Annotated in this window: 48 protein-coding genes; 32 read left to right on the top strand and 16 right to left on the bottom strand. The window is 69.8% G+C overall.

Annotated elements, in window-relative coordinates:
- Positions 1-75 precede the first annotated feature (75 nt).
- Positions 76-3,516: a hypothetical protein gene (locus BM272_RS12635; RefSeq protein ID WP_093429157.1), complete on the bottom strand. Its 3,441-nt coding sequence runs from the start codon at positions 3,514-3,516 to the stop codon at positions 76-78.
- Positions 3,513-4,799 (bottom strand): DNA repair exonuclease, encoded by a 1,287-nt coding sequence (locus tag BM272_RS12630; RefSeq protein ID WP_093429156.1) that lies wholly within the window; start codon positions 4,797-4,799, stop codon positions 3,513-3,515. The genes BM272_RS12635 and BM272_RS12630 overlap by 4 nt, the downstream gene beginning before the upstream one ends.
- Positions 4,800-5,052: 253 nt before the next feature.
- Here BM272_RS12630 and BM272_RS12625 point away from each other — a divergent pair, with 253 nt between their 5' ends.
- Positions 5,053-6,450, top strand: a complete 1,398-nt coding sequence (locus BM272_RS12625) for a deoxyguanosinetriphosphate triphosphohydrolase (RefSeq protein ID WP_205407818.1) — start codon at positions 5,053-5,055, stop codon at positions 6,448-6,450.
- A gap of 9 nt (positions 6,451-6,459) precedes the next feature.
- Here the strand turns inward: BM272_RS12625 and BM272_RS12620 are convergent, their stop codons facing one another.
- Positions 6,460-8,673, bottom strand: a complete 2,214-nt coding sequence (locus BM272_RS12620; protein WP_093429155.1) for an EAL domain-containing protein — start codon at positions 8,671-8,673, stop codon at positions 6,460-6,462.
- A gap of 155 nt (positions 8,674-8,828) precedes the next feature.
- On the opposite strand from BM272_RS12620, the gene bfr reads away from it, so the two are divergent.
- The 3 genes from bfr (at position 8,829) to BM272_RS12605 (ending at position 10,271) form a co-directional block, all read left to right on the top strand.
- Complete coding sequence (gene bfr / locus BM272_RS12615) at positions 8,829-9,326, top strand: bacterioferritin (protein WP_093429154.1); 498 nt, start codon at positions 8,829-8,831, stop codon at positions 9,324-9,326.
- 5 nt (positions 9,327-9,331) lie between these two features.
- Entirely contained in the window at positions 9,332-9,658 is a 327-nt protein-coding gene (locus BM272_RS12610; RefSeq protein WP_093429153.1) for a tetratricopeptide repeat protein, read from the top strand.
- 148 nt (positions 9,659-9,806) lie between these two features.
- The gene (locus tag BM272_RS12605) at positions 9,807-10,271 is read left to right on the top strand and encodes a GNAT family N-acetyltransferase (protein ID WP_205407817.1); all 465 of its coding nucleotides are present in this window, start codon (positions 9,807-9,809) and stop codon (positions 10,269-10,271) included.
- 10 nt (positions 10,272-10,281) lie between these two features.
- Here BM272_RS12605 and BM272_RS12600 read toward each other — a convergent pair whose 3' ends face one another.
- Positions 10,282-10,626 carry a histidine triad nucleotide-binding protein gene (locus BM272_RS12600; protein WP_093429152.1) on the bottom strand — a complete coding sequence of 115 codons (345 nt, stop codon included), beginning with the start codon at positions 10,624-10,626 and terminating at the stop codon, positions 10,282-10,284.
- 48 nt (positions 10,627-10,674) lie between these two features.
- A complete protein-coding gene (locus BM272_RS12595) occupies positions 10,675-11,715 on the bottom strand; it encodes an NADP(H)-dependent aldo-keto reductase (protein WP_093429151.1) in 1,041 nt (346 codons plus the stop codon).
- 84 nt (positions 11,716-11,799) lie between these two features.
- On the opposite strand from BM272_RS12595, the gene BM272_RS12590 reads away from it, so the two are divergent.
- Both BM272_RS12590 and BM272_RS12585 read left to right on the top strand, forming a co-directional pair.
- A complete protein-coding gene (locus BM272_RS12590; protein ID WP_093429150.1) occupies positions 11,800-12,264 on the top strand; it encodes a hypothetical protein in 465 nt (154 codons plus the stop codon).
- A 102-nt stretch (positions 12,265-12,366) separates the two neighbouring features.
- Entirely contained in the window at positions 12,367-14,118 is a 1,752-nt protein-coding gene (locus BM272_RS12585) for a sensor domain-containing diguanylate cyclase (protein WP_093429149.1), read from the top strand.
- On the opposite strand, the gene BM272_RS12580 is transcribed toward BM272_RS12585, so the two are convergent.
- A complete protein-coding gene (locus tag BM272_RS12580; protein WP_093429148.1) occupies positions 14,115-14,756 on the bottom strand; it encodes a rhomboid family intramembrane serine protease in 642 nt (213 codons plus the stop codon). The two genes, BM272_RS12585 and BM272_RS12580, sit on opposite strands and share 4 nt — an antisense overlap.
- A 102-nt stretch (positions 14,757-14,858) precedes the next feature.
- Here BM272_RS12580 and BM272_RS12575 point away from each other — a divergent pair, with 102 nt between their 5' ends.
- Complete coding sequence (locus BM272_RS12575; protein ID WP_093429147.1) at positions 14,859-15,200, top strand: hypothetical protein; 342 nt, start codon at positions 14,859-14,861, stop codon at positions 15,198-15,200.
- Positions 15,201-15,224: 24 nt separating this feature from the next.
- On the opposite strand, the gene BM272_RS12570 is transcribed toward BM272_RS12575, so the two are convergent.
- Positions 15,225-15,461: a hypothetical protein gene (locus BM272_RS12570; RefSeq protein ID WP_093429146.1), complete on the bottom strand. Its 237-nt coding sequence runs from the start codon at positions 15,459-15,461 to the stop codon at positions 15,225-15,227.
- A 70-nt stretch (positions 15,462-15,531) separates the two neighbouring features.
- Here BM272_RS12570 and BM272_RS12565 point away from each other — a divergent pair, with 70 nt between their 5' ends.
- Together BM272_RS12565 and BM272_RS12560 are read left to right on the top strand one after the other, a co-directional pair.
- Entirely contained in the window at positions 15,532-16,137 is a 606-nt protein-coding gene (locus BM272_RS12565; protein WP_093429161.1) for an ABC transporter ATP-binding protein, read from the top strand.
- On the top strand, positions 16,128-16,919 hold the full coding sequence (locus BM272_RS12560; protein WP_093429145.1) for an ABC transporter permease: 792 nt from the start codon (positions 16,128-16,130) through the stop codon (positions 16,917-16,919). The genes BM272_RS12565 and BM272_RS12560 overlap by 10 nt, the downstream gene beginning before the upstream one ends.
- Positions 16,920-16,998: 79 nt before the next feature.
- Here BM272_RS12560 and BM272_RS12555 read toward each other — a convergent pair whose 3' ends face one another.
- The 3 genes from BM272_RS12555 to BM272_RS12545 form a co-directional block, all read right to left on the bottom strand.
- Positions 16,999-17,484 (bottom strand): DUF3015 family protein, encoded by a 486-nt coding sequence (locus tag BM272_RS12555; RefSeq protein WP_093429144.1) that lies wholly within the window; start codon positions 17,482-17,484, stop codon positions 16,999-17,001.
- Between the two features lie 67 nt (positions 17,485-17,551).
- The gene (locus BM272_RS12550; protein WP_093429143.1) at positions 17,552-18,385 is read right to left on the bottom strand and encodes an alpha/beta hydrolase; all 834 of its coding nucleotides are present in this window, start codon (positions 18,383-18,385) and stop codon (positions 17,552-17,554) included.
- Positions 18,367-20,289: an Lnb N-terminal periplasmic domain-containing protein gene (locus tag BM272_RS12545; RefSeq protein WP_093429142.1), complete on the bottom strand. Its 1,923-nt coding sequence runs from the start codon at positions 20,287-20,289 to the stop codon at positions 18,367-18,369. The genes BM272_RS12550 and BM272_RS12545 overlap by 19 nt, the downstream gene beginning before the upstream one ends.
- Positions 20,290-20,401: 112 nt before the next feature.
- On the opposite strand from BM272_RS12545, the gene BM272_RS12540 reads away from it, so the two are divergent.
- Positions 20,402-21,373, top strand: a complete 972-nt coding sequence (locus BM272_RS12540) for a sensor domain-containing diguanylate cyclase (RefSeq protein ID WP_093429141.1) — start codon at positions 20,402-20,404, stop codon at positions 21,371-21,373.
- A 95-nt stretch (positions 21,374-21,468) separates the two neighbouring features.
- Positions 21,469-21,768, top strand: coding sequence for a DUF4282 domain-containing protein (locus tag BM272_RS12535; protein ID WP_159433093.1), 300 nt, complete (start codon positions 21,469-21,471; stop codon positions 21,766-21,768).
- A gap of 57 nt (positions 21,769-21,825) precedes the next feature.
- On the opposite strand, the gene BM272_RS12530 is transcribed toward BM272_RS12535, so the two are convergent.
- Positions 21,826-22,683, bottom strand: coding sequence for an ion transporter (locus BM272_RS12530; protein ID WP_162841052.1), 858 nt, complete (start codon positions 22,681-22,683; stop codon positions 21,826-21,828).
- 171 nt (positions 22,684-22,854) lie between these two features.
- On the opposite strand from BM272_RS12530, the gene BM272_RS12525 reads away from it, so the two are divergent.
- The 6 genes from BM272_RS12525 to BM272_RS12500 all read left to right on the top strand — a co-directional run bounded on the left by BM272_RS12525 (position 22,855) and on the right by BM272_RS12500 (position 27,644).
- Complete coding sequence (locus BM272_RS12525; protein ID WP_093429139.1) at positions 22,855-23,277, top strand: rhodanese-like domain-containing protein; 423 nt, start codon at positions 22,855-22,857, stop codon at positions 23,275-23,277.
- A 105-nt stretch (positions 23,278-23,382) separates the two neighbouring features.
- Positions 23,383-23,736, top strand: coding sequence for a 4a-hydroxytetrahydrobiopterin dehydratase (locus BM272_RS12520; protein WP_093429138.1), 354 nt, complete (start codon positions 23,383-23,385; stop codon positions 23,734-23,736).
- Between the two features lie 96 nt (positions 23,737-23,832).
- Positions 23,833-25,203 carry a membrane-bound lytic murein transglycosylase MltF gene (gene mltF, locus BM272_RS12515; RefSeq protein WP_093429137.1) on the top strand — a complete coding sequence of 457 codons (1,371 nt, stop codon included), beginning with the start codon at positions 23,833-23,835 and terminating at the stop codon, positions 25,201-25,203.
- 65 nt (positions 25,204-25,268) lie between these two features.
- Complete coding sequence (locus tag BM272_RS12510) at positions 25,269-26,123, top strand: metal ABC transporter substrate-binding protein (protein WP_093429136.1); 855 nt, start codon at positions 25,269-25,271, stop codon at positions 26,121-26,123.
- On the top strand, positions 26,089-26,850 hold the full coding sequence (locus BM272_RS12505; protein WP_093429135.1) for a metal ABC transporter ATP-binding protein: 762 nt from the start codon (positions 26,089-26,091) through the stop codon (positions 26,848-26,850). The genes BM272_RS12510 and BM272_RS12505 overlap by 35 nt, the downstream gene beginning before the upstream one ends.
- Positions 26,850-27,644 (top strand): metal ABC transporter permease, encoded by a 795-nt coding sequence (locus tag BM272_RS12500; RefSeq protein WP_093429134.1) that lies wholly within the window; start codon positions 26,850-26,852, stop codon positions 27,642-27,644. The genes BM272_RS12505 and BM272_RS12500 overlap by 1 nt, the downstream gene beginning before the upstream one ends.
- Before the next feature lie 133 nt (positions 27,645-27,777).
- Here BM272_RS12500 and BM272_RS12495 read toward each other — a convergent pair whose 3' ends face one another.
- The gene (locus BM272_RS12495; RefSeq protein WP_093429133.1) at positions 27,778-28,263 is read right to left on the bottom strand and encodes an FKBP-type peptidyl-prolyl cis-trans isomerase; all 486 of its coding nucleotides are present in this window, start codon (positions 28,261-28,263) and stop codon (positions 27,778-27,780) included.
- A gap of 102 nt (positions 28,264-28,365) precedes the next feature.
- Positions 28,366-30,693 (bottom strand): helicase-related protein, encoded by a 2,328-nt coding sequence (locus BM272_RS12490; RefSeq protein WP_093429132.1) that lies wholly within the window; start codon positions 30,691-30,693, stop codon positions 28,366-28,368.
- 147 nt (positions 30,694-30,840) lie between these two features.
- Between BM272_RS12490 and BM272_RS12485 the strand changes: the two genes are divergently transcribed.
- From BM272_RS12485 to BM272_RS12470, 4 genes are all read left to right on the top strand, one after another.
- The gene (locus tag BM272_RS12485) at positions 30,841-32,913 is read left to right on the top strand and encodes a molybdopterin-containing oxidoreductase family protein (RefSeq protein ID WP_240308134.1); all 2,073 of its coding nucleotides are present in this window, start codon (positions 30,841-30,843) and stop codon (positions 32,911-32,913) included.
- A 75-nt stretch (positions 32,914-32,988) separates the two neighbouring features.
- Positions 32,989-33,585 carry a Uma2 family endonuclease gene (locus BM272_RS12480; RefSeq protein WP_093429131.1) on the top strand — a complete coding sequence of 199 codons (597 nt, stop codon included), beginning with the start codon at positions 32,989-32,991 and terminating at the stop codon, positions 33,583-33,585.
- Between the two features lies 1 nt (position 33,586).
- A complete protein-coding gene (locus BM272_RS12475; protein ID WP_093429130.1) occupies positions 33,587-33,949 on the top strand; it encodes a 5-carboxymethyl-2-hydroxymuconate Delta-isomerase in 363 nt (120 codons plus the stop codon).
- Between the two features lie 88 nt (positions 33,950-34,037).
- A complete protein-coding gene (locus BM272_RS12470) occupies positions 34,038-35,093 on the top strand; it encodes an NADP(H)-dependent aldo-keto reductase (protein WP_093429129.1) in 1,056 nt (351 codons plus the stop codon).
- Positions 35,094-35,110: 17 nt separating this feature from the next.
- Here BM272_RS12470 and BM272_RS12465 read toward each other — a convergent pair whose 3' ends face one another.
- Positions 35,111-36,640, bottom strand: coding sequence for a phospholipase D family protein (locus BM272_RS12465; protein WP_093429128.1), 1,530 nt, complete (start codon positions 36,638-36,640; stop codon positions 35,111-35,113).
- 160 nt (positions 36,641-36,800) lie between these two features.
- Here BM272_RS12465 and BM272_RS12460 point away from each other — a divergent pair, with 160 nt between their 5' ends.
- Complete coding sequence (locus tag BM272_RS12460) at positions 36,801-37,691, top strand: hypothetical protein (protein ID WP_093429127.1); 891 nt, start codon at positions 36,801-36,803, stop codon at positions 37,689-37,691.
- Between the two features lie 25 nt (positions 37,692-37,716).
- Entirely contained in the window at positions 37,717-38,445 is a 729-nt protein-coding gene (locus tag BM272_RS12455) for a class I SAM-dependent methyltransferase (protein WP_093429126.1), read from the top strand.
- Positions 38,446-38,452: 7 nt separating this feature from the next.
- Here BM272_RS12455 and BM272_RS12450 read toward each other — a convergent pair whose 3' ends face one another.
- Both BM272_RS12450 and speE read right to left on the bottom strand, forming a co-directional pair.
- Positions 38,453-39,205, bottom strand: a complete 753-nt coding sequence (locus BM272_RS12450; protein WP_162841051.1) for a potassium channel family protein — start codon at positions 39,203-39,205, stop codon at positions 38,453-38,455.
- Positions 39,206-39,212: 7 nt separating this feature from the next.
- Entirely contained in the window at positions 39,213-40,073 is an 861-nt protein-coding gene (gene speE, locus BM272_RS12445) for a polyamine aminopropyltransferase (RefSeq protein WP_093429125.1), read from the bottom strand.
- 125 nt (positions 40,074-40,198) lie between these two features.
- Between speE and speA the strand changes: the two genes are divergently transcribed.
- From speA to BM272_RS12415, 9 genes are all read left to right on the top strand, one after another.
- Positions 40,199-42,094, top strand: coding sequence for a biosynthetic arginine decarboxylase (gene speA / locus BM272_RS12440; protein WP_093429124.1), 1,896 nt, complete (start codon positions 40,199-40,201; stop codon positions 42,092-42,094).
- Between the two features lie 18 nt (positions 42,095-42,112).
- Positions 42,113-42,391, top strand: a complete 279-nt coding sequence (locus tag BM272_RS12435) for a cupin domain-containing protein (RefSeq protein WP_093429123.1) — start codon at positions 42,113-42,115, stop codon at positions 42,389-42,391.
- Positions 42,392-42,413: 22 nt separating this feature from the next.
- Complete coding sequence (locus BM272_RS12430) at positions 42,414-42,923, top strand: hypothetical protein (RefSeq protein ID WP_093429122.1); 510 nt, start codon at positions 42,414-42,416, stop codon at positions 42,921-42,923.
- Positions 42,924-42,955: 32 nt separating this feature from the next.
- Positions 42,956-43,819 carry an NAD(P)-dependent oxidoreductase gene (locus tag BM272_RS12425; protein WP_093429121.1) on the top strand — a complete coding sequence of 288 codons (864 nt, stop codon included), beginning with the start codon at positions 42,956-42,958 and terminating at the stop codon, positions 43,817-43,819.
- A gap of 9 nt (positions 43,820-43,828) precedes the next feature.
- Positions 43,829-44,239, top strand: coding sequence for an alternative ribosome rescue aminoacyl-tRNA hydrolase ArfB (arfB, locus tag BM272_RS12420; protein WP_093429120.1), 411 nt, complete (start codon positions 43,829-43,831; stop codon positions 44,237-44,239).
- Between the two features lie 152 nt (positions 44,240-44,391).
- Complete coding sequence (locus BM272_RS13640; RefSeq protein WP_143613282.1) at positions 44,392-45,702, top strand: hypothetical protein; 1,311 nt, start codon at positions 44,392-44,394, stop codon at positions 45,700-45,702.
- On the top strand, positions 45,699-46,031 hold the full coding sequence (locus tag BM272_RS13635) for a hypothetical protein (protein ID WP_143613280.1): 333 nt from the start codon (positions 45,699-45,701) through the stop codon (positions 46,029-46,031). The genes BM272_RS13640 and BM272_RS13635 overlap by 4 nt, the downstream gene beginning before the upstream one ends.
- Positions 46,028-46,735, top strand: a complete 708-nt coding sequence (locus BM272_RS13630) for a hypothetical protein (protein ID WP_143613278.1) — start codon at positions 46,028-46,030, stop codon at positions 46,733-46,735. The genes BM272_RS13635 and BM272_RS13630 overlap by 4 nt, the downstream gene beginning before the upstream one ends.
- Positions 46,736-46,821: 86 nt before the next feature.
- A partial coding sequence (locus BM272_RS12415) for a transposase (protein ID WP_143613276.1) occupies positions 46,822-47,062 on the top strand: 241 nt, incomplete at its 3' end.

Genomic DNA, 47,062 nt, shown 5'->3' with positions numbered 1-47,062 from the left:
CGTCGGAGTACTTCACAGGAACCCTCTCTTCGCCCCCGGTTGGTTATAACACCCTAGCATCGGATGAGGTTCCAACTAGCCTGACAGTGAGGGCCCCGCCTCCAGCCACCCGGCGAGGGTGGCGAAGGCGTCGGCGTCCTCGGTCTCCTCGGGAAGGACGGCCAGGGCGGCGGCGAGGCGACCCTCCCGGGTGCTGGCGGGGCGTTCGTCGCGGTACCCGTGTTCGTCCAGGTAGTCGGCCAGCTCGTCCATGAGGTTCCGGCGCAGCCCCTTTACGGCGCCGTTGCGCAGCGCCTCCAGGAGGCGGTCGGCGTCGCCGCCGGCGGTCTCGGCGGCGGCGATGATCTCGGGCAGCTTCTTGGAACGCGCGACGGGGCTGGTTGGATCCTCCAGCACTTCGCGGCTGACCGGTCGGCCGCGCCCCACCCGCCACTCGGCCAGCCAGGCCCGGGCGAAGCGGATACGGGTGCGCAGGGTCTCGGGATCGCCGAGCAGCCTTGCGGTGCCGGGTCGTTCCAGTAGGGCTTCCAGCCGGCCGAGGCGGTCGCCGCCAAGGGTGATGGCGCGGTGGAGGGTCTCGAGATCGTCCCGCAGCAGGTAGAAGGGGTGGAGGGCGCCGGCGTCGGCCCACGGGTCGATGGGCGGCACGCCCAGGCGGTGGGCGTAGTCGGCGGCCTCCTCGCCGGCTTCCGGGGCCGGGGGGCGCCGGTCCACCGGGGCGGCAAGCGCCTCCGGCGGCGCGGCGATGGCGCGACCGCGAATGGCGGCCAGATCGATGACGTGGGGGTCCTGGGGTTCCAGCCCCCAGCGGCCGATGTCTGCCGGCTGGGCGGTGAGGTAGAAGACCTGCCGGTCGGTCTCCGCCGCCAGGGTGCGCAGGCTGTCGGCCACGGCCTGGAAGCGCTCCGGATCGGTGGTGGTCAGCGCCTCGTCCAGGAAGACCGGCAGCGGCTCCCGGCCCTCCTCCCCGGCCAGGGCCCAGGCGGCGCGCACGGCGATGAGCAGCTGCATGCGGGTGCCGGTGGAGAGTTCGGCCAGGGCGCGGCGCTCGCCGGCGGCGGTATCCACCGCCTCCAGGGTGCCGTCCTCGGCCAGCTCCAGGCGGAAGGCGCCGCGGCTGAAGTCGGCCAGCCAGCCATCCGCGCGCTCCAGCAGGGCGGGGCGGTGCTCGGCGCGGTGCTCCCGGGCCACATCCTCCAGCAGCCAGGCGGCGGCGCGCCGCTCCAGGACGTCGTCGCGGACCTCGTCCCGGCGGTCCCGGGCGGCCTGGACCTCGGCCTCGGCCGCCTCCAGTGGCCGCTCCTCCCGGGCCCGCGCCAGTTCGTTCTCCAGATTGTGGACGTGGGTGAGGTGGTCGTCGGCCGCCTCGGCCCGTGCCTCCAGGGCCCGGTACTCCTCGGTGAGGGCGTCCCGTTCGCCCTCCTCGGCGCGGCGCAGGAGTTCTTCCTCTCGGCTCAGGTGGGCGCGCCCCTGGTGGATGAGGGTCTCTGCCCGCGCCGCGCGCTCCCGGGCCGCCTGCCAGCCGGGGAGCCGTTCCAGGCGCTGCTCCAGGGCGGCGTCGTCGTCGGCGGCCAGCCCCGCCTGCTCGAAGAGCGCCTGGATGGCAAGTTCCTGGTGCTGCTGCTGCTCCGCCTCGCGCTCGGCATCGCGGCGCGCCTCGGCGGCGTCCCGCTCGGCGGCGCGGAAGGCCTCGGCGCGCGAGCGGAGCTGTTCCACCGCCGTGCGGAGGGTGTCGAGGTCGCGATCGTCGGCCACCGGCTGGCCGAGGTCGGTGAGGAGGCGGGCGATGGTCGCGGCCTTCTCGCTCGCCTCATCCTCCGCCGTCCGGGCCTCGGCCGCGGCACCCTCGGCCTCGGCGCGGGCCCGGGTGAGGTTGGCGGCCTCCTGGAGCCAGCGGCCGGCGGCGCGCGGGGCGTGCTGCGGGTCCAGGCCGGCCGGGGCGAGCCGGGGGGCCAGCGCCTCGGTGAGCCCCCGCGCCTCTTCTTCCCACTGGGCGACCTCCTCGGCCCGGGCGCGGCGCTCGCCGGCGGCGGCGGTGGCCTCCTCGGCCCGGCGGCGCGCCTCCTCCAGCGCCTGCCGGCGATCCTGGACCCCCGGGCGGTCCCACGTCGTCGGCCCGTTGAGGCCGCGGCGCTGGAAGGCCTCCCGGGCGCGCTCCCGGGCCGCGGCCTCGGGCTGGCGGGGATCGAGGGCGGGCCAGAGGGCGTAGCCCCCGGCCGCGATGATGGCCACCGCGCCGGCCAGGGCGACGGGGTGGAGGCCGGCCAGGAGGGTGAGCGTGGCGGTGCCGGCGACCAGCAGGGCGGCGGCGGTGGCGGCCTGCCAGCGGCGAAGACGCGGTGGGTGGGCGGCCAGCCAGGCGTCGAGATCGGCGATGGCGGCGGCCAGGGTGTCGCGGTCCGGTTGCTCGTTATCGGCGGCGGGGAGGCGGTCGCGCAGCCGCCGACCGGCGGCAATGTCGGCTTCCAGCGCCGCCAGCCGGGCCAGGTCCGCCTCGGCCTCGGCCACCGTGGTCGGGTCCAGCTCCGGCAGGGTTTCGGTCGGCGCCTCCAGCCCCAGGACCCGGGCGTGTCCGGTGGCGCGCCCGCGCGCCTCTGCCTCGCGCTCCCGGGCCTCCCGGGCGCGGCGGAGGTCTTCCCCGAGGTCGTGCAGGCGGCGGCCCAGGTCGGCGAGGGTCGTCTCATCGGCGGCCGCGGCGAGCCCGGTGGCCGACTGCCGCGCCTCGGCCTCCTCGGCGTTCCGACGCGCCTCCTGGAGTCGCCGGGCGGCGGCGTCCCGTTCGTCGCGCAGCTGCCGGAGCTGCTCGGTCTCGTGGCCATGGAGCCGGTCCATCCCCTCGGGGAAGCCGGCCAGCTCGGCCCGGGCCGCCTCCCGCTCGGCCACGGCCTCGGCCAGCTCCACCGCCCGCTGGACCGGGGCCAGCCGTCGGCGGGCGCGGTCGGCCTCGGCGTGGTCGGCCCGCGCCTGCTCCAGCTCCCGCTCCTTGTGGGCGAGGCCGGCCTGGGTCTGCTGCGCCTCCCGCAGTTTCTGCTCGGCCTCCTGGAGCTGCTTTTTCTCCTCTCGCCCCTCGTTCTGCTTGATGTAGAAGGGGCCGCCCTGGCGAATCAGGGCCGTCGGGTCGTAGCCGCCGGCGAGCTGGCGGCCGACCTCCGCCTGGATGGTCGCCTCGGTATGGCTGTCGGCGGCGGTGAGCTCCTCCACCCCCAGGAGGTAGCCGGGGAGGCGATGGGCCTCCGGCAGCCGGGGCGGCTCCGCGGGCTGGCCGGCCCGCTCCCACTCCACGTGGGTGCCCAGCCGACGGGCGGTGAGGGGGCCGGCGGCGGTGTCGAAGTCCGCCTCCACGTGGACCCCGGGGGTGGTGTCCGGGGCGACCAGGTGGCGGAAGGCGCGCACCACGCTGGACTTGCCGGTGGCGTTGGGGCCGTGGACCACGAGGATCCCGTCCTCGAGGCCGCGCAGCTCGAAGGGCTCGGTGATCCCCGGCAGGCGCTGGATGGCCAGGCGGCGCAGCCTCATGCCCGTGCCCCTCCCCCGATCCCCGCCGGCTGGTCCTCGACCTGGGCCAGCAGCCGGTCCAGCGCCTCCAGGGCGGCGCGCTCCAGGGTGTCGGCCAGGGCGGCCTCGTCCATCGCCGGCGCCTCTGGGTCGTCGAAAGGGGCGCGGGCCATCTGGGGGAGGAGTTCCTGGCGCGCCCGCTCCAGCAGGGCGCGGCGCTCGGGGTCGTCCACCCCCCGGCCCAGGACCAGCAGTCGGCGGGCCAGGAGGCCGGCTGGGTCGCTGCTGGCGGCCAGTTCCGCCAGGTCCAGGGCCGGGCGCGCCTCCAGCCGCCAGGCCTCGACGAACCAGGTGCAGCCGTCGCGCTCGAGCTGCAGCCGGCGCAGGTCGGCGCTCGCCAGGTGGTCGGCCACCGCCCGGCGCAGGTCACTGCGGCCGGTGAGGTGAAGTCGGCAGCCCACGGCGCGGGGCAGGTGGCCGGCCTCGGCTAGCTGCCGGTGGCGGGCGTCGATGGCGGCCGCGATGGCGGTGTCCAGCTCGTCCAGGGCGGTGAGCGGCGTGAGGTCCACGGCGACCGATTCCCAGCGCACGGGGGCCAGCGGGAGCTGCTCGGCGCGGACCCCCTCGCCATCGGCGGTGACCAGCCAGGGGCCGTGGGCGCCGGGCTCGCCGGGGTCCAGCCCCATGAGGGAGCCGAGGTAGCCCATGGGCTGGGGGCCGGCGAGGTCGTCGGGGGCGTGGATGTGGCCCAGCAGCCAGGCGTCCACCTCCGCGCCCGCCAGTTCGCTGCTGCGCACCGGGGCGTAGCGGCTGTCGGTCTGGTCGCGGTCGCAGTGGAGGAGGCCCAGCCGCGGGTCGGGTCCGTTCCGGGGCGGCAGGCCGTCGGCCAGGGGGCTGCGCGGGTGGGCCGGGGCGGGGAAGGACCAGCCCAGCAGGCGGGCGCCGCCCAGGTCCATTTCTTCCCACTGGCCATCGCGGCCCAGGAGCCGGAGTTCGGGGAGGGCGTCGGCCAGGCGCGGGAGGACGGTGGTGTCGTGGTTGCCGCTCACCGCCACCGCCGGGATCCCGGCTCCGGCCAGGCGCTGGATCCCGCGCTCCAGGTCGCTCCAGGCCTCGTAGAGGTCCTCGGGGTGCTCCACCACGTCGCCGGCCAGGGCCACGGCGTCCACGCCCCGGGCGATGGCCGCCTCCACCGCGCCGTACCAGGCGGCGGCCGGGGTCAGCTCGCGGGGGTCGAGTCCGTCGGGCAGGCGCGCCGGGCGCCGCCCCAGGTGGATGTCGCCGATGGCCAGGATCCGTGGCATGGGGGAATCATCCCACGCTCGGGGCGTCGGCAAAAGGTGGGGCGGTCCCGGGGCGATCCGGGGACGATCCCGGGGGCGGCGGGCCCGGTAGCCTCTGGCCAGGTACGCCGTGAAGACCTCCCTGTCGGCTCGACGGCAGCATCCCTGCTGCCGACGACCTGGCCAGAGGCTACCGGCCCCGCCTTCCAGGCATGGCGTCACGCGGGAGTCCGGCCTGCTACCATGAGCCCGTTGACTCCAGGGGAGAGGGACCATGAGCGAGCGGATGGCGTGGGAGCGACTGCTCACCAACCACCGGCTGGGGGACGACGAGCGCCACGGGGGCGCCGAGTTCCGCACCGACTTCCAGCGCGACTTCGACCGGATCATCTTCTCGTCGGCCTTCCGCCGGCTCCAGGACAAGACCCAGGTCTTCCCTCTGGCGGAGAGCGACTACGTCCGCACCCGCCTGACCCACTCCCTGGAGGTTGCCTCGGTGGGCCGCTCCCTGGGGACCCGCGTGGGCGAGGAGGTGGTCCGGCGCGAGGGCTTTACCGAGGTGGGGCCGGGGGATATCGGCGCCATCGTCGCCGCCGCCTGCCTGGCCCACGATATCGGCAACCCGCCCTTCGGCCACTCCGGGGAGGACGCCATCCGCCACTGGGTTACCACCAGCCCGGTGGCGGCCCGCGCCCTGGAGGGGTGTACCCCCGAACAGCGCACCGAGTTCGAGCTCTTCGAGGGCAACGCCCAGGGCTTTCGCGTGGTCACCCGGCTGCAGAACCCCGACAACAGCGGCGGCCTGCAGCTGACCCACGCCACCCTGGGGGCGGCCCTGAAGTATCCCTGCCCGGCGCCGGCCATCGATCGCGCGGCCGGCGTCAGCCGCAAGAAGTACGGCTACTTCGCCGCCGAGGCCGACCACTTCCGGACGGTGGCGGCGGAGACCGGCCTGCTGGACCGGGGCGGCGGCGTCACCTGTCGCCACCCCCTGGCCTTCCTCATGGAGGCGGCGGACGATATCGCCTACCAGATCGTCGACTTCGAGGATGCCTACCGCATCGGGATCCTCGACTACACCACCGTGCGCGACCACTTCCTGGCGCTGCTGCGCGCGCCCGTGCTCGCCGAGGTGGAGGACCGCCTGCCCCGCCTGCGCGATGACAAGGAGCGGGTGGAGTACCTGCGGGCCCGGGCCATCAACGAGCTGGTGGAGCGCGCGGCGGAGGCCTTCCTGGAGCACGAGGGGGAGATCCTGGCCGGCCGTTTCGAGCGGGAGCTGCCGGAGGTCCTGCCGCAGACGGAGGCGCTGGAGGCCATTGCGACGCTGTCCCGGGAGCGGATCTACGACCACGTGGAGGTCCAGGAGGTCTGCGCGGCCGGTTACAGCGTCATTGGCGGGCTGCTGGACCTCTTCCACCAGGCGGCCCGCGAGACCGCCGAGGCGGCGGCCACGGACAAGCGTGCCGCGGCGCGGGCGCGCACCGTCGCCCACCTCATCCCCGACCAGTTCCTCTTCGGCCCCGACCCGGCCACCGGCGAGCGGGCCCGGATCACCGACCCCTACCGCCTGCTGCTCAACCTCACCGACTTCATCGCCGGGATGACCGACGGCTACGCCGTCTCCCTCTACAAGAAGGTCACCGGCATGGCGCTGCCCCACCGGGGGTAGTCCGTCGCGTCAGGTCGGCTGCGGCAGGAGCTCCTCCAGCGGGGCGGGGCGGTGGATGCCGAAGCCCTGGGCGAAGTCGACGCCCACCTCGGCGAGCCAGGACCGGGTCTCGGCATCCTCCACGAACTCCGCCACCGTGCGTGCCCCGAAGACCGCGGCCACCTGCCGCACCGACTCCACCACGGCCCGGTCCGCCGGGGAGTTCAGGGCGTCGCGGACGAAGCTGCCGTCGATCTTGATGTAGTCGAAGGGAAAGGTCTTCAAGTACTCGAAGCTCGCCAGGCCGGTGCCGAAGTCGTCCAGGGCCACCTTGTAGCCGCGCTTGCGCAGCCCGGCCAGCAGCCGGGTGGCCTGTTCCGGATGCTGGATCGCCTCGGTCTCGGTCACCTCGAAGGTCACCCGCCCCGGCTCCAGCCCGGCCAGTCCCGGTTGCTGGTCGATGTAGTCCAGCAGGGAAAGGTCGGAGAGCGACGCCCCGGAGAGGTTGATGGAGAGCCGGCACCCCGGCAGGGCGGCGCAGGCCGCCAGGGCGCGGGCGGCCACCCAGCGGTCCAGCGCCGGCACCAGGTTGAAGCGGGCGGCCACGTCCAGGAACTCCCCGGGGGAGAGCAGGGAGCCGTCGGTCTGCCGCAGCCGGACCAGGATCTCGTAGAAGGGCTCGTTGCCGTCCCCCAGCGGCTCCACCCGCTGGCCGAAGAGGGCGAAGCCGTCGGCGCGCTCCAGGGCCGAGCGGATGGTCTCCACCCGGCTCAGGGTGGCGCGCTCGTGGGCCAGTTCCGCCGGGTCCGCCGGGCGCAGGAGGATGCGGCGATCCGCCCGTTCCCGCGCCTGCTGGGTCACCAGGCTGGCCAGCGCCTGGGCCTCGCTGGCGGGCAGGGCCTGGTTCGCCTCCAGCTGCAGCATGCCGATAGTGGGGTGGAGGGTTAGCGGCAGGGGGCCGCCACGATAGCGGTAGCCGTCGATGGCGTCGTAGAGCCACTCCAGGCTGGCGGCGGAGGTGGCGAGGTCCTGCGTGTCCAGCAGGGCATAGGTCCCCCGGCCGATCCGGGCCGCCACCGCGCCCGCCGGCGTATTCTCCACCAGCCGGTCGGCGATCCACTCCTCGATCTCGTTGGTCGGCTCCAGGCCCAGGACGTCCACCGCCTTGCGCACCGCCGGCACGTCGATGGAGGCGAGCAGGGCGGGGTGGTCGGACTCCGCCTGGCGGGTGAGGTGGTCATCCAGTTCCCGCTCGTTGGCCAGGCCGGTGAGGTCGTCCCGGCGGGCGCTGGCCCGCTCCGAGGCGAGGTAGCGGCGCAGGAGCTCGGCCATGGCGGCGACCACCTGGGCCATGACCGTGAAGGCCAGGACCAGGATGACCACCTCCAGCAGGTCGCGCAGCTGGGCGCCATCGGTGGCCGCGCCGCTGCGGGCGATGGCCGTGGTCACCAGGCCCACCGCGATGGCGGCGGTGACCAGATCCTGGAAGAGCGGCCGGGCGCGGCCGGCGGAGATGGCCAGCAGCGGGAAGTAGAGGAAGGTAGCCGCCCGCGCCAGGGACTCCGAGCCGGTCCCCGCGAGGAAGGCCTCCAGGCCGACGACGGCGACGAGGCCGAGGAACCAGGGCAGCTGCCAGGACTCCGGCTGTAGCGCCGCCTCCAGATCCCGGTCAGCGAGCGCACGCCCCAGCCGGGCGGCAAGGCCGGTGAAGACCAGCACCCCGAAGGCCTCCGAGATGGCATAGACCCCCCAGGCGTGGCCGAAGTCGTACTGCGCGTACTCGGGATCCAGGCGCAGCCCCAGGGTGCCCAGGAGGCTGCTCACCAGCACCCCCAGGCCGATCCCGACGGCGTAGGTCCAGAGGAGTTCGCCCACCGGCCCGGGCCGATCCAGCCGCGCCTCAAGCTGGCGCAAGACGGTCACCGCCAGCCAGGGGCCCAGGGCGGTCCCCACCGCCGGCAGCAGCCAGGGCAGGGGGTCACCGCCGCGAAAGCCCACCGCCCAGCCGTAGAGCACCACCGCCAGCAGCGGCAGCAGGCGCGGGCCGAAGGCGATGGCCAGCCCCAGCGCCAGCCCGGCCGGCGGCCAGATGAGCGAGGCCTCCCGGTCGCCGATGGCGAAGCTCCGGGAGAGTTCCGCGGCGAGTACCATGGCGACGGCGGCCAGCACCCACATCAGGGGGCCGGCGCTGCGAGGGCGGCACAACAGGAAGGAGTCGTGCGGGGCGCGGTTCGAGTGCGGCATCAGGGGTCCGACGGGTGAATCGAGGGCCAGTATAGTCACGGTGGTCGCGACATGCCGCCCCCCGGCGCCCCGAGAGACCCCGCCGGGCCCCGGTTGACGGCCGGGGGTCCCTGTTCGAAGGTAAGTGCCATTCCGCGACAGTCAGGAGGCCATCCATGCAGGGCGATTCCGGGGTCATCAGCGCGCTCAACGAACTGCTGGCGGGGGAGCTCACCGCCGCCGACCAGTACTTTGTCCATGCGCGCATGTACGAGGACTGGGGCTACCAGGCCCTCTACGAGAAGGCCGAGCACGAGCGCCAGGAGGAGATCGACCACGCCGACTGGCTCATCCGGCGCATCCTCTTTCTGGGCGGGACGCCGGACCTGGCCACGCGCCAGCCGCTGAACGTGGGCCACGACGTCCCCTCGATGCTGCGCAACGACCTGGACCTGGAATACGCTGTGGTGGAGCACCTGCGCCGGGTCATCGCCCTGTGCGAGAGCGCCGGGGATGCGGTCACCCGGGAGCTGCTGGAGAAGCTGCTGGATGATACCGAGCGCGACCACACCCACTGGCTGGAGAAGCAGCTCCACCTCATCGACTCCATGGGGCTGGCCAACTATCTTCAGCTGAGGACCCACGACCACGGCGGCGGAGACGCCGAGGGCTGAGAGCCATGGGCGTTATCGAGAACTTCGAGGCGATGCTGGAGCAGGGGCAGGACAATGCCATGCTCCGCTACGGCCTGGGCAATGCCTACCTGGGCGAGGGGCGGGCCGAGGAGGCCATTCCCCACCTGGCGAAGGCTACCGAACACGATCCGAACTACTCGGCGGCCTGGAAGGCGTGGGGGCAGGCGCTGGTGGATGCCGCGCGCCCGGAGGAGGCGGTGGCCGTCTTCGATCGCGGCATTGCCGCCGCCGACGAGCGCGGGGATCGCCAGGCGGCCAAGGAGATGCAGGTCTTCCGCAAGCGGGCCGCCCGCGCCGCCGGGGTGGAATAGCCAGCTCGGCCTGCCCCGCAACGGGGCAGGATCGGGGGCGACTGGGCCGAAGCGGTGCCCCCGTGGACGGTCCGGCGCGGCCTCACGGTCCGGGAGCCCGGGCACGCCCCTTGCAGCGACTCCGGCAGAGTCCAGCCGGAGAAGAGCCGTGCAACCCCATCCACCCCTCACCATCCGTCGGGCGAGCAGCGCCGACGTCCCCTCCCTGGCCGACCTGCTTACTGAACTCTTCACCCTGGAGGAGAACTTCGAGCCCCGCCCGGAGCGCCAGCGCGCCGGCCTGGAGGCGCTGCTGGCCGATACCCGACGATCCGTGATCCTGGTGGCCGATGCCGGCGCCAGCCCGGTGGGTATGGCCACCCTGCAGACCGTGCTCTCCACCGCCGAGGGCGGGCCGGTGGGCTGGGTCGAGGATATCGTGGTCTCCACGCCGTGGCGTCGTGCGGGAGTGGGGTCGGCCCTGCTGGAGGGGGTGGAGTCCGAGGCCCGCCATCGCGGCCTGATCCGCCTGCAGCTGGTGGCCCAGGAGGACAATACCATCGCCCGCCGCTTCTACACCGCCCGCGGCTGGCGGGAGACCAGTCTGGGCGTTCTGCGCCGCGGCCTTACCTGAATCGGGTCCCTCAGCCCGGGGGCCAGCCGAATTCGCGCCCCGCCAGCAGGTGGAGGTGGACGTGGAAGACCGTCTGCCCGGCCTTCTCGTTGGTGTTGAGGTTCATCCGGTAGCCGTCCTCGGCCAGCCCCAGCTGCCCGGCGATGTCCCGGGCGGTGAGGACCAGCTTGCCGATGAGTTCGGCATCCTCGGCGGCGAAGTCGTTCACCGTGGCCACGTGGCGGCGCGGGATCACCAGGATGTGGTGGGGCGCCTGCGGGTGGAGGTCCCGGAAGGCGACCACGTCGTCATCCTGGTAGACGATGTCCGCCGGCAGCTCCCCGGCGGCGATGCGGCAGAAGAGGCAGTCGGTCATGGCCATTGCTCCTGACGGTGAGAGTGGCCGGGGAGTATACCGGACGCGCTACGGCGACGGGTTGGGGTAGCGGGTATGGATGGCCTCGATCCCCTCCATGACCTCGTCGGAGAGCGTCAGCTCGTGGCTGGCGATGTTGTTGCGCAGCTGCTCCATGCTGGTCGCCCCGATGATGTTGCTGGTGAGGAAGGGGCGGCTGTTCACGTAGGCCAGGGCCATCTGCGCCGGGTCCAGGTCGTGGGCGTGGGCCAGGGCGACGTACTCCTCCGTGGCCATGCGCGCCTGCTCGCCCATGTAGCGGTCGAAGCGCGGGAACAGGCTGATCCGCGCCCCCTCCGGACGGGCGCCGTCGATGTACTTGCCCGACAGCACCCCGAAGGCCAGCGGCGAGTAGGCCAGCAGGCCGGCCTTCTCGCGGAGGGAGACCTCGGCCAGCCCCACCTCGTAGGTGCGGTTGAGCAGGTTGTAGGGGTTCTGGACCGAGACCACCCGGGGCAGCCCCTCGCGCTCGGCCAGCTCCAGGTAGCGCATGACCCCCCAGGGCGTCTCGTTGGACAGCCCCACGTAGCGGATCTTGCCGGCCGCCACGGCGTCGCCCAGGGCGCGCAGGGTCTCCTCGAAGGCGGTGCAGTCGGCGGGGTCCTCGCCCTCCGGATAGCCCAGCTCGCCGAAGAAGTTGGTGTTCCGCTCCGGCCAGTGGAGCTGGTAGAGGTCGAGGTAGTCGGTCTGCAGTCGTTTAAGGGAGCCGTCGATGGCGTCGGTGAGGGTCTGGCGGGTGTAGCGGGTGTGGCCACCGCGGATATGGTCGGGGCCCGGGCCGGCGATCTTGGAGGCCAGCACCAGGTCGTCCCGCCGCCCGCGCCGGGCCAGCCAGTTGCCGATGATGGTCTCGGTGGCGGTGAAGGTCTCCGCCTCCGGCGGCACCGGGTAGAGCTCGGCGGTGTCGATGAAGTTGATGCCCGCCTCGCCGGTGGCGTGGTCCAGCTGTTCGAAGGCCTCCGCCTCGGTGTTCTGTCTGCCCCAGGTCATGGTGCCCAGGCAGAGCTTGCTCACCTGAATGCCGGTATTGCCGAGCTCTCGGTAGTCCAAGTTGATCCTCCCGCTGGATGTGGCGATGATGAACCGAAGCCCCCAGCATAGATCACGCGCCGGGGTCGGTAACGAGGAGGGAAGATGGTGTTCCTGCGTCGACGATCCAACCCCCGCAAGCTCCGCGAGGCCTTCCTGGCGCGCTACGCCGGGCGGCACCTGATCCTCCACCGGGGCCTGGACCCCTTCTGGGTGGAGGAGCTGCTCAAGGAGCCCGGCGGCATGGGCCACTTCCGCATCGACCTGTCGCAGCAGCCGGGCAGGCGGCCCACGCCGGTGGAGTGGGTCGCCCACCAGCAGGTCGCCCCGCTGGAATTGCCGCTACCCCTGCTGGCGGCGGTGGACCGCCAGGGTCGGGTCACCCTGCGCCACCTCACTCGCGGGGGCGAGGCCTTCCACCCCTCGGAGCTGGCCTGGCTGCGCGACGAACTGGACGAGCGCTTCCACGCCCGGCTGCACCCGGCGGCTGAGGGCGGCTTCGAGGTGGAATGGGGGATCCCGGTGGAGGACAACACCATCGAGACCGACTACGGTTTCTCGCTGGGCTGACGCGCATCCAAGAATAAGAAAAACGCAGTGGCATAACCCCCGCCGGAGCGTTCAATATAACCGGCTATCCGGGGGAATACTGCTGACCAGGGAGAGGGCAGAATGGTGGAAGACGAACAACGGCAGGGCGAGGCTCCCGGGGCGGATCGGATCCTGGCGGCCCTGCCGGACCCGACCCTGGTGGTGGATGTCGACACCTACGAGGTGGTCTACTGGAACGAGGCGGCCGAGGCCATCTACGGTCGACCCGACGGGCCGCAATCCACCTGCTACGCCCTGACTCGCCAGAGCTCGGTCCCCTGTAACAAGGCGGGCCACTCCTGCCCGCTGGAGACCATGCGCGTCCTCGGCGAGCCGGTCGCCGTGGAACAGACCCACACCGACGGGGACGGCCGCCGCCGTTATACCCGCCTCCACGCCGCCCCCCTGCGTGACGATGAGGGTCGGGTGCGCTGGGTCACCGAGACCCACATGGATATCACCGACCGGCGTGATTCCGAGCGCTGGCACGCCGGGGACCGGGCGCGCAAGCAGCAGTACCTGGACGTGGCCCGGGTCATGCTGCTGGTCCTCGACCCCCGGGGCCGGGTGGCCGAGGTCAATCCCTACGGCGCCGAGCTGCTGGGCATGCCGCGGGAGCACGTGGAGGCGCTGGACTGGATCGCGACCTTCGTGCCGCCGGAGAAGCGCGAGACCATGCGGGAGACCTTCCGCGGCATCCTGGAGGGGCGGGTGGATCCCGAGGGCGATTTCGAGCACGACATCCTGGTCGCCGGGAACGAGCGGCGCCTCATGGCCTTCCGCAACGCGGTCCTTCACGACGACGAGGGCGAAATCGCCGGGGTCCTCTCCTCCGCCGAGGACATCACCGAGCGGCGCCGCCTGGAGGCCCGGGAGCGCACCCATCGGCACGCCCTGGAGCAGCTCCACGCCATCGCCGCCGATGCCGATCTGGGGCTGGCCGAGAAGCTCCGTCAGCTCCTGGCCCTGGGCTGCGAGACCCTGGGCATGGATTACGGCGGCCTCTCCCTGCGGGGGAGTGGCAACTGCCGGCTGCGTTACGTCTACAGCCCCGACGGTGTCCTGCAGCCCGGCCAGCGGGTGACCCCCGGTAACCGGGGTGGCCTGTGCCTCTCGCGCAGCGACGGCGAACGGGAGTTTCCCGCGAGCCTGAGCGTCGCCGTGGAGGTGGACGGGCGCAGCCGCGGGGCACTCCACTTCGTCAGCACCGATGCGCGCTCCGAGGGCGGGGAATACGAGCGCGAATTCCTGGGGCTCCTGGCCCAGTGGGCGGGGTACGAACTCGGCCGGAACGAGGCCTATCGGGCCCTGGAGCACGCCGCGACCTTCGATGCCCTCACCGGCTCCTACGGCCGGCTCCACCTCGACCACACCCTGGAGGCGGAACTCAGCGAGGCACAACGGCTGGGTACGCCGCTGAGCCTGCTCATGTTCGACATCGACCACTTCAAGGCGATCAACGACTCCCTGGGCCACGGCGTGGGTGACGATATCCTGCGGGAGCTGGTGGCCCGCCTGGCGGGCAATCTGCGGGTGGCCGACGTCCTGGCGCGCTACGGGGGCGAGGAGTTCGTCGCCATCCTGCCCCGGACCGACCGCGAGGGGGCCCTCGCCCTGGCGGAGAAGCTGCGTCGACAGGTGGCCGACTACGCCTTCCCCGTGGCGGGCGAGGTCACCATCAGCATCGGGGCGGCCACCACCGACGGCTCCGAGAGCCAGCACGCCCTGCTCCGCCGCCTGGACGACGCCCTCTACGCGGCCAAGGACGGGGGGCGGGATCGTGTCGAGGCGGCGGTCCCTGCCCATGGGGAGGGGCCGCCGGCCAGGGGCTAGTAGCGCCGGACGCGACCGCGCCAGGCGAGCAGCAGGACTCCGCCGAAGAGCATCCCGCCGAGATGGGCGAAGTGGGCCACCCCGGCCTGGGTCCCGCTCACGCCCAACCACAGCTCGATGGCGCCGAAGATCAGCACGAACCACTTCGCCTTCAGCGGGATCGGGGGGAAGAGCAGGATCAGCCGCTGATTGGGCCAGGTGACCCCGAAGGCCAGCAGTACGCCGAAGACCCCGCCGGAGGCGCCGATGGTGGGATGGATATCGCCGCCGGCGGAGACCACCAGGAGCTGCACCAGCCCCGCGCCGGCGACGCAGATCAGGAAGTAGAAGGCGAAGCGTCGCGACCCCCAGGCGTTTTCCAGCGGGACCCCGAACATCCACAGGGCGAAGAGGTTCACGAAGAGGTGGAAGGGTCCGCCGTGGAGGAAGCCGTAGGTCAGTAGCTGGTACCAGTGGAATCCCGGCACCCGCATGGGTCCGTCCGGCGTCATCACCATCGCCGGCGCCTCCAGCGGCCAGAGCGCAAAGAGGCGGAAGAGCTCCGGCAGGATCCCCTGCGCCAGGAACAGGCCGCCGTTGACCAGCAGCAGGCCGATGATGACCGGCGGGAAGGGATCGAAGCGGCGGGCGGGACGCATGGGACTCTCCGCGGGGACTGCGCAGCATGGTAGCAGACCGTTGAGCCCCTCCGCCGTGCCGACCATACTCCGCGGCAGGAACGGTTGGCAGCGGAGGTAGGCATGGTTGCCCTGCCCGAGACCCTGGCGGCCTGGGACCGGGCCGACTTCGAGGCGGTCTTTACCCGGGAACTCGCGGCCGTCGACCGCGACACCCTGCCCCTGCAGGCCGGCCTGAGCCGGACCCAGCAAGCGCTGGATGACCCGGTGAGCGCCACCCTCCTGCACCGCGAAGCGGACCCCGAGCGGCTCCACCTGCGCGCCGGCCTCTTCTATACCGGTATGGATATCGGCTGTAGCTGTGCCGACGACCCCACCCCGGTGGAGCCGGAACCGGAGTACTGCACCGTGGCCGTCACCATCGACCGCGCCAGCGGAGAGGCGACCATTCAGCTCACCGAGTAAGCCGCAGGCAGCCGAGAGGGGCCCTCAGGGGCAGCCGAAGTGGAGGCGGCGGTAGGCGTCCACCACCTCGCGCAGGCTGTTGCGGACCTGCTCGACCTGGCCCATGCCCCACTCCCCCCGGGCGCGTTCCAGGTAGGCCAGTGCCTCGGGGTGGAAGAGGGCGCGCTTCTCCTCCAGCGCGTCCAGGTGGCGACCCAGGCCGCCGAGGCCCACTTGATCCAGATCCGCCTCCAGGGCGGTGATTCGCTCTTCCAGTGACATGGTTCTCTCGCTCCAGTACTGCGGGCGCGGTAGTCTAACCGACACACCGACAGGGAGCATGGGCAAGCGGATGGCGCGACTGAATGCCCGGGGGCTGACCACCGCCCGCATCGGCCCCCTCGAACTGGCGCTGGCAATCGGGGAGTGCATCGGGCTCGCCGGGCCCTCGGGCAGCGGCAAGACCCAGCTGCTGCGTGCGCTGGCCGATCTCGATGCTCGGCAGGGGGCACTCGCTCTGGACGGGGTCCCCGCTGATGACGTGGAGCCCACGGAGTGGCGGCGGCGAGTGGGGTTGCTGCCGGCGGAGCCGGTCTGGTGGGCAGAGACAGTGGGCGCTCACTTTCCGCTCGATACCGACCCGCCCCTGGCGGCGCTGGGGCTCAACCGCGCCATCCTGCAGCGGGCGCCGTCGACCTGCTCCACCGGCGAACGCCAGCGCCTGGCCCTGGCGCGGCTGCTGGCGCGCGACCCGCAGGTCCTGCTGCTGGACGAGCCGACGGCCAATCTCGATGCCGCCAGTGCCGGGCGCGTGGTGGAGTGCATCCGGGAGCGGCGTGACACCGGAGTGGCCGTGCTCTGGGTGGCCCACGACGAGGCGGAGCTGGGCCGGGTCGCCGACCGCCGCCTGACCCTGGTGGATGGCCGAGTCGAGACAGGGGAGGCGGCATGGAGCTGATCCGGCTGACCCCCTGGGACCTGGGCCTGGCCGCCGGGCTGGTCCTGCTGCTGGCGGGGCTCTCCACCCTTCTGGGGCTGGGCATCGGCCGGCGCTTCGTCGTCGCCACCCTGCGCATGGCTGTCCAGCTCGCCCTGGTGGGGCTGGTGCTGGAGGCGCTCTTCGCCGCCGCCACTCCCTGGTGGCTACTGCCGGTGGCGGGGGTGATGCTGGCGGTGGCCGGGCGCGAGGTGGCCGCCCGCCAGCCCCACCGCTTCCGCGGCGGCTGGGGCTACGGGCTGGGGACGCTCTCCATGTTCGTCGCCGCCTTCTCGGTGACCCTGCTCGCCCTGCTGGCCATCATCCAGCCGGCGCCGTGGCACGCGCCGCAGTACGCCATCCCCCTGCTGGGGATGCTCCTGGGCAATACCATGAACGGCGTCGCCCTGGGGCTGGAACGGCTCACCTCGGCGGCGGTGGAGCAGCGGGCGGTCATCGAGCAGCGGCTGATGCTGGGCGAGGACCGCGCCCAGGCCCTGGCCGACATCCGGCGCGACGCCATGCGGGTGGGCATGGTCCCGGTGATCAACGCCATGGCCGCCGCCGGGGTGGTCAGCCTCCCCGGCATGATGACCGGCCAGATCCTCTCCGGCACCCCGCCGGCGGAGGCGGTGAAGTACCAGATCCTCATCATGGCGCTCATCGCCGTGGGAACCGGCCTGGGCACCCTGGTGGCGGTCGCCCTGGGCGCCCGCCGCCTCTTCGACGAGCGCCAGCGGTTGCGGCTGGAGCGGCTGCGCTAGGACACCGTCTCCCTGAACGAGAAAACCCCCGCGGAGCAAAGGCTCCGACGGGGGTCGATGGAGCGGACGGGGCTGCCGATCAGGCAGTGGTGTAAGCGGACAGCTTCCGATCCTCGGCCATCACCTTGCCCAGGTTGTCTACCAGCTCGCCCGCGGTGGTGTCGGCGCCGGCGTAGATGCTGCTGAAGTTGTCACGAGCCGCCTGGTAGAAGGCGTCCCGATCGGCCTCGGCAACGCCGATGACATCGGCCAGCGAGGCGAGGGTCTCGCCACCGCCGGCTGCCATGTCGTGAGCCAGCTTCTCCATGTTCGCGGAGGCGAACTGAGTGGCACGAGCGGAGGCCTGCACGGTGCCATTGGTATCGCAACCCAGGGTTCCGGTGGAGATGCCGAAGGTCTGGTTACCGGAAATGCCGTTGGTGGTCACGGCCAGGACCTGGGGAACGAGGCCGGACTGCCCCTCGAAGATCATGGTCCCGGCACCGCAGCCGGTGGAGTCCTTGGCCATGGCTGCACCGGCGGGGAGGCTGATGAAGGCAGCCGCGAGAATCGTCTTCTTGAACATGGGTATCTCCTTGTCTCTGCAGTTGATATCGCTGCGTCCTCAACATTCCCCTAACGTCGTGGTGGTGTCAATCCATTTTCGAAACGACGGTGCGCATCCAGGTCAGGATCCGGTCCCGGTTCTCCGGTCTGTTCGTGGTCTGGATGTGCCCCGCTTCCGGGAGGAGCCAGAAATCGCTGCCGGGGCCGGCCAACTCGTGCAGTCGAGCGCTGTGATGGGGCGGGATGATCGAGTCTCCGCGATTGTGGAGCAGCAGCAGGGGGAGGGGGTCGAAAGCCGCCATGTAACGATCCGGGCTGAAGGTATCGTCCACGGTCCATGCCCCGAGGTACTGGAACGGCCAGGTAAGCCAGAAGCCGGCCAGCTTCTCCCGGGTGATGGCGCGGAAGCTGGAGAAGGGGCTGTCGAGGATGGCGCCGGCGATTGCCGGGCGATGTTCGGAATGCGAAAGGGCGGCCGGTAGGAGAGCGGCTCCCAGGCTCTGCCCCCAGGCGATGACGCGCCCGGGTTCCACACCCTCCTGAGTAAGTGCCTCGGCGAGGCCGGCCCGCATGTCGGCGACCAGTCCGGCAGGCGTGGGGCTGCCTTCGGAGGAGCCGTAACCGCGATAGTCCATAAGGAAGACGTTGAAACCCCGTCGGGGCAGCCAGAAGACGCTGGCCAGATGGGTGGAGACGTTCTCCGCATTGCCGTGGAAGAAGACGACCGTCCCCTTCGCGCTGGCGGCAGGGAGGAACCAGCCGTGGAGTTGCGGGCCGCCCTCCGACCGAAAATAGACGTCCCGGTAGTCCACGCCGACGTCCGAGGGCGTCCGTACCCAGGGCTCGGCGGGATGGAAGAAGAGGCCGGTGCAGCCATTCAGTACCAGCAGGGCGAGCAGGGTCAGAAATAGACGTGCCACGACAGTCCGGCCTCATCGGTCAAGTGGTCGAAGGTCCGACGGCGTTCCAGCTGGAGGCGCAGCGCGTGGTTGCGGCCGAGTGTCCAGCGTCCGCGCAGGCGCAGGTGGGCCTCACTGTGAGTGGCGCCGGCGGCGAAGCGAAGGCCCCCCGCCTCCAGGTTCCAGCGCCATCCCTCGCCCGTGTCGAGATAGAGGCCGAGGCGTCCGCCAAGCCCGGCACCCGCACTGGGATCCAGGCCACCACCCACATCCACGGCCGATTCTGCGAACACGTAGGGTCGGGCCGGGCCGGCCAGCCAGGCCATTCCGGTCCCGCCCCGGGTGCGCCAGACGCCGGGCCCATTCCCGGCCTCACCGTTGGCGTTCACCGGATACCGGTGGTAACCGCTGGTGACCCGCCAGGAGAGCCCCCGGATGAACGGGCCGCGGGGGGCGAGGGAGACGATGTCGATGATGTCGAACCGTTCCACCTCCAGGCGCCGTTCGCGTTGGTCGGCGTCCATGTAGTGCCGGAGATGGAGATCCGCGAAATTGATCCGCGCACCGGGGATGAAGCCCCCTTCGGGGTCCAGGATGTCGTGATAGGTGGCCCGGAGTCGGAGGGACTGGAAGGCCCCGCCTTCGCGGCTGCCGAAGCCGAGCGCCGCCCGGGCCGAGCCGTGGCCCTCATCGGGTCGCACCTGCGGTTCCGTGAGCGGTGTGCGGTTGTCCGGGACGCCTGTGGCCGCGCGCTGGACCAGGAGTTCATGGCCCCGCCCTGCCAGATCGTCGCGTGAGGCCTCGCCCTCCCGGTATCGATGGCGAAGATCGAGGTAGGCCAGGTCGAGGATCCTCGCGGCCGCCTCCGGATCCTGTCGGGAGAGCGCGTCCTCCGGGATCGAGGTGCCCCGGGAGCATTGCCGGGCCAGGCCGGCCTGCGCCGCCTCCAGGGCCCGGGCGCGTTCTCGGACGCGGGTGGCCAGGGCGGGCCGGTAGTCCGTCCCATCCACCAGGCCGGCCCTGCGGACCGCCTTGACCGTGTCGGCCGGGATGGCCCAGAGATCGAACTCCTCGGAGAGGTCCAGCGACGGGCGTGCCACCTCCAGCAGGGCCAGGAGCTGGCTGGAGCAGTTTTCGCTGAAGAAGTAATAGTCGAAGCGGACGCCTCGCATCTCCCAGACGTGGCGAACCAGCTGGTCCACCTCGGCGGGTTCGAGATCCAGGCGATATTCCCAGATATCCCGGCTCTCCATGTCGTTATAGAGTTTGATCTTCTCGTGGTACGGGGCGATGGAGAAGGTACCGGGGTAGAAGCCGGCAATGCCCTTGAAGGCGAAGGCGATGCCGCCGTCATTGCCCGGGTCGGCGGCGTAGTTGACGGTGGGTGAGAGCATCTTGGTCTGTCGGTCCTGGCCCTCCCGATCCAGCCGGAGCAGGGTGTGTCCGTACATGGAGGAGGGGTTGTTCAGATAGGCGGCCGGGAAGATCAGGGTCGCTCCCCGGGGGCCACCCAGGGACTCCTTCCAGTCCTCGAACGCCGTACAGGTCGGCTCGGGGAGGTCCGCTTCCGCAAGGTCGAGTTGCTCATTCAGCCAGTGGAAGCGGGCCGGGTAGCGGCAGCGTGGGTGACGGTCTCCCTGGCCGGCGGGGCGGAAGAAGCCGTGCAGCGTTGCCTCCAGTTCCGCGGCGGGATCACCGTCGCCCTCCGGAGCCAGGAAGAATCCGGGATCGTCCACCTGACTGCGGCGGTTGGCGTGGCCCTCGCGAGCATGCAGCAGGAAGCGCCAGGCGCGCTGTCCCGCGAGGTCTTCGGCCCGGGCCCGATCGATGATGGGTTCCGGGGCACCGGCCCGGGCAGTGTGCGTACCGGCAACGAGAAAGGTGGCCACGAGCAACAGAAGGCAACGGGCGGGTAGACGGAGCATGGTCCTCAGGACTTTTCCGGATGAAAGACGCCAGGCTACCAGAGATTGGTCACCCGCTTGTCGTGATCACCGGGGCCGGGTACGGTCCGGTACTTAAAGGGGGTTCGAATACGTGCACGCCAGTCCCGAATCCATCCGGCTCGAGGCCGAGCGGCAACAGCTGCAGGCCGTGCTGCGGGCACTGCCCGACATCTCCTTCGTCCTCGATGATGAGGGGCGCTACGTCCAGGTCATCGGCGGCAGCAACGAGGCGATGTATGCCGACGGCCAGGCCCTGGAGGGCAGCACCCTCCACCAGGTCCTGCCCCCCGCGGTGGCCGACCACTTCCTGACCTGCATCCGGGAGGTCCTGGAGAGCGGGGAGCTGCGTACCCTGGAATATCCCCTGCGGGTCGCCGAGGTGGAGGGCCTGCCCGCCTCCGTCCGGGAGCAGGCGCGGGCCACCGATCAGCAGTGGTTCGAGGCCCGGATCCTGCCGCTGCCCGGCTTCGACCACCCGCGGCCGGTGGTGCTCTGGGTGGCGGTGAACATCACCCACCGCAAGGCGCTGGAGGACGAGTTGCGCCGGGCGGCCACCATCGACCCCCTCACCCACCTGGCCAACCGCCAGCACCTCCTCGATCTCGCCCGGGAGGAGCTGGGCCGGGCGCGTCGCTACCACCATCCCCTCAGCCTGCTGATGATCGACGTCGACCACTTCAAGCGGGTCAACGACCGCCATGGCCACGCCATGGGCGACGCGGTGCTGGAGGCGGTGGCCCGGAACTGCCGACAGGCCCTGCGGGAGACCGACCACCTGGGCCGGGCCGGGGGCGAGGAGTTCATCGCGGTGCTGCCGGAGACGGCTGCCGAGGGGGCCCGGACGCTGGCCCGGCGGCTGGTGGAGGCGGTGGCCGGCATCGAGCCGCCGGAGCGGCCCGACGATCGGTCGGTGACCATCTCCGTGGGCGCGGCGACCCTGCGTCCGGGAGAGGGCGTGGACGAACTCATGCTCCGCGCCGATGGCCTCATGTATGCCGCCAAGGCCGCTGGCCGCAATACCATGATCACCGACGCCGATGCCCCGTCCGTCCCGCCGGAATGACCCCTGCCGAATCCCTGGTCAGTCGCTTCGCTTGCCAGGGGTGCAGGTGGAGCGCACGGTGGTCCTGCAATCAACCATCACGAGCAGGAGGCAGTATGCAGGGTTTCCGGTTCTCCGATCTGGGCAGCTTCGAGAAGATGATCGCCCCCTCCCTTATCCGCATCCTCTACTGGGTGGGTATCGTCATCATCGCCGTCGGGGTGCTGGCGCAGGTCTTCGGCGGCGTGGGCATGATGGGCCACGGCTTCGGCGGCAGTGGCTTCGGCCAGATCCTCGCCGCCCTGGTGGGCGGCGTCTTCGCGGTGCTGGTCTGGCGGGTGACCTGCGAGCTCTGGATCGTCCTGTTCGGGATCTTCGACCGACTGGGCGAGATCCGGGACGCTAACCGGGGCTGATGGAGCCCGGCCTCCCGGCCGCCAGGGCGCGGGTGAGGCGCCGATCCGGGAAGCCGGTCATTGGCGCTCGCTGTCCCGGCGCGCCTCCAGCAGCCGCTCGATCCGCTCCAGCCGGGCGTGGAGGGCCGAGAGGTCCTCGCCGGAGGCCGCCGGCGGCGCCTCCTGCTGCACCGGCTCCTGGCCGTCGGCCATGGCCGCTTCCCGGTCCATCTTCTCGTGCTCGCGCTGCATCACGTCCAGGATGATGCCGATGACCATGTTCAGGAAGACGAAGGCCGCCAGGAAGATGAAGGTGACGTAGTAGATCCAGGAGAGGGGGTAGACCGCCTGGGTCTCGTACATCAGGTCGGTCCAGTCCTCGAAGGTGGCGATGCGGAAGAGCGTGAGCATCGCCCGGAAGATGTTGCCCCACATGGCCTCGTTGATGCCGGCGAAGACCAGGCTGCCGATGGCGGCGTAGATGTAGAAGATGACGAACATCATCAGCATCACGTAGAACAGCCGCGGCAGCGACTGGATCAGCGCGTTGACCAGCATCCGCAGCTCGGGGATGAAGGAGACCAGCCGCAGGATCCGGAAGACCCGCAGAAGCCGCGCCACCAGCGCCGTCCCCGCCCACTCCGCCGGCACCAGGCTCACCACCACCACCACGAAATCGAAGACGTTCCAGCCGTGGCGGAAGAAGTGGCGCAGCCTGCCGGCGCTGGCCATGCGGATGAGGAGCTCCACCAGGAAGAAGAGCGTGACCCCGTAGTCCAGGGCGTTGATGAAGGGCAGGAAGTCCGGCTCCACCTCGTAGGTGCGTACGCCGACCAGCACCGCCGAGAGCAGGATCACGGCGATGACGAAGGTCTCGAAGAACTTGTTGTGGTGGATGCGGTGGAAGACCGCCCGGGCGCGCGCCAGTGAAGCCAAATCGGTCCCTCCTCGAAGGCCGGCAGTATAACGGATCCCCCGGCCCCTTATCCCCCGGTCAGAGAACCCTGTTCCTGGTGGCGGCCCGACCGGACTGTTCCCGGATCATCGACGAGGCTCGGCACCCGCGCTATATTTTTGAGTGCATAGCGATACGGGAGCCCAACACCCATGGCCGATAGCGAAGCCGACGTCTCACTGGAGGTGACCGCGGCCACCGCCCGGGAGCTCATCAATCTCGACCTTGCCACCCTGCTGGATGTGCGCCAGCCCTTCGAGCGGGAGGTGGAGGGCGCCCCCGAGGAGGGCATTGCGGTGCCGCTGTTCCAGTTCAAGCACCTCCTGGGCCACCGGCTGGATCCGGAGGAGCAGGAGATCCTCGACGCCGACGTCCCCGACGACCGGGAGATGCGCCACTTCATGCAGACCATCAACGGGCAGCACTTCGGCGCCGACCGGATCCTGCTCTGTCTCTGTAACAGCGGCCGGCGCAGCCTCCACGCCGCCGCCCTCCTGCGGGAGCTCGGCTTCGGTCGAAGCCTCTCCGTGGCCGGCGGCTGGCGGGCCTGGTCGGTGGCCGAAGACGGCGAGTAGCCGGATCAACCCCCCCTTCCGGTGGAACTCCCCCGTTGCGAGCCGGATTGATTCCCCGGGCCCCCGGGTCAAGGATGGGGGCACCCCGATCCGGAGGAGGCAGAGATGACACTCACCGAACAGCACTGCACACCCTGCGAGGGCGGCCAGGAGCCGCTGGACGAGGCGGCCATGGCGCCGCTGCTGGAGGAGCTGAACGCCGGCGAGGCCGCGGCCACCAACCCCTGGGCCGTGGTCTCCGGCAACCGGGCCCTCAAGAAGGGGTACAAGCTCAAGGACTTCGTCCAGGCGGTGGACTTCGTCAACCGTATCAAGGACCTGGCGGAGGCCGAGAACCACCATCCCGATCTGGAGGTGGGCTACGGCAAGGTGGTGGTCCGGCTGACCACCCACGCCATCGGGGGCCTCTCCGAGAACGACTTCATCCTCGCGGCCCGCATCGACGCGCTTGCCGGCTAGGGCAGGGGAGGAGGCCGTGTCCGCTTGACCCGCCCTGGCGTGTCCCCGCGCCATGCCTGCGCTATGCTGAGCACGGATGTCTGATGAGGAGAGGGCATGGGCAACCGGATACTGAAGGGGCTGGTGCCGACCGCCCTGCTTCTCTTGGTCGGCTGTGGTGATGACGGCGCCTCCGAGGCCCGAACCGCGGAACTGGCGGAGATCCGCGAGGCCGGCGAGCTGGTGGTCCTCACCCGCAATGCGCCGACGACCTACTACATCGACCGCGACGGGCGACCCGCCGGTCCCGAGTACGACCTGGTCGCCGCCTTCGCCGAGCACCTGGGCGTGGAGCTGCGCCTGGAGGTCCGCCACGAGATCGGGACGATCCTGGAGGACCTGTCGGCTGGCCGGGCCGATCTCGCCGCCGCCGGCCTTACCGCCACCGAGGGGCGTCAGGCGCGCTTTCGCACCGGGCCCTCCTACCAGCAGGTCCAGCAGCAGGTGATCTGTCGGCGGGGCGGGGATATTCCCTCGGATATCGCCGAGCTGCCGGACGTGGCCCTCAAGGTCATCGGCGACAGCAGCTACGTGGAGCGCCTGCAAGAACTGAAGGCCGACCGTGTGCCCGGGCTCGACTGGGAGGTGGGCCGGGATCTCAGCACCGAACTGGTCCTGGAGCAGGTCTGGGAGCGCCGGGTCGACTGCACGGTGGCCGACTCCAACATCTTCGCCATCAACCGCCGCTACTACCCGGAGCTGCTGCGCGCCTTCCCCATCACCGAGCAGGAGCCGCTGGCCTGGCTGATGCCGTCGGACGCCGCCGGGCTGGAGTCGGCCGTGGATGAGTGGATGGCGCAGTACGAGGCCGCCGGCGGCCTGGCGCGGATGCAGTCGCGGTACTACGGCCACGTGGAGATCTTCGACTACGTGGATACCGCCCGCTACGTCCGCCGTATCGACCGCCGGCTGCCGCGGTTCCGCCGCTTCTTCCACCAGGCCGCCGAGGCCGAGGGGCTGGACTGGCACCTGCTGGCCGCGCAGTCCTACCAGGAATCCCACTGGGATCCCGCCGCCCGCAGCCCCACCGGGGTCCGGGGTCTGATGATGCTCACCCAGCCCACGGCGCGGGAGGTGGGGGTCGAGAACCGGCTGGATCCCCGGCAGAGCATCCGGGGCGGGGCGCGCTATCTCGCCGATCTGCGCCAACGCCTCCCGGACTCGGTAACCGGTCGGGACCGGACCTGGCTGGCGCTGGCCGCCTACAACGTCGGGATGGGTCACCTCTACGATGCCCGCCGGCTGGCCGAGCGCCTGGATCGGGACCCGGACCGCTGGACGTCCATGCGGGAGGTCCTGCCGCTGCTCACCCAGCCGCGCTACTACCGCGACCTGCGCTACGGCTACGCCCGGGGTAACGAGCCGGTCCACTACGTCCGCCGGATCCGGAACTACGTCGATATCCTGGAAAGGCAGCTCGAGGGGTAGCCGCCTCATGTCCCCGGCTTGCCCCCTTCGGTATGCTGAAGGCAGAACATCGATGAGGAGGGGACATGGCGGGCTGGATGCGGACAGGGCTGGTACTGGCGGCGATATTCTTTGCCGGGGCGGCCGGGGCGCGGCCATTGAGTCTGGTCGCGACCATCCCCCCCTACGCCATGCTCGCCGAGGCGGTCGCCGGTGAGGGGGCCGAGGTCCATCTCCTGGTCCGCCGTGGCCACGATCCCCACCACTACGAGCCGGGCAGTCGCGACCGCGCCCGCCTGGAGTCCGCCGACCTGGTGGTCCACAACGGGATCGGTGCCCAGCACGTGGAGCAGGTGGTACGGCGGGCTGGCGCACCGCGTTTTGCCGTGGCGGATGCGGTGGAATTCGAGCCCGTTCGCGACGAATCCGGCGCCATCAATGGCCATATCTGGCTGGATCCCGGGATCATGTCGGCCGCCGCCGGGGCCCTGGCCGAGCGGCTGGCGGAGCTGCGCCCGGAGGAGGCCGAGGCCTTCCACCAGCGCGCCGCGGCCTTCCGCGCGGCGGTGGCCGAGGCCGACGAGGCCGCGACGGGTCGGCTCGCCGAACTCCCCATCCGGCAGGTGGTCACCTACCACCCCGGCTTCGACTACTTCTTCCGCCACTACGACCTGGGGGTGGCCGGAACCTATCTCGACCTGCGCGGCAACGAACCCGGTCCGCGTCAGGTGGCGGGACTCATCCGGACCCTGCGCGAGTCGTCCATCCCGGTCCTCTTCGGCGAGCCGCAGTTGCCGCCGGACCCCATCCGCGCCCTGGCCGACGAGGCCGGGGTCGGGGTGGCGGAGCTGGACCCCCTGGGCTTCGCCGAGGCGGTGGCAACCTATCCCGATCTCCTGCGGCTCAATGCCCGCCGGATCGCGGAGGCCTACGGTGGCTGAGGCGGCCGGCTCGCCGCTGATCCGCGTCTCGGGCCTGACGGTGCGCTACGGCGCCGTCACCGCCCTGGACCACGTGGATCTGGCCATCACCCCGGGGATGTTCCTGGCGGTGCTGGGCCCTAACGGCTCCGGCAAGACGACCCTCTTTCGCTGCCTGCTGGGGCTGGCCGAGTACGAGGGGCGGGTGGAGAGCCGCGCCCGGCGCATCGGGTACGTACCCCAGATCAAGAACTTCGACCGCTCCTTCCCGGGGCGCTCGGTGGAGGTGGTGATCTCCGGGATCGTCGGCGCCTGGCCCGGGCCGCTGGCCCTGCGCCGCCACCGGGAGCGGGCCTGTGCCGCGCTGGCGGAGGTGGGCGCCGATGCCTTCGCCGACCGGCCGCTGCACGCCCTCTCCGGGGGGCAGCTCCAGCGGGTCTATCTCGCCCGGGCGCTGGTCCACGGCCCCGACCTGCTCATGCTCGACGAGCCGGCTGCCGGCGTGGACCGCGCCGGCGAGGCGGATCTCTACGAGTGCCTGGAGGGTTACCAGGCGCGCAATCCCGAACTGGCGGTGGCCATGATCACCCACGACTGGGAGGTGGCCCGCCACCACGCCGATACCTCGTTGCTGCTGGACCACTCGGTCCTCGCCTTCGGCCCCTCGGCGGAGGTCCTCACGGAGGATACCCTGCGCCGCGCCTTCGGCCACGTGGGCCACCACCACGACCTGGGGGTGACCTCGTGATGGAGCTCTTCACCTACGGTTTCATGCAGCGCGCCCTGGCGGCCGGGATCCTGGCCGGCCTGCTGGGCGGACTGGTGGGGGTCTTCCTGGTCCAGCGGCGGCTCGCCTTCCTCGCTGCCGGCGTGAGCCACGGCGCCTTTGCCGCCATCGGCCTGGGGCTGGTGCTGGGGGTGGCGCCCTTCCAGGTCGCCCTCCCGGCGGCGGTGGGGCTGGGGCTGGCCATCGCCTGGCTGCGCCGCCGGGGGCTGGCGGAGGATACCCTGGTGGGGGTGCTCTTCGCCGTGGGCATGGCCCTGGGGGTCATCCTGCTGGAGATCTCCGGTGCCAATGCCAGCCTCTCCGCCTTCCTGTTCGGCTCCATCCTGGCCATCGGCCCCTCGGATCTGGCTCTGCTGGCGGTGGTGACCGCGGTCGTCGGCGGTTTCCTGCTCCTGGCCTGGGGTCGGCTGACCCTGGTGACCTTCGACCGCGAGCTGGCCCAGGCCTCCGGGCTGCCGGTGGCCGCGCTGGACTACGCCTTCTTCGCCGCCGCCAGCCTCGCCATCATCGCCGCCGTGAAGCTGGTGGGGATCGTCCTGGTGAGCAGCTTCTTTGTTGTGCCCGCGGCCACCGCCCGGCTGGTCGGCGGCAGCTTCGCGCTGGTAACGGGCCTGGCAGCCCTCATCGGAGCGGCCACGGCGGTCGCCGGGCTGGCCCTCTCCTGGTACCTGGAGGTGCCGGTGGGGGCGCTCATCGTGGTGGTCCAGGCGGCGGTCTTCGGCGGGGTGGTGGCGATCCGGCGGGTCGCGGCCTGAGATATACCTCGGGCGGGAACGCGGCCTTCCGGGCGCGTTGCGGGGCTACTCGATGGGGAGGGCGGTTCGGGAACAGACCGGAAAGGGCCGGGGCAGGAGGTGCCCCGCGCCCTTCCCGCGCGAGGGGAGCCGTTTAGTGCTCGTGGCCCTCGGGGCCGTGCACGTGGCCGTGCTCCAGCTCTTCGGAGGAGGCGTCGCGGATGTCGACCACCTTCACGTCGAAGTGGAGGGTCTCGCCGGCCAGCGGGTGGTTGGCGTCGACCTCCACCTCTTCGTCACCGACGTTGGTGACGGTCAGGACGATGGTGTCGCCGTCCGGGCCCTGGGCCTGGAAGCGATTGCCCACCGCCACCTCGGCGCCCTCGGGGAACATGTCCCGCGGCACCGTCTGCAGCAGCTGGTCGTCGCGCGCGCCGTAGGCGTCGTCGGGGGCCAGGGTCACCTGCACCTGCTCACCGGGCTCCTTGCCCACCAGGGCATCCTCGAGGCCGGGGATGATGTTGCTGCTGCCGTGGAGGTAGGCGAACTGCCCCCCGGTGGACTCGTCGATGACCTCGCTGTTGTCATCGGTGAGGGTGTAGTCAATGGTGACTACCTTCTGGCTCTGGATGTTGCTCATGAAGACTCCGGATGTGTCGTGTTGATCGGCCGGGTCGGAACCCGCCTGCGGCGATCCTAACACCCTGAACCGGCACGCCGTTAACCCCGCTGGTCGATCCGGTCAAGCGATGTCCACCACGCGGGAGCCATCCTGGTACTCGATGCGCCAGCCGGGCCACGCCGGTAGCTCGCCCCGGGCCGGGATGGTGCGCCGGCGGCCGGCGGTCTTCTCCACCCGGATCCGGCGGCGGCGGAGGTCGTAGTGGACCCGCGCCTCGGCGCCCTCCAGCCCCAGGCGGCGGGGATAGTGCTCGTCGAAGCGCTCCCGCTGCCAGCTCGGAACGCCCTGGAAGGCGAGGTCCCCGGCCTCGATGAGGGCCAGGTCCTCGCCGCTCTCCACCCCCAGCTCCGCCAGCCGGTTGGCCAGCCAGGCCGCCGGCTCCGGGGCCGGCTCGCCCTCGCCCCACTCCAGGTGGAGGTAGAGGTTCCAGGCCTCGATGGCCTCGCTCACCGCCTCCCCCGTGCCGGCGAAGAGCCGGCCGGCCAGGACGAGTTTGGCGGCGGCCTCACGCAGGGCGGGCCCCGTGGGCTCCACCGCCTCGCTAGCGAGGGTCCGGCCGGCGAGGGTCCGCCTCTCGGTGACGGTGATCCGTTCGCCGTCCCAGTCGGGGTCGGCGACCTCGGTGCCCCCGACCCCGGCGGCGGCCAGGGTGGCCGGCTCCACGGGACTGGCGCAGGTGGCGCGGTTGACCGTCTCGTTGGTCCCCTTGCCGGGGACGGCGTGCTGGTCGAAGACCACCGCCGCCTCGGCCTCGTCGGGCAGGCGCGACTCCTCGGCGACCACCACCTCCTCGGTGCCGTTGCCCAGGGCCTGGCGGCGCTTGAGACGGCGGACGAAGCCGAGCTCCGGGACCGCCGACACCGCCGCCTGGAGCAGGGCGGCCAGCGGCGGCGGGTCCTCGGTTCGCCGTGGCAGGTCCAGGGCGGCGCGGATGTCGTCGGCCAGCCGGCGCGCCTCGTTTACCGTCGACTTGCGCAGCGGTACCGGCCGGGGCGGGTCGGCGCGCACCAGGCGGATGAGGGTGGCGGCGTCGTCGGGCTCCGGCGCCCAGTCCAGCAGGGTCTGGCGCTGTTCCTCGCCCTTGAGAGGGCCCAGCAGGTTGGGCCCGGCCGTCAGCGCCGCCGCCAGATCGGCCATGGCCGCCGTGGTCGCCGGATCCGGCATGGCGGTGATGAGGTGGGCGAAGAGCGGATCCAGGGGCAGCGGGAAGAGGCGGCGGCCGTGATCGGTGAGGTGGCCGGCCTCATCCAGCGCCGCCATGGCGGTGAGCCGGGTCTCCGCCCGCTCCACGGCGTGGGTCGGCAGGGGGTCGGGGAAGGCGAGATCCCGGGCCGGGACCCCGGCGGCGGCCGCCGCCAGCAACAGATCGTCCAGCTCCTCCCGGGCGACCTCCGGCGGGGTATGCGCCTCCAGCCGGGCGCTGCGCGACCACAACCGCAGGCAGCGGCCCGGGCGCAGGCGGCCGGCGCGACCGGCGCGCTGGTCGGCGGCGGCCTGGCTGATGGCGTGGAGCCCCAGGACCGAGCGCCCGCCCCGGTGGTGGGTCCGGCGCTCCAGCCCGGCGTCGATGACCGACGTCACCCCGGGCAGGGTCAGGGAGGTCTCGGCGACGTTGGTGGCGAGGATTACCCGGGGCCGATCGGCTGCCGTGAGCGCCCGATCCTGAGTGGCGTTGTCGATCCCGGCGTGGAGTTCGATGACCTCCGCCGCCAGGTCGCCCAGGGCCTCGGCGGCGGCGCGGATCTCGCCCCGGCCGGGGAGGAAGACCAGGCGGTCGCCGCGGTCGTCGGTCCGCTCCAGGTCCCGGCGCACCGCAGCGGCCACCCGGTCGGCCAGCCCGCGGGTGGTGGGCAGCTCCGGCTCCCCGCTGTAGGTCGTCTCCACCGGGTGCTGGCGGCCCTCGGCCCGCAGGCGGGCGGCGTCCAGGTAGTCGGCCAGGGCCGCCCCGGCCAGGGTGGCGGAGGTGACCACCAGCCGGTGTCGCCCGTGGTGGCGTAGTAGCGCCAGCAGGAGATCGGTGTCCCAGCGGCGCTCATGGAATTCGTCGAGGATCACGGTGGCGAAGCCGGCCAGGCCGTCGGCGGCGAGCCAGCGCAGGGCCACGCCGGGCGTGGTGAAGATCGCCGCCGAGTCATCGCGGTAGCGGCTGTCGAAGCGCACCGCCCAGCCGATGCCGTGGCCCGGCTCGGTACCGGCCAGGCCGGCGACGTGGCGGGCCAGGGAGCGGGCCGCGATCCGCCGCGGTTCCACTACCAGAGTGCGGCCGGCGTCGGCGCACCACAGCGGCAGCCGGGTGGACTTGCCGCTGCCGGTGGGCGCCTCCCCCCCCACGTGGCCGGTAACCGCCTCGAACTCCGGGCGCAGGGTGTCGATGGGCTGTTCATCCATGGCGCCATGGTAACAAGGGCAGCCGATGCGCACGGGGCCTGGCAGTGACCTCTCGGCCCACTGGAAAAGCATTACCCCTGGCAGGTGGTCAGGAGGGGCCCTGGAGGCCAGAATCTCCTTTGAACAAATCTTCACGGAGATGCGGACGTGAGCGAGACGGTGACCCGGCGAAGCACCTGTTACGAGTGCGATGCCAACTGCCCCTTCGATGTGACCATCAACGCCGAGGGGAAGGCGACGGCGGTCTCCGGGCCCGACTGCCCGCGCGGGGCGGCGCAGCTGGAGCGCGAGTACCACCCCGACCGGCTGCTCTACCCCATGAAGCGGGTGGGGCCGCCGGGGAGCGACGAGTTCCAGCGGATCTCCTGGGACGAGGCGCTGGCCACCATCGCCCATCGACTCTCGGCGGTGAAGGCGGAGCACGGCGCCGAGCAGGCCGGGTTCTTCGCCGGCTACACCAAGGAGGGGCGACCGCAGCTCCAGCGCCTGGCCCACTACTTCGGCTCGCCCAACTACCTTACCGAGGCCGGCTGCTGCTTCTCGGCCACCATGGTCGCGGAGAAGCTCACCCTGGGCTACAAGCTCAAGTCGGCGAGCCTTAACGCCTCCACGGCCACCCGCTGCCTGCTCTTCTGGTCCACCAACCCGCCCGGCTCGGTGATGCCCTTCGAGGAGCACCCGCTGCTCCACCCCGAGCAGGAACGGACCACCATCGTGGTGGACCCGCGCCGGACGGAGACCGCCGAGCGCGCCGACCTCCACCTCCAGCCCCGCCCGGGGACCGACGGCGCCCTGGCCCTGGCCTTCCACCACGAGATCTTCGCCAACGGCTGGGCGGACGAGGCCTTCCTGGCGGAGTGGGGCAGTGGCGTGGAGGAATTCCGCGCCTACGTCGCTGATTTCACGCCGGAGTGGGCGGCCGATGTCTGCGGCGTGCCGGCCGACGATATCCGCCGGGCGGCCCGGCTCTATGCCACCAGCGGCCCGGCCCAGATTGCGCTGTCGCCCACGGCGACGGTGCAGCACTCCAACGGCTTCCAGAACCACCGCGCCATCGTCCTGCTGCCGGCGGTGACCGGGAACCTCGACATCGAGGGGGGCAACCGCTTCTTCCTGGACAAGGTGCGACCGAAGTCCATCGACGGCTTCCGCGAGCGCATCGGCGACCTGCCGCCGCGGCTGGGGGACGAGGACTTCCCCGTCTGGACCCGCTACTGGCCGGCGGGGCAGTCCATGCCGCTGCCCGATGCCATCCTCGAGGGCGAGCCGCAGCCCATCCGGGCGCTCTTCGCCATCGGCATCAACGCCGCCATGTGGCCCAACACCGCGCGCATGTACCAGGCCCTGGAGGCGCTGGACTTCTTCGCCTGCGTGGACTTCTTCCTGACCGAGACGGCCAAGCGGGCCGATATCGTACTCCCGGCAGCCACCAGCCTGGAGCGGGAGGCGCTGGTAGCCTATCCCGGCTGCCAGTTCCGGGGCGAGGTCCGTTACCGCGACGCCGTCCTGGCCCCGCGCGGCGAGGCGCGGGCGGATGCCCAGATCAGCCTGGACATCGCCGTGGCCCTGGGTATGGACGAGGACTTCTGGCACGGCGACCTCGCCGCTGCCTGGGCTGAGGCCGCCGAGGGGCTGGAGCCGGAGATCCGGCGCCAGGCCTACGAGGATCCCGACGGCGCCACCGTCTTCGCCGATGCCCTGGACGAGGAGGGCTTCGAGGGGCAGCGGCTCTACGAGGTGCGCGGCTTCCCCACCGCCACCGGCCGCATCGAGTTCGACAGCCGGGAGCTGCGCGATGCCGGCCACGACGGCCTGCCGATCTGGCGGGAGCCGGCGGAGAGCCCGGTGAGCACGCCGGAACGGGCGGCGGAGTTCCCCCTGGTGCTTACCAGCGGCGGCCGCAGCAAGTACTACACCCACTCCCAGCAGCAGCGTTTCCCCTCCACCCGGGCCGCCGACCCGGTGCCCCGGGCCACCATGCATCCCGAGACCGCCGCCGAGTACGGCCTCGCCCACGGCGACCGGGTGCGCGTGGCCTCCCCGCGCGGGGCGGTGGTCTTCCATGCCGAGGTGGCCGACACCGTGGCCCCCGGCGTGGTCCACTGCGTCCACGGCTGGGCGGAGGCGGAGATCAACCGCCTCACCGACGATGCCCACCCCGACCCCATCAGCGGCTTCCCGCCCTTCAAGTCGGGGCTGTGCCGGGTGGAGCCGGCCTGAGCCGGGCCCGTTGCCAGGTACCGTATCCGGCGCCATAGTTGGGGGAAACATCGAGTCCGAGTGCAGGAGGCAGCGATGACGGCGGAAGCGGTCGAGGTCCCCGAGGCGCGGCGCCACCGCTTCTCGGTGGAGGACTACCAGCGGATGGTCGAGGCCGGGGTCTTCGGCGAGGACCAGCGGCTGGAACTGGTACAGGGAGAGGTACTGGAGAGGGCGCCCATAGGGAGTTGGCATGCGGCGGTGGTGGACTGGCTCAATCGTCGGTTCTGGAATTGTGCCGGTGGTGCCGCCCATGTCCGGGTCCAGAATCCGGTGGCCCTGCCGCCGGACTCCGAGCCCCAGCCGGATCTCGCCCTCCTGGCCCCGCGCGCCGATGGCTACGCCAGCGCCCATCCCGGCCCCGAGGCGGTCCGGCTGCTGGTGGAGGTGGCCGAGGCGAGCAGTAGCTTCGACCTGGGACCGAAGGCGGCGCTCTACGCCGCCACCGGGATCCCGGAGTACTGGGTGGTGGATGGGGCTACCGGGGAACTGGTGGTCCACCGGCGGCCGGCGGACGGCCGCTGGGGGGAGATCCGCCGCCCTGCCCTGGGCGAGGCGGTGAACCCCGTCCATCTGCCCGAGTGTGCCCTGTGCCCCGGGGACCTGCCGCCCCGTCCCGGCTCCGGGGGGTGACATGCCCCACCTGATCCTGGAATACGCCGAGGATGCCGTTGCCCGCGACGAGCTCCCGGCGCTGCTGGCCGAGGTCCACGAGGTCGCCCGGGCTACCGGGCTGTTCGCCGAGTCCCGCATCAAGGTCCGGGCGCGGCCGGTGGCTGACTACCTCACCGGCGGCGAGCGCCGCCCCTTCGTCCACGCCGAGCTGCGTATCCAGGCCGGCCGTTCCCCGGAGGAGCGCAAGCGGCTCGCCGAGGCCGTCCTCGCCATCCTGCGCGCCCGGCTGGCCGGCACCGTCCTCACCGCCGAGGTGGTGGAGATGGACTCGGCGGCCTACGCCCGTTTCTACCCCGAACCCGAGGAGGGAGGTCCTCCGTGAGACGTGGTCGCATGCGGCGGAACGACGGGGGCTGAGCCCTTCCTCGCGCCGCGGTATCATGGCCCGCCACGGCAGCGAGGAGGAGTGGATGCGCTACAACCGGCTCGGCACCAGCGATCTCGAGGTCTCCGAGATCGGCCTGGGCACCATGACCTTCGGCGATCAGAACAGCGAGGCCGAGGCCCATGAGCAGCTCGACTACGCCCTGGAGCGGGGGATCAACCTCGTGGACACGGCGGAGCTCTATCCCGTCCCGCCGAAGGCGGAGACCCATACCCGCACCGAGCAGTACATCGGCAACTGGCTGGCCGCCGAGCCCGCCCGCCGGGACCGGATCATCCTGGCCACCAAGGTCACCGGCCGGTCCCGGGTCCTCCCCTGGATGCGCGGCGACCAGGGTGAGCTGCCACGGGTGGATCGCAGCAATATCGAGCGCGCCATCGAGGGCAGCCTGCGGCGGCTGCGGACCGACCATGTGGACCTCTACCAGATCCACTGGCCGGAGCGGAACGTGCCCAAGTTCGGCGAGCCGCGCTTCGACCCCCACCGGGAGTGGGAGGCGACCCCCATCCGGGAGCAGCTGGAGGTCCTCAAGGGGCTGGTGGACGCCGGCAAGGTCCGCTACATCGGGCTGTCCAACGAGACGCCCTGGGGCGTGGCCGAGTTCACCCGCCTGGCCGACGAGCACGGCCTGCCCCGGGTAGTCTCCATCCAGAACGCCTACAACCTCATCAACCGCAGCTTCGAGCACGGCCTGGACGAGGTCGCCTGGCGCCAGGGCGTGCCGCTGCTGGCCTACTCGCCCCTGGCCTTCGGCCACCTCACCGGGAAATACCTTGATGGCGGCGCGCCGGCCGGTGCCCGGCTGACGGTCTACCCCGAGTTCGGCAACCGCTACGCCAAGCCCGGCGTCCCCGAGGCGTGCCGGGAATACGTCGAGCTGGCCCGGGAGGCCGGCCTGGACCCGGCGCAGATGGCCCTGGCCTTCGTCCGCCAGCAGTTCTTCACCGCCAGTACCCTGGTGGGCGCCACCTCCATGGAGCAGCTCAAGGCCGACATCGACAGCGTCGACATCACCCTGAGTGACGACCTGCTCACTCGCATCGACGCCATCCACCGCCGCTGGACCAATCCGGCGCTGTAAGCGCCTGCTCGTCGTGGCTACAGCAGCCAGTCGATGGGCAGCCAGGCGATGATCGCCATGCCCATCCGCTGCCAGAGGTTGCTGTGGGGTTCGGTCTCGTGGCGGATGGCCTCCCCGTCCGGGCCGCGTTCCAGCCAGTAGAGGCCCCGGGCGTCGTGGCCCACCCGCCAGGCGCTGTCGGGGATGGTGTCCGCAAAGGAGGAGTGGATCCGCTCGGCCAGCCCGGGGCTCTCGATGATGAAGCCCATCTCCGTGTTCAGGTTGGCGGAGCGGGGGTCGAAGTTGAAGGTCCCGACGAAGACGTGTTCGCCATCGATGGCGAAGGTCTTGGCGTGGAGGCTGGAGCCCGAGCTTCCCAGCAGGCCCGCGCGGACCTCTTCCTCCGGCTGATCCGCCAGGGCGCGCATCTCGAACAGATCGATGCCGGCGTCCAGGGCCGCTTCGCGGTACTTGGCGTAGCCGGCGTGAACCAGGAATACATCCGTGGCCGCCAGGGAGTTGGTGAGAACCCGAACCTCCACGCCCTGATCCACCAGTTTGCCGAGGGTCGAGAGCCCGGTCCGGGTCGGTACGAAGTAGGGCGAGATGAGGTCCAGCCGATCCTCCGGTTCGCCCATGCGCGCCAGGAGCTGCCGGGTGATAAGTCCGTCCGGCTCCGCCCTGCCCAGGCCCTTGGCCGGGTCGTCGCTGACCAGCTCCATGGGTGCCCATTCCAGCTCGGCCGTGCCGGCCAGCAGCCGCGTCACCGGTCCCGGGCGGTCCAGTGCCTCGGCGTAGGGGCCGGCCTCCGGCGTGGTCACCGCTTCGCCCTCCGGCGGGGGAGGCAGGACGGTCGCCGCGGGGTAGGCGGAATCACTGGCCCAGTAGCGGTCAAAGTCGTCGGCCATGGCCCCGACCACCGGCCCCACGGCGAGGATATCCAGATCGGCGAACAACGGGCCCTCGGCCGCGCCGAAGTATTCGTCCCCGATGTTGCGGCCACCGCTGATGGTGGCCTGATCGTCGGCGGTGAGCGACTTGTTGTGCATTCGGTGGTTGAGGCGGGGGAGATCCACCAGGAATTCCAGGCGTTTGAAGGTCCGGAAGGTGAAGGGGTTGAACAGCCGGACCTGGAAGCGCGGATGGGCATCCAGGGCGGCCAGGGTGGCATCGAGGCCGTCCAGCCCGTTGTCATCCACCAGCAGCCGCACCCGCACACCCCGCTTGGCGGCGTCGTGGAGGGCATCGAGCATCAGACGGCCGGCGCGGTCGTCGCGCCAGACGTAGTAGCGCACATCCAGCGCCTTCTCCGCGGCCCGGATCAATCTCAGTCGGACCGCCAGGGCCCCCGGAGAGTCGGTGAGGGTGGCGAAGCCCGAGCGGCCGGGATGGTCTTCCGCCAGCGGGGCGACGGCCCGGCCCAGCGGGGTCCGGCGGGCCTCCTCGGGCGGCAGCGCGCTGGATTCCGTCCGTTCTCCCAGGGAGGGCAGGCGATCACAGCCCGTCAGCAGGCCCAGCAGGAGCAGGGCGGCGAGCCAGCCGGCGGCGGTTCGGGCGGATCGGGGCATGGGAGACTCGCGGATGGTCCTGTCCTCCAGTCTGTCAGCCGTGGCCGCCGGGGTCAGCCGTCCTCTCCCGCTGGTGGGCGCCCGGCCTTTCCCTTACTCACCCAGGGTGGGGCAGGGGCCGGGTTTGTCCTAGCATGGGGGAGGTCCAGCAGGAGGCCCCATGCCCTTCCACGGAGTCCCGCCCCGCCGCGCCTGGCTCTTCCGGCCCGAGCCGGCCGCCGATGTCGCCGTCTCCGACGCTGCCGCCTGGCGGCTGAATCCGGCTCATCGCTGGGTCTACAACAAGCTGGAGCTGGCGCTCTCCCAGGGGCTGATCGCGGCGCCGGCCGGGGTGGAGCCCCGGGAGATGGGGCTGGCGGCCGATGAACCGGTCTTCGTCCGCCCCATCACCAACCTGGCCGGCATGAGCCTAGGCGCCTACCCGGACCGGGCCGGTTCGGTCGCGCCGCCGCCGGGGAGCTTCTGGAGCGAGCGGCTGGTCGGGGAGCAGTCCTCCACCGACTGCCTGGTGCGCGACGGTGAGGCGCTCTGGTTCGCCCACACCGTCGCCGGGGACGAGTGGGTGGATGGCCGCCCGCTCTACTGGCGCGTCGGCGTGGAGCGCCCGGCCAACGAGGCGCTGATCGCGGAGTGGGTGGCCGCCAACCTCCCCGGCTACACCGGGATCACCAATTTCGAGGTCATCGGCGACACCATCATCGAGGCCCACCTGCGCGGTTCCAACGGCTTCTACGAGCACTACGGCGATGACTTTCTTCCCGCCTGGGTCGAGCTGGTGGACCGCGGGCACTGGAACGGGCTGGACCCCGTCCCGGGCGGCTACATCCTCTCCCTGTTCACGGAGGAGGCGGGCCCCTTCGCGGTCCCGGAGGGGGAACTCCCCAGCCACCCCGGCGTCGCCATCCAGGCGGATACCGACGCCGCCGGCCGGCCCACCCACGGCCGTGTCGCCATCCTCCGGAGCCGGGACCTGGACGCCGGCCGGGCCGCGCTGGCGGAACTCGCGGGACGGATGGGAGTCCCGAGTAATACGTGTATTAGAATAAACTGATTGAGAGTCGAGAGCGGAGAGACCCATGAGTGCCGAGAACATGCAGATCCATGACCCCCACGTGACCGATATCGTCGACGAGGCGGAGATCTGGTCCTCCTTGCTGCCCCTGGACGGGGCGCGGGTCATCGAGCTGGGTTGCGGCGCCGCCGCCCATACCTGCGCCATCGCGGGGACGGGCCGGCCCGCCTCGGTACTGGCCTGCGAGGTGGATGACATCCAGCACGAGAAGAACTGCGTGGCCACGGATATGCCGGCCGGGGTGGCGTTCGCCCGGGCCGGGGCCGAGGCGATCCCCGCGGAGGACGACAGCGCCGACATCGTGATGATGTTCAAGTCGCTGCACCACGTCCCCATGGAGTCCATGGATGCCGCCATGGCCGAGATCCGCCGGGTGCTGCGCCCGGGCGGCGTGGCCTACATCTCCGAGCCGGTCTACGCCGGGGACTTCAACGAGGTCCTGCGCCTGTTCCACGACGAGGGCGAGGTCCGCCGGGCCGCCTTCGAGGCGGTGCGCCGCGCCGTGGCCGAGGAAACCCTGGAGCTGGCGGAGCAGCGCTTCTTCAACACCCGCAATGACTTCGAGGACTTCGCCGACTTCGAGAACAAGGTCCTCGGCGTCACCCACACCGAGCACAACCTCAGCCCGGAACTCCACCAGACCGTGCGCGAGACCTTCGAGCAGTACATGGGCCCCGAGGGTGCCCGCTTCGAGATGCCCATCCGGGTCGACCTGCTTCGCCACCCGGCCTAGCGCGGGCTCAGCCGTCCCGGCGGCGCTGCACCAGGTCGCTCAGGGCGGCGGCAATGATCCCCGCCGGCATGGCGATGAGGCCGATGCCGGCGATGGCGGTGATCCCGGCAAAGATCCGGCCCAATGGGGTGATCGGGTAGACGTCGCCGTAGCCCACCGTGGTCAGGGTGGCGACGCTCCACCACAGGGCGCGGGGGATGCTGCCGAAGGACTCCGGCTGGGCCTCGGCCTCGAGCACGTAGAGGACCGAGGCGGAGACCAGCAGCAGGAAGCCGGCGGCGGCCACGCTGATGAGGAGTTCATAGCGGCGACCCCGCAGGGCCTCGACGAGGTCGTTCAGGGCGGCGGTGAAGCGGCCCAGCCGCGCGATGCGCAATAACCGCAAAAGCCGGGCCAGCCGCAGGAGGAAGCTCTCCTGCCCGCCCAGGAGGAGCAGGGAGGGGAGGATGGCCAGCAGGTCGACGATGGCCCAGAAGCTGACCATGTAGCGCAGGCGACCGGTGATCCCGGCGTAGCGCGGTTCGACCCCGACGGCCGCCAGGCGCAGGAGGTACTCCACGCTGAAGGCGATGACGAAGAAGGCCTCCAGCCCGATGAACAGCCCCGTCGGAACGGCCTCCCGGATGACGGGCTCGGTCTCCAGGACCGCCGTCAGGGAGGCGGCGATGATCAGGCCGATGACTATCCGGTTGGTCCAGGAGAGCCGGGTGTCCCCGTGACCGTTGCTCAGGGCGGCGTGGAGTCGTTCCAGCCCGGCCACGATGGCCTCAGCCGCCGTTCAGGCTGCGGTAGAAGAACTCCGGCGCGGCCAGGGCGCCCATGTGGGTGCCGTAGTTGTAGTACTGGGTGGTGAAGGGGCGGTCGCGGATGTCGTCCTCCCGCGGCTCGCCGATGAGGTCGTCGGTCCGCGCCATGGTTGCGCTCCACCAGCCGGAGGGGTAGACCGGCTGGGGGAAGTGCAGGCTCAGGACGTCCAGGAAGCCGGCCTCGCGCAGGCCGTTGTGGATCTCGCCGAGCAGCCGGGTGTGGTACAGGGGCGATTCGCTCTGCTGGACGAAGATACCGCCGCTGCTCAGGGCCCGGGCGCACTCCTGGTAGAAGGCCACGTCGAACAGCCCCTCCGCCGGCCCGATGGGGTCGGTGGAGTCGACGATGATGACATCGATGCTGTTGTCCTCCGACCGGCGCACCCACTCGATGCCGTCGCCGAAGTGGAGGCCGGCGCGTTCGTCGTCGTTGGCGTCGGTAAGGGTGGGGAAGTACTCCTCCGCCAGTTGGGTGACGCGCTCGTCGATCTCCACCTGGTCGGCGCGCTCCACCTCCGGGTGCTTGAGGACCTCGCGCAGGGTGCCGCAGTCGCCGCCGCCGATGATGAGCACCCGGCGCGGCGCCGGGTGGGTGTAGAGCGCCGGGTGGCTCATCATCTCGTGGTAGAGGAAGTTGTCCCGGTCGGTGAGCATGATGAAGCCGTCGATGACCATCAGGCGGCCGAAGGTCTCGGTCTCGTAGATGGCGATGTGCTGGTAGTCCGACTGCTCCTCGTGGAGCTTCTCGCGGATCCGCAGGGAGAAGGCGGTACCACCCTCGTCGCAGACCTCGGTGAACCAGTTCGCATCATCCAGGGCCATGGGATCCCTCGTCTTGCCGTGGTGGGGCCGGCGGGTGCCGGGAGTCCGGCAACCCTACCCGAAGGACGCGCCCTGCGGCAACGGAATCGGCTGCACCGGCCCGATCCAGCCGGCATAATGGCCCCATGAGCGACTGGACCCCGGCGGCGGCGCGCCGCCTCTACAACCTCCCGCGCTGGAGCGGCGGCTACTTCGACGTGGGCGAGGCCGGCGACCTGGCCATCCGGCCCTGCGGACCGGAGGGCCCGACGCTGGACTGGCGCGAGCTGGCCGCCGGGATCCGGGAGCAGGGGCTGCACTGGCCGGTGCTCATCCGCTTCGCCGATATACTGCGCGACCGGGTCCGCCGCCTCACCGGCGCCTTCGCCACCGCCTGCGAGCAGGAGGGGTACGGCGCTGCTCATACCGCCGTCTACCCCATCAAGGTCAACCAGCAGCGCAGCGTGGTGGAGACCATCCGCGATGCCGACCCCGAGGCCGTGGGGCTGGAGGCCGGCTCCAAGCCGGAGCTCATGGCCGTCCTCGGCCTCTCCCGCCCCGGCGGGACCGTGATCTGCAACGGCTACAAGGATCGCGAGTACATCCGCCTGGCGCTGGCGGGTCGGCGCATGGGCCTGGCCGTCTACATCGTGGTGGAGAAGCTCTCCGAGCTGGACCTGGTGCTGGAGGAGGCCGAGCGCATGGGCCAGGAGCCCCTGCTCGGCGTGCGCGTGCGGCTGGCCTCCATCGGCGCCGGCAAGTGGCAGAACACCGGCGGGGACAAGTCCAAGTTCGGCCTCTCCGCCAGCCAGGTGCTGGCGGTGGCCGAACGGCTGCGCGCTGCCGGCCGGGCCGACTGCCTGCGGTTGATGCACTTCCACCTGGGTTCCCAGATCCCCAATATCCGCGATATCCAGCGCGGCCTGCGCGAGGGGGCGCGCTACTACGCCGAGCTGCGCCGTATGGGCCTGCCGGTGGAGACGGTGGACGTCGGCGGCGGCCTGGGCGTGGACTACGAGGGGACCCGCTCCCGCTCGGCCTGTTCCATCAACTACACCCTCCAGGAGTACGCCAATAACGTCGTCCGCGCCTTTGCCGAGATGGCCAGCGAGGCGGGACTGCCCTGCCCCCACCTCATCACCGAGTCCGGCCGGGCGATGACCGCCCACCACGCCGTCCTGGTCACCAACGTCATCGATACCGAGCGCGTCACCGACGAGGGGGAGGTGGCCGAGCCGGACGCCGAGGCCCCCCGCATCGTCCGCGACCTCTGGGAGGGGCTGAACCAGTTGCGCGCCGGCGACGATGCCCGCTCGCCGCTGGAGGCCCACCACGACGCCAGCCACTGGCTGGCCGAGGCCCAGCAGATGTACGTCCACGGCGTCCTCGACCTGGATCGCCGGGCGGAGGCGGAGCGGCTTTTCTACGCCACCGCCGCCGCCGTGCGCCAGCGGCTGCAGCCCACCGCGCGCAGCCAGCGCGAGGTCCTGGACGACCTCAACGAGCGGCTGGCGGACAAGTATTTCCTCAACTTCTCCCTCTTCCAGTCCCTGCCCGACGTCTGGGCCATCGACCAGATCTTCCCGGTGATGCCGCTGCAGCGGCTGGACGAACGGCCGGACCGGCGCGGCATCATCGAGGACATCACCTGCGACTCCGACGGCCGCATCGATGCCTACGTCGACGGCGACGGCCTGGAGGCGAGCCTGCCGCTGCACGCCCCCGGCGAGGGGGAGGAGTACCTCCTGGGCTTCTTCATGGTGGGCGCCTACCAGGAGATCCTCGGCGATATGCACAACCTGTTCGGTGATACCGACTCCGTGACCGTGGAGCTGGACGGCGAGGGGGGGTACCGGCTGGGCTCGGCGGAGCGTGGAGACACCGTGGATTCCGTGCTACGTTACGTTCGCTTCGATCCGGCGGGACTGCTCGCCGCCTGCCGCGAGACGCTGGCCGCATCCGGGCTCGATGCCGAGGCGCAGGCCACCTGCCTGGACGAGCTGGCCGCCGGCCTGCGCGGTTATACCTATCTCGAGGACTGAATCATCCGGGAGGCAGCCATGGCCGACGCCATTCAGGTGGAACGCGACCCCGATACGGAAAGGCTGGAGGCGCTGGGCGTCTACGACTGGCCGGTCTGGGAGAAGGAGGCCTCCGAGTTCCCGTGGACCTATGACGGACGGGAGACGGCCTATATCCTTGAGGGCGAGGTGACCGTGACCCCCGACGGCGGTGAGCCGGTGGTGATCCGGGCCGGCGATCTGGTCACCTTTCCGGACGGCATGAGTTGTCACTGGAACATCCATCGCGACGTGCGCAAGCACTACCGCATCGACTAGGCAAGCGCCCCGGAGGCCGGCCGTGGAGAATCCCTACCTCCCCTTCATGTCGCAGGATGCGATCACCTACGTGGACGCCTACCGCAGGGCCATCGACTGGACCCCGGAGAAGATCGCCCAGCAGATGGCGTGGTTGGGGGGGCGGGTCAACGGTGAGGAGCTGCAGGACTCCGCGGTCTATGCCGAGTACCGCGGCTACGAGCACGCCCTGCGCTGGGTCAGCGATCGCGAGGAGCCCGACTTCTTCGTCTTCCTCGGCTCGGATAACGACTATGACGAGGCGCGTCGCTCCGCCGGCGACTTCGGCCAGCAGCGTATCGAGGAGCTCACCGAGCAGCTGCGTACCCAGCGCGAGGAGACCAACCGCCTCAAGCGCGAGAAGCAGGAGGCCGACGGCGGCATCGCCCGGCTGAAGAGCGAGGTCGCCGCCTGCAAGCACCAGCTCTCCAACTGCCACGGCATGCAGTACATCCTCATGGCCGTCGCCGCCGCCTTCTTCATCATCAGCCTGGTGCTGGCCATGCTGGGCTAGCGCCCGAACCGCACCATCCCCGAGGAGGCAGCATGCGCACCGCCGTCATCGGCACCGGTCTCATGGGCGCCCCGCTCGCCCGCCGCCTGCTGGCGTGCGGCCACGAGGTCCACGTCTACAATCGCACCCCCGAGCGCGCCGCCGCCCTGGCCGAGGACGGCGCCACGGTGGCTACCAGCGCCACCGAGGCCGTAGCGGCGGCCGACTGGGTGGTCACCATGGTCGCCAATGCCGACGCCCTGCGCGCCACCCTCCTGGACGACCCGGAGGCCCGTGCCGCGCTGGCCGGTCGCCGGGTGGTGAACATGGCCACCATCGGCCCCGACCAGGCCCGGGCCATCGGCGCCGAGGTCGAGGCGGCCGGCGGCGAGTTCATGGAGTGCCCGGTGCTCGGCTCCATCCCCGAGGCGAAGGCCGGGACCCTCATCCTCATGTTCGGCGGGACCAGCGCCCAGGCCGAGGCGGCCGGGCCGCTGCTCGCCGCCTTCGGCGAGGACCTGCGCCACGTCGGCCCGGTGGGCTCGGCGGCGGCACTCAAGCTCGCCATGAACCAGCTCATCGCCAGCCTCACCAGCGCCTTCGCCTTCGCCCTGAGCTATACCGAGGCCGAGGGGGTGGACCCGGCGATGTTCATGGGCGTGCTGCGCGACTCCGCCCTCTATGCCCCCACCTTCGACAAGAAGGTCGGCCGCATGCAGGAGGGCCGCTTCGGCGACCCCAACTTCCCCGTCGCCCACCTGCTCAAGGATGTCCGCCTCATGCGGGCCGCCGCCACCGAGCAGGGCATCGACCCGGCGCTGCTGGCCCCGGTGGAGCAGGCCCTGGCCGCCACCGCCGAGGCCGGCCACGCCGAGGACGACTACTCCGCCCTGATCACCGCCTACCGCCCCGGCTGAGGGGGCGACGTGCTCGAGATCAACCGCCGCCTCCACATCCCCGAGGAGGAGATCGAGTACCACCCCATCCGCGCCAGCGGCCCGGGCGGGCAGAACGTCAACAAGGTGGCCACCGCCATCCAGCTGCGCTTCGACATCCACGCCTCCTCCCTCCCGGAGGAGGCCCGCCAGCGCCTGCTCCACTACCGCGACCACCGGATCACCCGGGACGGCACCATCGTCATCAAGGCGCAGAACTACCGCAGCCAGGAGCAGAACCGCGCCGACGCCCGGGAGCGCCTGGGCGAACTCCTGCGCGCCGCCCTGCATACCGACAAGCCCCGCCGGCCGAGCCGCCCCAGCCGCGCCTCCCAGAAGCGCCGCAAGGAGGCCAAGCAGCAGCACAAGCAGAAGAAGGCCATGCGGCGGCGCCCAGAGTAGATCGCTAGCGGATTGGTCATAAGGCGATATAGTATATGGGAAAGCAAGAGCGCGAATCGTTGGCGAAAAAATCGCACATTTAATAATGTCTTCCTTAGGGTCTGAATGGATATATTATTAAATGCTGAGTTTTTCTCCTGGAAGAGGCAAAGATGAAAAAAGAGGGATGGCCAGATAGGCTCTTATCTATAAAAAGGTACAAGGCCCTTAAAAAAGAATGGAGAAAAGAAAACAAGAAAAAGCGGCAAAAACGGAGACGGAACCTTTCCAGAAAGCCAAGAATACTAGATAGGTTTTATGATCCTGACCGACAAAGAAAGCGCGGTTCGAAAAGCGATATAAATATAAAAGTGCCGCCAGTGTTTTCTATAATTGATAACCCCGAGAAGTCTCTTGAGGTAGTTTATGAGCTAGCGAATGAATATATCAGTAATAGTGTGCGAGAAATAACCATCGATCATAGTAGAATGCAAGAAGTTGATCTTGCGGCCGAGGCAGTTCTCGATAGAGTGGCAAAAGAGATAAAAACTGGAAGTTCGTTTAAACGGAAAAAAACCAAGTTTTATGGTCATTACCCGGATGATAAAAATTTAAAGAGGTTTATTAAGGGTGTGGGAATAGTAAAAACTTTGGACTTGCAGCACGAGCGCCTGCCGCAAAAAGAAGAAAGCGACCTTAGGGTGTTCAGCAGGACAGGCCGCAAGTTCGATAATGATTTGAATCCGAAAGACTCCGACTATATTGAAAGAGTTGGGACTGAATTTGTTGATCATATAAATGACTGCCTAAAAGACCATGGAACAATGTTGGCCCCGGGGGCGAAGCAGCGCCTTTCCGAGTACACCGGCGAGATTATTAAGAACGCTGTTGAACATGGAGGCGAACATGACTGGGCGATTTATGGGTACTTAGATAAAAATCATCCTGACCATATTTGCGAAATCACTATTTTTAATCTTGGGAAAACTTTTTCTAGGAGTTTTTTAGAGCTTGATGAGGCTAGCGTATCTTGGCAAGAGGTTAAACCGTATATCGAGGAACATGAGAAGAAAGGGTTTTTAGGGCGTGATTGGAAGGTCTCCGATCTTTTGACCTTAGTTTCCCTGCAAGGCCACGTTAGTAGTAAACACGAAGATAAGCGTTCGGATAGAGGGCAAGGTACGGTAGAGCTGATCGAAGTCTTCCAGAATCTGCATGAAGAATGCATGAAAGAGGGTTCTAGCTCCAGTTCCGCAAAAATGGCCTTGGTGTCAGGAAGTACTCATATCTATTTTGATGGAAAGTATAGGATGAAAGAAGATGCACATGGTCGAAGCGTGATTGCGTTCAATGAAAGGAATGATCTCACGCAAGAACCTGATAAGAATTATATATCAACAATGAAGAATATTAATTTTCCTGGGAGCATAATAAGCATCAAGTTTCCGATGGTTTACTCTGGCTCAGAGAGAGAATCAATATGAGTGCTAATGAATTAACAGTCGAGATCGATTTGAAGAATCATGGCGGCCCGGTTTTCGCGGGACGGGAGAGGGGGAAGAAGGTTCGGGAGGCAGTAAAACTGGAAGATATTGATAGGGATGAGAGTAAAAAGGTTAAAGTCGTCATTCCGGACGATACTTACTCCATAAATAGCTCCTTTTTTCTCGGTCTTTTCGGCGATAGCATCCGGCATGCTGGAAGCAAAGACAGCTTTTTGAGAAAGTTTGAATTTTATGCCCCAGGCCACTTTCGCCCTAAGATAGAATCTTATATTTCGAGGGCTTTGTTTGAGCGCAGGGGGTTGCTTTGATTGGTAAGGTTTATTATGTGACCTTTCTTTGGGGCATAAGCTGGTGTGCGTCAGCGGCTGAACAAGATTCAGGTTCGGCTGAAGCAGGAGCGGAAGTCCTCTCTTCGCTAGGAACTTCAGGAGTCGTTTCTGTTATTGGAGCAGTTGTTTCGGTTGCGGTGCTAGCCGTGAATCTGTGGCGCATGCGTGTTGAAAGACAGCGTCGCAATGTCGATCGAGGAATATCGGTGAGAGACCAGTTTTGGGTTAGAACGGTGATATTTCCAATGTGTTTTGAGCCGCTTGTGGAGTTTATTTTTGGGGCTATGGAGGAGATTGATTCCATACCGGAACTAGAAAAGTACGCGCCCACAAGTGGTTCCGCAAGCAATTATGATCTATTTTTGCAAGATTTTCAATATGAGAAGGGCAAGATTTCCAATAGGCTCTTTTTGGTGCGATTAATAGACTACAATGTGTATTCCGAAATTGCCCAAGAGCTTGACGTTATCGAGGATGAAGTTTCCAACTTTTGTTGGGCGAACAGTCGTAATGCAGGCCGTGCTGAAAATGGCCAAGAATCTACGCCGTTGGCTGTCCAATCCAATTTGGCTAGCCGTCTTGAGCGCATGCTCAGTAAGCTAAAACAATATCAAGATGGTTGGGCATGCGGAGAAGGGGCCCGGTCTGTGGTTTCTGATAGGGTATTGAGTAATGGCCCCTAGATCTTTTGGGGCCCCTGGCCCTCAGACTAGTTGTCGCCTCGTGAGGTAGGATGTTCTTAGAAAAGCCGGGGCGATAGGAGTGACGAGTGGCACGATATTCCCGGGAGCGGCGTGAGGCTGTAGTGGCCAAGATGTTGCCGCCCCACAACCTGAGTCCGCAGACGGTGGCCGAGCAGGAAGGCATTGCCCTGGGCACGCTGTACAAGTGGCGTAACGAGGCTCGAGCCCAAGGGACCTGCGTCCCGGATGCCGATGCCGGTGGTCCCGAAGGCTGGAGCAGCCGAGACAAGTTCGCGGCGGTCGTGGAGACGGCGGCCATGAACGAGC

The organism is Thiohalospira halophila DSM 15071 (assembly GCF_900112605.1).
Lineage (GTDB): Bacteria > Pseudomonadota > Gammaproteobacteria > Thiohalospirales > Thiohalospiraceae > Thiohalospira > Thiohalospira halophila.
This window is presented reverse-complemented; position numbering and strand designations above follow the sequence as displayed.

Coding starts and splice junctions, on each gene's coding strand:
- BM272_RS12585 (WP_093429149.1), top strand. CDS start 12,367: ATGGTGGAAGACGAACAACGGCAGGGCGAGGCTCCCGGGGCGGATCGG.
- BM272_RS12560 (WP_093429145.1), top strand. CDS start 16,128: ATGGAGCTGATCCGGCTGACCCCCTGGGACCTGGGCCTGGCCGCCGGG.
- BM272_RS12520 (WP_093429138.1), top strand. CDS start 23,383: ATGACACTCACCGAACAGCACTGCACACCCTGCGAGGGCGGCCAGGAG.
- BM272_RS12470 (WP_093429129.1), top strand. CDS start 34,038: ATGCGCTACAACCGGCTCGGCACCAGCGATCTCGAGGTCTCCGAGATC.
- BM272_RS12460 (WP_093429127.1), top strand. CDS start 36,801: ATGCCCTTCCACGGAGTCCCGCCCCGCCGCGCCTGGCTCTTCCGGCCC.
- speE (WP_093429125.1), bottom strand. CDS start 40,073: ATGGCCCTGGATGATGCGAACTGGTTCACCGAGGTCTGCGACGAGGGT.
- BM272_RS12455 (WP_093429126.1), top strand. CDS start 37,717: ATGAGTGCCGAGAACATGCAGATCCATGACCCCCACGTGACCGATATC.
- BM272_RS12510 (WP_093429136.1), top strand. CDS start 25,269: ATGGCGGGCTGGATGCGGACAGGGCTGGTACTGGCGGCGATATTCTTT.
- BM272_RS12610 (WP_093429153.1), top strand. CDS start 9,332: ATGGGCGTTATCGAGAACTTCGAGGCGATGCTGGAGCAGGGGCAGGAC.
- BM272_RS12535 (WP_159433093.1), top strand. CDS start 21,469: ATGCAGGGTTTCCGGTTCTCCGATCTGGGCAGCTTCGAGAAGATGATC.
- BM272_RS12620 (WP_093429155.1), bottom strand. CDS start 8,673: ATGCCGCACTCGAACCGCGCCCCGCACGACTCCTTCCTGTTGTGCCGC.
- BM272_RS12555 (WP_093429144.1), bottom strand. CDS start 17,484: ATGTTCAAGAAGACGATTCTCGCGGCTGCCTTCATCAGCCTCCCCGCC.
- BM272_RS12465 (WP_093429128.1), bottom strand. CDS start 36,640: ATGCCCCGATCCGCCCGAACCGCCGCCGGCTGGCTCGCCGCCCTGCTC.
- BM272_RS12580 (WP_093429148.1), bottom strand. CDS start 14,756: ATGCGTCCCGCCCGCCGCTTCGATCCCTTCCCGCCGGTCATCATCGGC.
- BM272_RS12630 (WP_093429156.1), bottom strand. CDS start 4,799: ATGCCACGGATCCTGGCCATCGGCGACATCCACCTGGGGCGGCGCCCG.
- BM272_RS12565 (WP_093429161.1), top strand. CDS start 15,532: ATGGCGCGACTGAATGCCCGGGGGCTGACCACCGCCCGCATCGGCCCC.
- mltF (WP_093429137.1), top strand. CDS start 23,833: ATGGGCAACCGGATACTGAAGGGGCTGGTGCCGACCGCCCTGCTTCTC.
- speA (WP_093429124.1), top strand. CDS start 40,199: ATGAGCGACTGGACCCCGGCGGCGGCGCGCCGCCTCTACAACCTCCCG.
- BM272_RS12600 (WP_093429152.1), bottom strand. CDS start 10,626: ATGACCGACTGCCTCTTCTGCCGCATCGCCGCCGGGGAGCTGCCGGCG.
- BM272_RS12575 (WP_093429147.1), top strand. CDS start 14,859: ATGGTTGCCCTGCCCGAGACCCTGGCGGCCTGGGACCGGGCCGACTTC.
- BM272_RS12435 (WP_093429123.1), top strand. CDS start 42,113: ATGGCCGACGCCATTCAGGTGGAACGCGACCCCGATACGGAAAGGCTG.
- BM272_RS12590 (WP_093429150.1), top strand. CDS start 11,800: ATGGTGTTCCTGCGTCGACGATCCAACCCCCGCAAGCTCCGCGAGGCC.
- BM272_RS13635 (WP_143613280.1), top strand. CDS start 45,699: ATGAGTGCTAATGAATTAACAGTCGAGATCGATTTGAAGAATCATGGC.
- bfr (WP_093429154.1), top strand. CDS start 8,829: ATGCAGGGCGATTCCGGGGTCATCAGCGCGCTCAACGAACTGCTGGCG.
- BM272_RS12425 (WP_093429121.1), top strand. CDS start 42,956: ATGCGCACCGCCGTCATCGGCACCGGTCTCATGGGCGCCCCGCTCGCC.
- BM272_RS12495 (WP_093429133.1), bottom strand. CDS start 28,263: ATGAGCAACATCCAGAGCCAGAAGGTAGTCACCATTGACTACACCCTC.
- BM272_RS12505 (WP_093429135.1), top strand. CDS start 26,089: ATGCCCGCCGGATCGCGGAGGCCTACGGTGGCTGAGGCGGCCGGCTCG.
- BM272_RS12635 (WP_093429157.1), bottom strand. CDS start 3,516: ATGAGGCTGCGCCGCCTGGCCATCCAGCGCCTGCCGGGGATCACCGAG.
- BM272_RS12525 (WP_093429139.1), top strand. CDS start 22,855: ATGGCCGATAGCGAAGCCGACGTCTCACTGGAGGTGACCGCGGCCACC.
- BM272_RS13640 (WP_143613282.1), top strand. CDS start 44,392: ATGAAAAAAGAGGGATGGCCAGATAGGCTCTTATCTATAAAAAGGTAC.
- BM272_RS12480 (WP_093429131.1), top strand. CDS start 32,989: ATGACGGCGGAAGCGGTCGAGGTCCCCGAGGCGCGGCGCCACCGCTTC.
- BM272_RS12545 (WP_093429142.1), bottom strand. CDS start 20,289: ATGCTCCGTCTACCCGCCCGTTGCCTTCTGTTGCTCGTGGCCACCTTT.
- BM272_RS12625 (WP_205407818.1), top strand. CDS start 5,053: ATGAGCGAGCGGATGGCGTGGGAGCGACTGCTCACCAACCACCGGCTG.
- BM272_RS12570 (WP_093429146.1), bottom strand. CDS start 15,461: ATGTCACTGGAAGAGCGAATCACCGCCCTGGAGGCGGATCTGGATCAA.
- BM272_RS12500 (WP_093429134.1), top strand. CDS start 26,850: ATGGAGCTCTTCACCTACGGTTTCATGCAGCGCGCCCTGGCGGCCGGG.
- BM272_RS12490 (WP_093429132.1), bottom strand. CDS start 30,693: ATGGATGAACAGCCCATCGACACCCTGCGCCCGGAGTTCGAGGCGGTT.
- BM272_RS12475 (WP_093429130.1), top strand. CDS start 33,587: ATGCCCCACCTGATCCTGGAATACGCCGAGGATGCCGTTGCCCGCGAC.